At 59.8% G+C, this 56,431-nt stretch carries 57 protein-coding genes, 1 tRNA gene and 1 pseudogene (1 of these 59 cut by a window edge); 22 read left to right on the forward strand and 37 right to left on the reverse strand.

Annotation, left to right across the window (positions count from 1 at the left end; translation table 11 throughout):
* The 5 genes from ACLP2E_RS08760 to ACLP2E_RS08780 all read left to right on the forward strand — a co-directional run.
* On the forward strand, nt 1-669 hold a 669-nt coding region (locus ACLP2E_RS08760), incomplete at its 5' end, for an electron transfer flavoprotein subunit alpha/FixB family protein (protein ID WP_442465696.1).
* Nucleotides 670-738: 69 nt separating this feature from the next.
* Nucleotides 739-1,620, forward strand: coding sequence for a 3-hydroxybutyryl-CoA dehydrogenase (locus tag ACLP2E_RS08765; protein ID WP_442465697.1), 882 nt, complete (start codon nt 739-741; stop codon nt 1,618-1,620).
* A 392-nt stretch (nt 1,621-2,012) separates the two neighbouring features.
* A complete protein-coding gene (locus tag ACLP2E_RS08770) occupies nt 2,013-2,579 on the forward strand; it encodes an HNH endonuclease (RefSeq protein ID WP_442465698.1) in 567 nt (188 codons plus the stop codon).
* A 283-nt stretch (nt 2,580-2,862) separates the two neighbouring features.
* Complete coding sequence (locus ACLP2E_RS08775) at nt 2,863-3,231, forward strand: TIGR02300 family protein (protein WP_442464644.1); 369 nt, start codon at nt 2,863-2,865, stop codon at nt 3,229-3,231.
* Nucleotides 3,232-3,487: 256 nt separating this feature from the next.
* Nucleotides 3,488-3,563, forward strand: a tRNA-Ala gene (locus ACLP2E_RS08780).
* A gap of 25 nt (nt 3,564-3,588) precedes the next feature.
* On the opposite strand, the gene ACLP2E_RS08785 is transcribed toward ACLP2E_RS08780, so the two are convergent.
* From ACLP2E_RS08785 to mepA, 3 genes are all read right to left on the reverse strand, one after another.
* Nucleotides 3,589-3,888: an acylphosphatase gene (locus ACLP2E_RS08785; protein ID WP_442464643.1), complete on the reverse strand. Its 300-nt coding sequence runs from the start codon at nt 3,886-3,888 to the stop codon at nt 3,589-3,591.
* Between the two features lie 56 nt (nt 3,889-3,944).
* Nucleotides 3,945-5,345, reverse strand: coding sequence for a malonyl-CoA decarboxylase (locus ACLP2E_RS08790; RefSeq protein WP_442464642.1), 1,401 nt, complete (start codon nt 5,343-5,345; stop codon nt 3,945-3,947).
* Between the two features lie 99 nt (nt 5,346-5,444).
* On the reverse strand, nt 5,445-6,398 hold the full coding sequence (gene mepA, locus ACLP2E_RS08795; protein WP_442465699.1) for a penicillin-insensitive murein endopeptidase: 954 nt from the start codon (nt 6,396-6,398) through the stop codon (nt 5,445-5,447).
* 98 nt (nt 6,399-6,496) lie between these two features.
* Between mepA and ACLP2E_RS08800 the strand changes: the two genes are divergently transcribed.
* Nucleotides 6,497-7,069, forward strand: coding sequence for a L,D-transpeptidase (locus ACLP2E_RS08800; RefSeq protein WP_442464640.1), 573 nt, complete (start codon nt 6,497-6,499; stop codon nt 7,067-7,069).
* A gap of 17 nt (nt 7,070-7,086) precedes the next feature.
* Here the strand turns inward: ACLP2E_RS08800 and ACLP2E_RS08805 are convergent, their stop codons facing one another.
* The 9 genes from ACLP2E_RS08805 to ubiE form a co-directional block, all read right to left on the reverse strand.
* The gene (locus ACLP2E_RS08805) at nt 7,087-7,395 is read right to left on the reverse strand and encodes a SemiSWEET family sugar transporter (protein ID WP_442464639.1); all 309 of its coding nucleotides are present in this window, start codon (nt 7,393-7,395) and stop codon (nt 7,087-7,089) included.
* A 35-nt stretch (nt 7,396-7,430) separates the two neighbouring features.
* Nucleotides 7,431-8,519, reverse strand: a complete 1,089-nt coding sequence (gene hrcA / locus ACLP2E_RS08810; protein WP_442464638.1) for a heat-inducible transcriptional repressor HrcA — start codon at nt 8,517-8,519, stop codon at nt 7,431-7,433.
* A 121-nt stretch (nt 8,520-8,640) separates the two neighbouring features.
* Entirely contained in the window at nt 8,641-8,913 is a 273-nt protein-coding gene (gene rpsT / locus ACLP2E_RS08815) for a 30S ribosomal protein S20 (protein ID WP_442464637.1), read from the reverse strand.
* A 157-nt stretch (nt 8,914-9,070) separates the two neighbouring features.
* A complete protein-coding gene (locus ACLP2E_RS08820) occupies nt 9,071-9,844 on the reverse strand; it encodes an enoyl-CoA hydratase (RefSeq protein ID WP_442464636.1) in 774 nt (257 codons plus the stop codon).
* 124 nt (nt 9,845-9,968) lie between these two features.
* Nucleotides 9,969-10,952, reverse strand: a complete 984-nt coding sequence (gene cysK, locus ACLP2E_RS08825; RefSeq protein WP_442464635.1) for a cysteine synthase A — start codon at nt 10,950-10,952, stop codon at nt 9,969-9,971.
* 118 nt (nt 10,953-11,070) lie between these two features.
* On the reverse strand, nt 11,071-11,532 hold the full coding sequence (dut, locus tag ACLP2E_RS08830; protein WP_442464634.1) for a dUTP diphosphatase: 462 nt from the start codon (nt 11,530-11,532) through the stop codon (nt 11,071-11,073).
* Nucleotides 11,533-12,780: a bifunctional phosphopantothenoylcysteine decarboxylase/phosphopantothenate--cysteine ligase CoaBC gene (coaBC, locus tag ACLP2E_RS08835; protein WP_442464633.1), complete on the reverse strand. Its 1,248-nt coding sequence runs from the start codon at nt 12,778-12,780 to the stop codon at nt 11,533-11,535.
* Nucleotides 12,781-12,793: 13 nt separating this feature from the next.
* Nucleotides 12,794-14,353 (reverse strand): 2-polyprenylphenol 6-hydroxylase, encoded by a 1,560-nt coding sequence (ubiB, locus tag ACLP2E_RS08840; RefSeq protein WP_442465700.1) that lies wholly within the window; start codon nt 14,351-14,353, stop codon nt 12,794-12,796.
* 17 nt (nt 14,354-14,370) lie between these two features.
* Complete coding sequence (gene ubiE, locus ACLP2E_RS08845; RefSeq protein ID WP_442465701.1) at nt 14,371-15,174, reverse strand: bifunctional demethylmenaquinone methyltransferase/2-methoxy-6-polyprenyl-1,4-benzoquinol methylase UbiE; 804 nt, start codon at nt 15,172-15,174, stop codon at nt 14,371-14,373.
* 88 nt (nt 15,175-15,262) lie between these two features.
* Here ubiE and mutM point away from each other — a divergent pair, with 88 nt between their 5' ends.
* Nucleotides 15,263-16,147, forward strand: a complete 885-nt coding sequence (gene mutM / locus ACLP2E_RS08850) for a bifunctional DNA-formamidopyrimidine glycosylase/DNA-(apurinic or apyrimidinic site) lyase (protein WP_442464630.1) — start codon at nt 15,263-15,265, stop codon at nt 16,145-16,147.
* 46 nt (nt 16,148-16,193) lie between these two features.
* Nucleotides 16,194-16,994 carry a M48 family metallopeptidase gene (locus ACLP2E_RS08855; RefSeq protein ID WP_442464651.1) on the forward strand — a complete coding sequence of 267 codons (801 nt, stop codon included), beginning with the start codon at nt 16,194-16,196 and terminating at the stop codon, nt 16,992-16,994.
* Here the strand turns inward: ACLP2E_RS08855 and trmB are convergent.
* From trmB to hslV, 16 genes are all read right to left on the reverse strand, one after another.
* Nucleotides 16,981-17,691 carry a tRNA (guanine(46)-N(7))-methyltransferase TrmB gene (gene trmB / locus ACLP2E_RS08860; protein WP_442464629.1) on the reverse strand — a complete coding sequence of 237 codons (711 nt, stop codon included), beginning with the start codon at nt 17,689-17,691 and terminating at the stop codon, nt 16,981-16,983. The genes ACLP2E_RS08855 and trmB overlap by 14 nt on opposite strands.
* Nucleotides 17,692-17,705: 14 nt before the next feature.
* Nucleotides 17,706-18,902 (reverse strand): methionine adenosyltransferase, encoded by a 1,197-nt coding sequence (gene metK / locus ACLP2E_RS08865; RefSeq protein WP_442465702.1) that lies wholly within the window; start codon nt 18,900-18,902, stop codon nt 17,706-17,708.
* A 134-nt stretch (nt 18,903-19,036) separates the two neighbouring features.
* The gene (locus ACLP2E_RS08870; protein ID WP_442464628.1) at nt 19,037-19,396 is read right to left on the reverse strand and encodes a helix-turn-helix domain-containing protein; all 360 of its coding nucleotides are present in this window, start codon (nt 19,394-19,396) and stop codon (nt 19,037-19,039) included.
* A 107-nt stretch (nt 19,397-19,503) separates the two neighbouring features.
* Nucleotides 19,504-21,072, reverse strand: coding sequence for an apolipoprotein N-acyltransferase (gene lnt / locus ACLP2E_RS08875; RefSeq protein WP_442464627.1), 1,569 nt, complete (start codon nt 21,070-21,072; stop codon nt 19,504-19,506).
* A 79-nt stretch (nt 21,073-21,151) separates the two neighbouring features.
* Nucleotides 21,152-22,195, reverse strand: a complete 1,044-nt coding sequence (locus ACLP2E_RS08880) for a hemolysin family protein (RefSeq protein WP_442465703.1) — start codon at nt 22,193-22,195, stop codon at nt 21,152-21,154.
* Nucleotides 22,182-22,685 carry an rRNA maturation RNase YbeY gene (gene ybeY / locus ACLP2E_RS08885; protein WP_442464625.1) on the reverse strand — a complete coding sequence of 168 codons (504 nt, stop codon included), beginning with the start codon at nt 22,683-22,685 and terminating at the stop codon, nt 22,182-22,184. The genes ACLP2E_RS08880 and ybeY overlap by 14 nt, the downstream gene beginning before the upstream one ends.
* Entirely contained in the window at nt 22,682-23,767 is a 1,086-nt protein-coding gene (locus ACLP2E_RS08890; RefSeq protein WP_442464624.1) for a PhoH family protein, read from the reverse strand. Before ACLP2E_RS08890 ends, ybeY begins: the two co-directional genes overlap by 4 nt.
* A 2-nt stretch (nt 23,768-23,769) precedes the next feature.
* On the reverse strand, nt 23,770-25,155 hold the full coding sequence (gene miaB / locus ACLP2E_RS08895; RefSeq protein WP_442465716.1) for a tRNA (N6-isopentenyl adenosine(37)-C2)-methylthiotransferase MiaB: 1,386 nt from the start codon (nt 25,153-25,155) through the stop codon (nt 23,770-23,772).
* A 166-nt stretch (nt 25,156-25,321) separates the two neighbouring features.
* Nucleotides 25,322-26,137, reverse strand: a complete 816-nt coding sequence (locus tag ACLP2E_RS08900; RefSeq protein WP_442464623.1) for a lysophospholipid acyltransferase family protein — start codon at nt 26,135-26,137, stop codon at nt 25,322-25,324.
* Nucleotides 26,138-26,169: 32 nt separating this feature from the next.
* Nucleotides 26,170-26,655 (reverse strand): ribosomal protein S18-alanine N-acetyltransferase, encoded by a 486-nt coding sequence (gene rimI / locus ACLP2E_RS08905; RefSeq protein WP_442464622.1) that lies wholly within the window; start codon nt 26,653-26,655, stop codon nt 26,170-26,172.
* Nucleotides 26,652-27,341 (reverse strand): tRNA (adenosine(37)-N6)-threonylcarbamoyltransferase complex dimerization subunit type 1 TsaB, encoded by a 690-nt coding sequence (tsaB, locus tag ACLP2E_RS08910; RefSeq protein ID WP_442464621.1) that lies wholly within the window; start codon nt 27,339-27,341, stop codon nt 26,652-26,654. Before tsaB ends, rimI begins: the two co-directional genes overlap by 4 nt.
* A gap of 44 nt (nt 27,342-27,385) precedes the next feature.
* Nucleotides 27,386-27,946, reverse strand: coding sequence for a NifU family protein (locus tag ACLP2E_RS08915; RefSeq protein WP_442464620.1), 561 nt, complete (start codon nt 27,944-27,946; stop codon nt 27,386-27,388).
* Between the two features lie 101 nt (nt 27,947-28,047).
* Nucleotides 28,048-29,082 carry a tryptophan--tRNA ligase gene (gene trpS / locus ACLP2E_RS08920; protein ID WP_442464619.1) on the reverse strand — a complete coding sequence of 345 codons (1,035 nt, stop codon included), beginning with the start codon at nt 29,080-29,082 and terminating at the stop codon, nt 28,048-28,050.
* Between the two features lie 101 nt (nt 29,083-29,183).
* Nucleotides 29,184-29,858: a hypothetical protein gene (locus tag ACLP2E_RS08925; protein ID WP_442465704.1), complete on the reverse strand. Its 675-nt coding sequence runs from the start codon at nt 29,856-29,858 to the stop codon at nt 29,184-29,186.
* A gap of 175 nt (nt 29,859-30,033) precedes the next feature.
* Nucleotides 30,034-31,335 carry an ATP-dependent protease ATPase subunit HslU gene (gene hslU / locus ACLP2E_RS08930; RefSeq protein ID WP_442465705.1) on the reverse strand — a complete coding sequence of 434 codons (1,302 nt, stop codon included), beginning with the start codon at nt 31,333-31,335 and terminating at the stop codon, nt 30,034-30,036.
* 33 nt (nt 31,336-31,368) lie between these two features.
* Nucleotides 31,369-31,938, reverse strand: coding sequence for an ATP-dependent protease subunit HslV (hslV, locus tag ACLP2E_RS08935; RefSeq protein ID WP_442464616.1), 570 nt, complete (start codon nt 31,936-31,938; stop codon nt 31,369-31,371).
* 150 nt (nt 31,939-32,088) lie between these two features.
* On the opposite strand from hslV, the gene hisB reads away from it, so the two are divergent.
* From hisB to coaA, 7 genes are read left to right on the forward strand one after another with little or no spacing between them, the layout of a single operon-like run.
* A complete protein-coding gene (gene hisB / locus ACLP2E_RS08940) occupies nt 32,089-32,679 on the forward strand; it encodes an imidazoleglycerol-phosphate dehydratase HisB (RefSeq protein ID WP_442464615.1) in 591 nt (196 codons plus the stop codon).
* Between the two features lie 17 nt (nt 32,680-32,696).
* A complete protein-coding gene (locus ACLP2E_RS08945) occupies nt 32,697-33,203 on the forward strand; it encodes a DUF2628 domain-containing protein (RefSeq protein WP_442465706.1) in 507 nt (168 codons plus the stop codon).
* The gene (gene hisH, locus ACLP2E_RS08950) at nt 33,200-33,850 is read left to right on the forward strand and encodes an imidazole glycerol phosphate synthase subunit HisH (RefSeq protein WP_442464613.1); all 651 of its coding nucleotides are present in this window, start codon (nt 33,200-33,202) and stop codon (nt 33,848-33,850) included. The genes ACLP2E_RS08945 and hisH overlap by 4 nt, the downstream gene beginning before the upstream one ends.
* On the forward strand, nt 33,838-34,587 hold the full coding sequence (hisA, locus tag ACLP2E_RS08955; protein WP_442464612.1) for a 1-(5-phosphoribosyl)-5-[(5-phosphoribosylamino)methylideneamino]imidazole-4-carboxamide isomerase: 750 nt from the start codon (nt 33,838-33,840) through the stop codon (nt 34,585-34,587). Before hisH ends, hisA begins: the two co-directional genes overlap by 13 nt.
* A gap of 18 nt (nt 34,588-34,605) precedes the next feature.
* Entirely contained in the window at nt 34,606-35,379 is a 774-nt protein-coding gene (gene hisF, locus ACLP2E_RS08960; RefSeq protein WP_442464611.1) for an imidazole glycerol phosphate synthase subunit HisF, read from the forward strand.
* 14 nt (nt 35,380-35,393) lie between these two features.
* The gene (locus tag ACLP2E_RS08965; protein ID WP_442464610.1) at nt 35,394-35,714 is read left to right on the forward strand and encodes a phosphoribosyl-ATP diphosphatase; all 321 of its coding nucleotides are present in this window, start codon (nt 35,394-35,396) and stop codon (nt 35,712-35,714) included.
* 30 nt (nt 35,715-35,744) lie between these two features.
* Complete coding sequence (coaA, locus tag ACLP2E_RS08970) at nt 35,745-36,734, forward strand: type I pantothenate kinase (RefSeq protein ID WP_442464609.1); 990 nt, start codon at nt 35,745-35,747, stop codon at nt 36,732-36,734.
* Between the two features lie 13 nt (nt 36,735-36,747).
* Here coaA and ACLP2E_RS08975 read toward each other — a convergent pair whose 3' ends face one another.
* The gene (locus ACLP2E_RS08975; RefSeq protein WP_442464608.1) at nt 36,748-37,116 is read right to left on the reverse strand and encodes a DUF2794 domain-containing protein; all 369 of its coding nucleotides are present in this window, start codon (nt 37,114-37,116) and stop codon (nt 36,748-36,750) included.
* Between the two features lie 475 nt (nt 37,117-37,591).
* Here ACLP2E_RS08975 and htpG point away from each other — a divergent pair, with 475 nt between their 5' ends.
* From htpG to ACLP2E_RS08990, 3 genes and pseudogenes are all read left to right on the forward strand, one after another.
* Entirely contained in the window at nt 37,592-39,460 is a 1,869-nt protein-coding gene (gene htpG / locus ACLP2E_RS08980; RefSeq protein WP_442464607.1) for a molecular chaperone HtpG, read from the forward strand.
* A gap of 41 nt (nt 39,461-39,501) precedes the next feature.
* Nucleotides 39,502-40,344, forward strand: coding sequence for a peptide chain release factor N(5)-glutamine methyltransferase (gene prmC, locus ACLP2E_RS08985; protein ID WP_442464606.1), 843 nt, complete (start codon nt 39,502-39,504; stop codon nt 40,342-40,344).
* Between the two features lie 401 nt (nt 40,345-40,745).
* Nucleotides 40,746-40,901, forward strand: a pseudogene (locus tag ACLP2E_RS08990) (DUF4167 domain-containing protein); the annotation flags it as partial.
* A gap of 165 nt (nt 40,902-41,066) precedes the next feature.
* Here ACLP2E_RS08990 and ACLP2E_RS08995 read toward each other — a convergent pair.
* Nucleotides 41,067-41,519, reverse strand: coding sequence for a hypothetical protein (locus tag ACLP2E_RS08995; protein WP_442465717.1), 453 nt, complete (start codon nt 41,517-41,519; stop codon nt 41,067-41,069).
* 389 nt (nt 41,520-41,908) lie between these two features.
* Here ACLP2E_RS08995 and clpB point away from each other — a divergent pair, with 389 nt between their 5' ends.
* Complete coding sequence (gene clpB / locus ACLP2E_RS09000; RefSeq protein ID WP_442464604.1) at nt 41,909-44,536, forward strand: ATP-dependent chaperone ClpB; 2,628 nt, start codon at nt 41,909-41,911, stop codon at nt 44,534-44,536.
* 39 nt (nt 44,537-44,575) lie between these two features.
* Here the strand turns inward: clpB and ACLP2E_RS09005 are convergent, their stop codons facing one another.
* Nucleotides 44,576-45,451 carry an undecaprenyl-diphosphate phosphatase gene (locus ACLP2E_RS09005; RefSeq protein ID WP_442464603.1) on the reverse strand — a complete coding sequence of 292 codons (876 nt, stop codon included), beginning with the start codon at nt 45,449-45,451 and terminating at the stop codon, nt 44,576-44,578.
* An 80-nt stretch (nt 45,452-45,531) separates the two neighbouring features.
* The gene (locus ACLP2E_RS09010; RefSeq protein ID WP_442464602.1) at nt 45,532-47,514 is read right to left on the reverse strand and encodes a methylmalonyl-CoA mutase family protein; all 1,983 of its coding nucleotides are present in this window, start codon (nt 47,512-47,514) and stop codon (nt 45,532-45,534) included.
* Between the two features lie 442 nt (nt 47,515-47,956).
* Between ACLP2E_RS09010 and ccrA the strand changes: the two genes are divergently transcribed.
* Nucleotides 47,957-49,255: a crotonyl-CoA carboxylase/reductase gene (gene ccrA / locus ACLP2E_RS09015; protein ID WP_442465707.1), complete on the forward strand. Its 1,299-nt coding sequence runs from the start codon at nt 47,957-47,959 to the stop codon at nt 49,253-49,255.
* 18 nt (nt 49,256-49,273) lie between these two features.
* Here ccrA and ACLP2E_RS09020 read toward each other — a convergent pair whose 3' ends face one another.
* A complete protein-coding gene (locus ACLP2E_RS09020; protein WP_442465708.1) occupies nt 49,274-50,173 on the reverse strand; it encodes a YihY/virulence factor BrkB family protein in 900 nt (299 codons plus the stop codon).
* A 142-nt stretch (nt 50,174-50,315) separates the two neighbouring features.
* On the opposite strand from ACLP2E_RS09020, the gene ACLP2E_RS09025 reads away from it, so the two are divergent.
* On the forward strand, nt 50,316-52,352 hold the full coding sequence (locus ACLP2E_RS09025) for a M3 family metallopeptidase (RefSeq protein WP_442465709.1): 2,037 nt from the start codon (nt 50,316-50,318) through the stop codon (nt 52,350-52,352).
* Between the two features lie 90 nt (nt 52,353-52,442).
* Nucleotides 52,443-54,119, forward strand: coding sequence for an acyl-CoA dehydrogenase family protein (locus tag ACLP2E_RS09030; protein WP_442465710.1), 1,677 nt, complete (start codon nt 52,443-52,445; stop codon nt 54,117-54,119).
* 79 nt (nt 54,120-54,198) lie between these two features.
* Here the strand turns inward: ACLP2E_RS09030 and ACLP2E_RS09035 are convergent, their stop codons facing one another.
* The 4 genes from ACLP2E_RS09035 to ACLP2E_RS09050 all read right to left on the reverse strand — a co-directional run.
* Entirely contained in the window at nt 54,199-54,486 is a 288-nt protein-coding gene (locus tag ACLP2E_RS09035) for an RNA-binding S4 domain-containing protein (RefSeq protein ID WP_442464597.1), read from the reverse strand.
* Nucleotides 54,487-54,496: 10 nt separating this feature from the next.
* Complete coding sequence (locus tag ACLP2E_RS09040) at nt 54,497-54,895, reverse strand: GNAT family N-acetyltransferase (protein ID WP_442465711.1); 399 nt, start codon at nt 54,893-54,895, stop codon at nt 54,497-54,499.
* Nucleotides 54,841-55,758, reverse strand: a complete 918-nt coding sequence (locus ACLP2E_RS09045; RefSeq protein ID WP_442465712.1) for a GNAT family N-acetyltransferase — start codon at nt 55,756-55,758, stop codon at nt 54,841-54,843. Before ACLP2E_RS09045 ends, ACLP2E_RS09040 begins: the two co-directional genes overlap by 55 nt.
* Nucleotides 55,759-55,892: 134 nt before the next feature.
* On the reverse strand, nt 55,893-56,431 hold the final stretch of the coding sequence (locus ACLP2E_RS09050) for a CobW family GTP-binding protein (protein ID WP_442464595.1). The gene runs 667 nt beyond the window's last position; 539 of the gene's 1,206 nt are visible here — the last part of the coding sequence; the start codon falls outside the window, past its right edge — the gene reads right to left on this strand; its stop codon occupies nt 55,893-55,895.

The following is a 56,431-nucleotide window of genomic DNA, read 5'->3' on the forward strand; positions in this document are numbered from 1 at the left end:
TCGACCGGCAAGAACGTGCTGCCGCGCGTCGCGGCGCTGCTCGACGTGGCGCAGGTGTCGGAAATCTCCAGGGTGATCTCGCCCGACACTTTCGAGCGGCCGATCTACGCCGGCAACGCCATCCAGACGGTGCAGGCGAGCGACGCCAAGAAGGTGATCACGGTGCGCGCGTCCGCCTTCGCCGCTACGGCCGCGGGCGGCTCGGCGCCGATCGAGGCGGTGACGGCTTCGGGCGAAAGCGCGCTGTCGGCGTTCAAGAGCGAGGCTCTGGCGAAATCCGACCGTCCGGAGCTGACCTCGGCGAAGATCATCATCTCGGGCGGCCGGGCGATGCAGAACGCCGAGAACTTCAAGACCTATATCGAGCCGGTGGCCGACAAGCTCGGCGCGGCGATGGGGGCGTCGCGGGCGGCGGTGGACGCGGGCTACGCGCCCAACGATTGGCAGGTGGGCCAGACCGGCAAGGTGGTGGCGCCGGACCTTTACATCGCGGTGGGGATTTCCGGCGCGATCCAGCATCTGGCGGGGATGAAGGATTCCAAGGTCATCGTCGCCATCAACAAGGACGAGGACGCCCCGATCTTCCAGGTCGCCGACTATGGCCTCGTCGCCGATCTTTACACGGCCCTGCCGGAACTGGCCGATGAGCTGACGAAGGTCGGACGTTAGACTAGATGCGCCGGCAGCGATTGTGACCTATGATCGCCGCCGACTTTAAGAACCGCTCGGGAATTGGTCATGGCTTTTGAAATTCGCAAAATCGGCGTCATCGGCGCGGGACAGATGGGCGGCGGCATTGCGCAAGTCAGCGCGCTCGCCGGATTTGACGTCGTCCTGAACGATCTGTCGGAAGACCGGATTGCAGCCGCCCTAAGCAGGATCGACGCCAATCTCGGCCGTCTGGTCGAGCGCGAAGCAATTTCCGCCGCCGATCAAAAGGCAGCTTTGGCGCGCATCAAGGCGGCTCCTGATTTTGCGGCGTTGTCCGACGCCGATCTGGTGATGGAAGCGGCGGCCGAAAACGAAGAAGTCAAACGCAAGATTTTCAGCAGTCTTTGCGCTTATCTTAAAAAAGACGCCATTATCGCAACAAACACCTCCTCCATTTCTATCACACGGCTGGCGTCGATTACCGACCGGGCTAGTCGTTTCATCGGCATTCATTTCATGAATCCGGTGCCGCGCATGCAATTGGTCGAACTGATCCGCGGCATTGCGACGGAGGACGAAACCTTCCAGGCGGCCCGCGCCTATATCGAAAAATTGCACAAGACTGTCACCGTCTCCGAGGATTTTCCGGCCTTCATCGTCAATCGCATTCTGCTTCCGATGATCAATGAAGCGATTTACACGCTTTATGAGGGCGTCGGCTCGGTGGATGCGATCGACACGGCCATGCGGCTCGGCGCCAACCATCCTATGGGACCGCTGCAACTCGCCGATTTCATCGGCCTCGACACCTGCCTTTCGGTCATGCAGGTGTTGCATGAAGGCCTCGCCGATTCAAAATATCGTCCCTGCCCTTTACTGGTCAAGTATGTCGAGGCGGGGTGGCTTGGCCGCAAGACACAACGCGGATTCTATGATTATCGCAGCGGCGTACCCGTACCGACGCGTTAAATCGATGCATCGTCGAGAATCGCCTTCACAAAGCCGTCATCGCGCCTATACATTATAGCTATCGGAGATTCGGTCCCCGAAAGGGCTGATTTGGACGAGGCATGCAATGACTCAACATGTCAAGCCAAGATTTATGCTGGCGCTTTGCCCGGCATACCTCTTTTCGTCCCTGAAATCGGTTCAAACGACGCAAAAACCCAGGACGGGAGGCGCGGCGTGATCGCCGCGTCGTCTCTGCTTCGGCGTCAACGAGCGCCGAATGTAGAAACGACCGCCGAGGAAGCTGCGCTTAAAAAGTCGTCCACCGTCGGAGCCTCATTCCTTCATCCCGGCTCTAAGCTGCTGTTCGAACGAAGTCGGCACTCCACTGAACTTATCTGGCGGAGGACGACATGAACGCTTCCGTGGCCAATTTGCGCACTCTTGTACTGAATGCCGACATGCAGCCAGTCTCCTGGGCGCCGTTGTCGATTTGGAGCTGGCAGGACGCGCTGGTGGCCTTGCTCAAGGGCCGCGTCTACCCCGTGGCGTCTTATGACGACGTCGTGGTCCGCTCCGCCAACAAGTCTTTCGAGGTGCCGTCAGTCGTCGCGCTCAAAGCTTATCATCGGCGCAAGACCATTGCCTTCACGCGGTATCATGTTTTCCTGCGAGACGAATTCACCTGCCAATATTGTGGTCAGAAAGGCCTGGCCAAAGATCTGACCTTCGACCATGTCACGCCGCGCTCGAAAGGCGGCCAGACAGTCTGGTCTAATATCGTCGCCTGCTGCCAGCGCGACAATCTGCTGAAGGCTGATATGACGCCCAAGCAGGCGGGATTGAAATTGCGGCGCCAGCCGTTTGAGCCCTCGCCCTATCAGCTCGATACGATCGCCCGGCGCCTTCCCCAGGCCAATAGCGAACTCCATAAGACGTGGAACGATTTTCTCTATTGGGACGCGGAACTGGAACGCTAGGCGACGACTTCGCCCCGCAGCGGACATGCGCTTTTGCAAGCCGGATCGGTTTCAAAATATAGAGCGCTTCAGCTTTTTTGGACCGATTGGGCTCTCATTTTTTGCTCTTACGCTTTTTCTTAGGAGAAGCACAATCCAGTCCACTCAGCCTGAAAATGCTCTTTAGGTAACGATTCGCAATCAATGCGGATTGACAGCGGCGCGGCGCGCGAATAACCCCACCGTCCGATAGCCATTGACCACCCGGGCCTTGGCGGAGGACGACGACAGGGGATTTAGACCATTGGCCAAACCGGAGCTCGGCAGCAAGCGCCAGTGCCAGAATTGCGGCGCGAAATTTTTCGATCTGAACAGAGACCCCATCTTCTGCCCAAAATGCGGCGCGACATTCCAACCGCCGGCCCTGTCGCGCGCTGCCGCCCGCGCCGCCGCCGCGGAGGACGAGGAAGCTGAATTGCCCGAAGCCGGCGCGGAAATTGTCTCGCTTGAGGACGCTGACGCCACCGATGACAAGGTCGCAGCCGTTGTGGACGACGATGTCGATCTTGGCGACGACGCCGCGGACGACACCTTCCTCGAAGAGGAAGAAGAGGATAGCGACGACGTCTCCAATCTTATCGACGGCGACATCGAAACTGACGAAGAAGCCTGATTTTTTCTGCCAGGTCGAACATTGCCTTCTACGCCCGTTCCGTTTTTTCGGAGCGGGCGTAATTTTTTCGCGTCCGAGCCACAACTTCAAAGGGCCCCGGATTTTAGTGACCGACAACGACGGTTTTTTGCATTTCGTAAATTTTTCCCTCAGCGACGATCAAGGGGCTTGTCGCATGGTCGCCTTGCCGCTATACAGCCGCCCACTGCCTCGCCGCGCTGCGGTTGGCCTTCCCAAAGGCCGAGGTTGAAAAAGTGGGGCCATAGCTCAGTTGGGAGAGCGCTTCAATGGCATTGAAGAGGTCGTCGGTTCGATTCCGTCTGGCTCCACCAAATCGCCTTCGATCATTCAAGGCCGCTAAATAGTCTTGCGAATGACGAAAGCGCCGGTAGGCTTCTCACCGTTTCCATCGCCTTCGACGATCCGAAGACGGGCGATTTCACTTCCGCTCGGGCCAAGTCGCATTTCCGCCATAAGCGCGTCCAGAGCATCCGCAGTGCCCCGAACCCACGCCTCGACCTCGCCGTTGGTCCGGTTGCGCACCCAGCCAGAAACACCGAGCCGCTGCGCCCATCTGCACACGAACGCGCGATAGCCGACGCCCTGAACATAGCCCTCGACAAAGACGTGGCGAACCTGCACGACTTTCTCACCCATAAATAGCCGACCAGCCTCCAATCCATTCGCACAGCCCCGGGCGGGGACAAACCTTGTCACATTTCCCGTGTAATCTTTTCGACAAGCCCCTGCGGTCCGCCAGCGTTCTGACGCGAGAATAAGGAGCGCGACTCGCCGCGCGCCCATTTCCGCACGGCGCTCGAGGCGGCAATCTCGCCCTTGTTGGCGAAAGCCTCATGGTTCCGTTCGATCTCGTCGAGATCGTAAAGATAATTGACCATGATCGTCGCAGATTCGCGCAAACCTTTGTCCGAGCGGTCGCCGAGCCAGTTGATACGCTCCAGTCGGGCGCCATTGCCGAGGTGAAACCGCGCCACGGGATCGATCGGACGTCCGCCCGCAGTCTTGGCCTTCAAGAAATATTGCGCCGCCAGCGGCTCCAAAGCCCTCCGCGCCATTTCCGCCATTTCCGGCCTGTCGATCCAGTCGGGCGTTTTCACCATTTCGCGAACAATCTGGTCAAGTCCCGCGATAGCCGGGTCCCTTCCAGTCAATAGCCAATTCATGAAGCCTGGGACCGGCGACAGGGTGACGAATTGATCGAGCCTGGGCAGTTCGCGGCGCAATGCGACAACGACCTGCTTGATGAGAAAATTGCCGAAGGACACCCCCGCCAGGCCCTCCTGGCAATTGGAGATCGAATAGAAAACCGCCGTGCGGACTTTTTCGGCGTCTTCCGGTGTGCGGTCTGCCGCCAGCAGAGCCTGCACATTGTCCGCCATGGTCGTCGTCAGCGCCACTTCGACGAAGATAAGGGGTTCATCAACCAAAGCCGGGTGGAAAAAGGCGTAGCAGCGCCGATCTCGCGGACTGATTCGGCGACGCAGATCGTCCCAGTCGCGTATTTGATGAACCGCCTCGTAGCGGATGATCTTTTCGAGAATATTGGCCGGCGTTCCCCAATCGATATGACGCAGCACGAGAAAGCCGGGATTGAACCAGGACGCGAACAGGTGGATGAAATCCGCGTCCACTAGCGCCAGCTCCGGATTGCCCTGGTATAATTTGCGGAAATCTGCGCGCATGCCGACGAGGTCCTTGGTGCCGCCCGGCGCGCGGTTGAGTCGGCGAAACAATTCCTGGCGGCGCGGTTCAGTCCGATAATGCAGGTTCGACGCGGTCGCCGCGTCGGGGTTGCGGCTGTAAGCCGCCACCGCTTGGGCCAGTCGTTCGCGATCCGGTCCGAAATCGCGCGCCAGGCTCTCGAAAAACTCCATTTTTTCCGCTTCAGGCAATCGCGCATAGGCGTCCAGCGCCTCACGGGCGATCGCCGCCGCCGAAGCTTCGCCGCGCCCCGATAGCACCGCTTCGCACAAGGCCAGCACGCCCACCGCCGCCGTCGGCGTATCGCTTGCGGTCCAGTTCTTCCGGTCAAGCAGATTGCGTCCGCCTTCGGCAATGCTGGTCAGCAGGTCTGAAAAGAAGGCGTTGCTCATGTCGCGCTCGTCCTTTAGTCGGTTTTGACAGGTTCGGGCGTAAAACAAGTGAAATTAAGGCAAAGGCGCCGACCGCCCGCCCTGCCACGCTTGGCCGCGTCACTTGGCGATCAGAACCTTCCTGCATTCGGGCGGAAGGGCCGCCATGGTCAGGGGCGGTGCAGGTTTGGCGTGAGGATTGAGTCTTGGATGCAGGATGGATGGCTTGAACCACCAGTCGAGGGATGCGGCGTCGCAGCCATCGCCCGGCGGAACGGGATCCTGCTCCTTGCACAGGTCGGCGCCGTCGGGACAGGAAATACGGACGTGGAAATGATAATTATGCCCATAATAGGGGCGCACCTTGTGCAGCCAGGAGCGGTCGCCCGTCGCGTCGCGGCAGAGGGCCTTCTTGATCGCAGCATTGACAAAAATACGTTCGACGCCGGAATCGCGCGCCGCCGCCCGGATGATAGCCAGTTGTCCCGCGGTCCATACCGAGCGATCGACGTCGAGCCCGTCTTCGCGCACCATATTGACCGCTGACATTTCTTCGCGCTCTCGCCGGTTCAGCCTCCGGTCGGGCATGGGCGTGAGCCAGATGTCGGCGTCCAGGCCAATCTGATGCGAAGCGTGCCCGGTGATCATCGGGCCACCGCGCGGTTGCGACATGTCGCCGACCAGAATGCCCGGCCACCCCGCCTCCTGAGGCGCGCGGCTTGAAAGATGTTCGAGAAACTTGACGAGATTGGGATGGCCCCAGTAGCGGTCACGCGAAACGCGCATAACCTGCCAGGTTTCTCCGTCGACCGGCAGCGCTTTCGCTCCCGCAAGGCAGCCGTGCGAGTAAAAGCCGATCGAACGCGCGGCCATGTCGGCAGCAGGCTGGTTGACGCGGCCGAACAATTGTTTGGCTGGCGTCGACGGATCGTCGGGATGGGCCAACGGCGGCAATGGCTTTGGATCGACCGATCCTTTTTCCTGCGCCAGCGGGGCAAGGGAAAGAGGAAATATCATCAACGCCGTCGCGATCAGGCCGACAGCCAGAAGATCAAGCCTTATTCTTAACGGCATTTCATCAACCTTTATTTCAGTTTGAACTTTACCGCGGCGACGCGAGCTGGGAACTTAGGCTCACGTGCATCAGTTTTCGGTTCATTGGGGGGCGCGTCATGCGTAAAATTACTCGGCTCCTTTTTGTTTTTCTCGCCATTCTCGCGATCCCGCTTGCCGCTCAGGCAAGAGTGCGCATCACGGTCGATCTCTCCTCGCAGCAAATGTATGTGTCTGCATCCAGCGGCGCCTCTTTTTCCTGGCCGATCTCCTCGGCCCGTTCCGGTTATGTCACACCGCGCGGCGTCTATTCGGCGGTCAGCCTGCAAACCATGCATCGGTCGAAAAAGTACCATAATTCGCCGATGCCGCATTCGATTTTCTTCCGCGGCGGCTACGCCATTCACGGCACTTACGAAACCGCCTCGCTCGGCCGTCCCGCCTCGCATGGCTGCGTCCGCATATCGCCGGCCAATGCGGCCACGCTGTTTTCCCTGGTGCGGGCCGAGGGCGCCACGATCCAGATCGTCGGCTCGCCGCCTCCCAGCATGCCTTTCGCCAGCGCGAGCAGCCATCATCGCCACCATTACGCCAGCAACCATCGCGGCAAACCGTCTTCGGTTCTCTCCTATGCGCCGGATCATCACAACGATTTCCCGGCGCGAATATTCGGGGCGATCCTGCTGCGATAAGAATAGAGCGCGCATTTCTAATCGACTGGATCGGAAATGGGGTTCTGGTGGAAACGGTCCTTCTCATCTGCATCGCAGCGCAGCTTGAGCACGATGATCAGCAGATTAAGCGCCACCGTCACCGTATTGAACACTATGATGGAGGCGGAGCCGATCAGCACGCCATAGAGCAGCCAAAATGAGCAGCCTATGACGAATGCGACCTGCGTGATCAACGAAATCGATTGGGCGTCGTGGCTGCGGAGGATTTTGATCGCTTGTGGCGTCCAGCACAAAGTCGTCAAGGTGCCGGCGACGAAGCCGACGATTTCCGAATTGAGGTTCACCCGCGCATTCCTTCACTGGCAGACTTGCGCTCGCATTATACTCCGCCGAACAACCGCGCCATGACACGCGCTGTATAATCGACCATCGGCACCACCCGAGCGTAATTCAGCCGCGTCGGACCGATCACGCCGAGCACTCCGACGATCCGCCGTTGCGAATCATGGAAAGGCGCGGCTACCATCGAGGATCCGGAAAGCGAGAAAAGTTTGTTTTCTGAGCCGATGAAAATGCGAACGCCCTCGCCGTCTTCCGCCCGCGCCAACAGATCGATGACATCGCGTTTGGTTTCGAGGTCGTCGAAAAGTAGCCGGATGCGTTCGACATCGGCCAGGGCGGTGAGATCCTCCAGCAGATTGGCCTGGCCGCGCACGATGAGATTTTGCGCCGCGCCGGCGGGGCCCGCCCATCCCGCAAGTCCCGCCGACACCAGCCTGGCAGTCAGGACATCGAGTTCGCTCTGGGCGGCGGCGCGCGAAATCTCGATCTCGTCTCGCACCTCCGCCAAAGTCCGGCCGCGCACCCGCGCATTTAGATAATTGCTTGCCTCGATCAGCGACGAGGGCGGCAAATCGGCGGGGACCGGCAGGATGCGGTTTTCCACCGAACCGTCTTCCGAGACTAGGATGGCCAAAGCCTTTTCCGGCTCCAGCCGGACGAAATCGACCTGTTTTAGGCGGTTATTCTCCTTGCTGGTCAACACTACCCCGGCGCCGCGAGAAAGGCCGGAGAGCAACATTCCCGCTTCGGCAAGGGCCTCGTTCATAGTCTTGTCGCGCGACGCAGCGGCGATCTGCGTCTCAATACGGCTGCGCTCCTGATCGGTCAGATCGCCGATTTGCAAAAGCGAATCTACAAAAAAACGCAAGCCCAGTTCGGTCGGCAAGCGTCCCGCGCTGGTATGGGGCGAAAAAACCAGCCCCAATTCCTCCAAATCCTGCATGACATTGCGCACCGACGCTGCGGAAAGAGACATGGGCAGGATACGCGATAGGTGTCGTGAGCCAACCGGCTCGCCGTGCGCCAGATAGGATTCGACGATATTCTTGAATATCTCCCGCGATCGCTCATTGAGCCGGGACAGGGCGCCGATGCTGGATGTCGGAAATTCGGGATTGGAAGCCATGCGGCGATTTTCGCGCGTCGCGCATTCCTACGCAAGCGGCGCTTCGCCTTCGTTGCTGCATCAAAGTCAAAAACCCCGCCAGGAGACCCGGCAGGGCTGGCAATCTTAGAAAAATCGAAAATCAGGCCTTTTTGGCGAGCGCGGCGACGCTGGCAGTCAGGCGAGAAACCTTGCGCGAGGCGGTATTCCTGTGAACGATGCCCTTCTGGGCGGCGCGCATCAGGATCGGCTCGGCGACGCAGAGAGCTGTCTGCGCGGCCGTCTGATCGCCGGAGAGGATGGCCTCCTCGACCTTGCGGACGAAAGTGCGCATCTTGCTGCGGCGCTGACGGTTCACCGCGGTGCGGCGGGCGATCTGACGGACGGCCTTTTTAGCCGATTTGGTATTGGCCATGATTTTCCCCGGACGAAGCGCCGACCGAAAGTTTTTGGGCCGCGCAGTCGAAAAACGATGACGGCGCCATTTTGCAGGCGCCGCGAGTAGAGGGGCTTATAAGCGCGAAACGGGCGATCCGTCAACGCGCGATTTCGGGCGAGCGCGCGATTCCAGTTCAGCGGTCTCGGAAATGCGCGGGCCGCTTGGCGATAAACGCCGCCATGCCTTCCTTCTGGTCCTCGGTGGCGAAAGCGGCGTGGAAATTCCGCCTTTCGAATTTCACCCCCTGCGTCAGCGTCATTTCCTGCGCTGAATTGATGCAATCCTTGATCTGCATGGCGATGGGCAGCGACTTGTCCGCTATCGACGTCGCCGCCAGCATTGCCTCCTCGACTAGCTTGTCGGCGGGCACAATGCGCGCGACGAGCCCAGCCTTCTCCGCCTCCTGCGCATCCATCAGTCGGCCGGTGAGGCACATTTCCATGGCCTTGGCCTTGCCGACGGCCCTGGTCAGCCGCTGGGTTCCGCCCGCGCCGGGCATGATGCCGAGCTTGATCTCCGGCTGGCCGAACTTGGCGTTTTCCGCGGCGAGGATGTAATCGCACATCATAGCCAGTTCGCAGCCGCCGCCCAACGCGAAGCCCGCCACGGCGGCGATCGCCGGCTTGCGAAAAAAGGACAGCCTCTCCCAGCTGGCGATCGTGTCGCTGAGATAGGCGTCCATATAGGTCAGCGCCTGCAATTCCTTGATATCGGCGCCGGCGGCGAAAGCCTTTTCCGAACCGGTGAGAACCAGCGCGCCTATGGCGCGATCTTTCTCGAAGTCGTCGAGCGCAACATTGAGTTCGGAGATCAGGGCCGAATTGAGCGCGTTCAGGGCTTTGGGCCGGTTAAGGCGAATGAGCCCTACGGCGCCGTGAACTTCGACGATGATGTTTTCATAATTCATGCAACGCCCTTTCCGGCTCGGTTGCCGAATGGTTAACGGAGCCGGAAAGATTTTGGAAGAGGGCCGGAACCCGGATCCGATTTCGATCGGATCAGAGTTGTTTGTTTTAATGGGCTTTTGGAAATTAAAGCCCGTCGAAAAGAGCCGTCGACAGATAGCGTTCGGCGAAGGAGGGAATGATGATGACGATGTTCTTTCCTTCTGAACTCGGCCGCGCCGCGACCTGCAGCGCCGCCGCCACGGCGGCGCCGGAGGAAATGCCGACTGGAATGCCTTCGATCCGCGCAACATGCCGCGCCGTCTCGAGCGCCGTCGCGCTGTCGATGGTGACGACCTCGTCAATTACGCCACGATCGAGGACAGGCGGCACGAAACCGGCGCCAATACCCTGAATCTTGTGCGGGCCGGGCTGGCCGCCGGAGAGGACCGGCGATTCCACCGGTTCGACCGCGATCATTTTTACGCCAGGCTTACGCGCCTTGAGCACTTCGCCGACGCCGGTGATGGTGCCGCCGGTGCCGACGCCGGAAATCACGATATCCACGCCCCCATCGGTGTCGTTCCAGATTTCCTCCGCCGTGGTGCGGCGGTGAATATCGGGATTGGCGGGATTTTCGAACTGCGCGGGGGAAACGGCGCCCGGAGTCGCGGCGACCAGTTCGACGGCTTTGGCGATCGCGCCTTTCATGCCCTGCGCGGCAGGGGTAAGAACCAGTTCAGCGCCAAGAAGAGCCAGCATTTTACGTCGTTCGATCGACATCGATTCCGGCATGACCAATTGCAGCTTGTAGCCGCGCGCCGCCGCGACAAAGGCCAGGGCGATACCGGTATTGCCCGAGGTCGGTTCGATCAGAACGGTCTTGCCGGGCTCAATCTTTCCCTGGGCTTCAAGCGCGTCGATCATCGCGACGCCGATACGGTCCTTGACCGAGGCGATCGGGTTGAAGAATTCCAGCTTGGCGAGCAAGTTGGCCTTGACCCCGCGCTCGGCGGCGATCCGGTTTAAACGCACCAGCGGCGTATCGCCGATCGTATCGGTGATGGAATCATAAATCTTTCCGCGTCCCGGCGCTTTGGCCGTGGTGTCAGGCTTGATGGCGTAGGTCATTTCTCTGCTCCATTAGGCGCTTGGCGCCCTTTCCAGGGTCTATCCGGGCCAGACTAACAAAGCTGACAAAATCTGTCGACTAATGACTCTCGCAAAGAAATGGGTCCCTCCGATGCATTCAGACAGAGCCAGCGCCCTTCTCCGTCGAGCCGAAACCGCCTTCTCCGCGGCGAGTCGCCGAAACTTCCTCCGCGAGGGTCAATCGCGCCTGCGTCACTGGGGCAATAACGAGTTGGGCGATGCGGGCGCCGCGCGCGATCTCGAACGACTTGTCACCGTGATTGATGAGAATGACGCCAATTTCGCCGCGATAATCGCTATCGATCGTGCCGGGCGCGTTCAGCACGGTGACTCCGTGATTGAGGGCGAGCCCCGAACGCGGCCGCGCCTGCGCTTCGTAACCGGCGGCCAGTTCCATAACCAGTCCGGTCGGGATCAGGGCGCGACCTCCCGGAGGCAAGAGCAGGGGTGCGTCGGCTGGAACGGCGGCGACCAGATCAAGACCCGCCGCGCCAGCGCTTTGATAGACCGGAAGCGGCAGGCCCTCCGCGTGGGGCAGGCGCTTGAACTTGATTTCCACCTAAACGCTCCCAAACTTTGCTAGATTTTGCCCCAGATGGTGCACGAGCCGGCGCGCCGCCGCGTCCTTGTCTAGTTTAGGCCAAGCCGTCTCTCCACCGGCGCTCACCAGCACCATGGTGTTTTCGTCGCCGCCCATGACCCCTGCGGCCTCGCTAACGTCATTGGCCACGATCAGGTCGCAGCCCTTGCGCGCGAGTTTTTCACGCGCATGGTCGATCAGATTTTCGGTTTCGGCGGCGAAACCGACGACCAGCGGCGGACGGTCTTTAGAACGGCGCGCCACGCCGGCGAGAATATCAGGATTTTCGACCAGATTCAGAGGGGGAGGGGCGCCGCCGCTCTTCTTGATCTTCTGGCTGCTGCCGCCATCGACGCGCCAGTCGGCAACAGCCGCGGCGGCGATGAAAATGTCGCAAGGCAGAGCGGCCTCGACCGCCGCCGCCATTTCGCGAGCCGTCTCAACGCGCACGAGAGCGACGCGCTGCGGCGTTTCAAGCGCAACAGGACCGGAAATCAGGGTGACCTCCGCACCCGCCTCGCTCGCCGCTTTGGCAATGGCGTAGCCCTGCTTGCCGGATGAGCGATTCGCGATATAGCGGATCGGATCGATCGGCTCGTGCGTCGGCCCGGCGGTGACCACGATTTTTTTTCCCGTCAAAAGCTTGACCGTCAAAGGCTTGGCCGAACCTTCGCTCCGCTCCAGAACGCCGACAATGACCGCGAAAATTTCTTCTGGCTCGGCCATGCGGCCGGGACCATATTCCCCGCAAGCCATCACCCCGTCGTTAGGCCCGATGAACATCATCCCGTCGGCCCGCAATCGGGCGAGATTGCGCTGAGTTGCAGGGTGGGTCCACATCCGCCAGTTCATCGCAGGCGCGGCGATCGCGGGCTTGTCCGAGGCGAGCAGCAGCGTCGAGGCAAGATCGTTGGCGAGGCCCTGCGCCGCCTTGGCGAGAAAATCGGCGGTGGCCGGCGCGACGACGATCAAGTTGGCCTGCCGGCTCAGCTGGATATGGCCCATTTCGGTTTCGTCGGTCAGCGAGAACAAATCCTCGTAAACCTTGTTTTCGGAAATACTCGCCAGCGAAAGAGACGTGACGAATTCGCTGCCGGCCTTGGTCAGGACGACGCGGACCTGCACTTCCGCTTTACGTAACAGCCGTATCAGCTCGAGGCTTTTGTAGGCGGCTATGCCGCCGCCGACAATCAGCAGGATGGACGGGTTTTTCGTGGGCGTCGCCATAGCGGGCGTCTCCTCAGCGCCAGAGCAGCAGAAGGATTAGCAACAAAAAAAGAGCGAAACCATAGCGCCAGAATCGCTGGCCTGCCGACTGCGCCGCTCCTAATGCGGCCACCGTCTGCGGGGCCAGAGTCAGGCCGCGTTCCGTAATCGTCTCGAATCTCTCGACGATCCGGCCCGCGCGCGTCAGCATGTCCGGCGTTTGCGCCGCCACATGCGCCAAGGCGGCAAGGCTGTGGCCGGCGTCCGCCATTTTCCCTCGCGGACCGAGATTATCCTCCATCCAGCTTCGCACCACCGGCTCGGCCGTGGACCACATGTCGAGGCGAGGATCGAGCGAGCGCGCCACGCCTTCGACCACCACCATGGTCTTTTGCAGCATGACCAGTTCGATCCGCGTCCGCATGTCGAAAAGCGCGGTGATCTCGAACAGCAGGGTCAAAAGCCTGGCCATCGAGATTTCATCGGCGCGACGCGAATGGATCGGCTCGCCGACGGCGCGGATCGCCTGCGCGAAATCATCGACCCGGTAATGCGCCGGCACATAACCCGCCTCGAAATGCACTTCCGCTACGCGCTTATAATCCCGGGTGATGAAACCGTAGAGGATTTCCGCCAGGAAACGTCGTTCCTTCAGCCCGAGCCGCCCCATAATGCCGAAATCCACCGCCGCCAGCCGGCCTTCAGGTGTCAGGAACAGGTTGCCGGGGTGCATGTCGGCGTGAAAAAAGCCATCGCGGACCGCATGACGCAGAAAAGACTGGATCAGGGTGCGGCCGATTCGTGGCAGGTCGGCTCCGCTGCGACGCAATGCCTCGACATCGGAAAGCGGAATGCCGTCGATCCACTCCAGCGTCAGGACTTCGCGGGCGCAGCGGTCCCAATCCACCTTGGGGACGAGAAAATCGTCGTCGCCCTCGGTATTTTCGGCGAATTCCGAGGCGGCGGCGGCCTCCAACCGGAAATCCATCTCGATCTTGACCGAACGAGCGAGGGTTTCTACGACGCCGACCGGATTAAGCCGTTCCGCTTCTGGCGAGATTCTTTCCGCCATTCGTGCGGCGAAAAACATGTCGCCGAGATCGCGCCGAAACCGGCGTTCTATGCCCGGCCGCAGGACTTTTACCGCGACGGGTTTTGTCTTGGCGTCCTCAACGATCGTCGCGCGATGCACCTGCGCCACTGAGGCCGCGGCCACCGGCTCGCTAAGGTCCGTAAAAACATCTGAAAGGGGCCGCGCAAAAGCCTTTTCGATGACGCCCACCGCCACATCATGAGAAAACGGCTCCATCCGGTCCTGCAGGGCCTCAAGCTCACGCGCCACATCTACTCCGACCACGTCGGGACGCGTCGCCAGCGTTTGGCCGAGCTTGACATAAGAAGGCCCGAGCTTGGCGATGGCCGGCGCCAGCCGCTCCAAGCCGCCGTCACGACGTGCGACCAACGCTGCCATCGCCAAAGCCAGCCGCGCTTCGGTCGGCAAATCGGACGGGTCGACGCCGGAAAATACGCCTTCGCGCGCCAGAATGAAGCCGGCGCGGCCGAGCCGCAGGACATGGCCGAGAGATGCCAACACGGATTACGCCCGATCTCTTATAATTTCCAGCCGGAATGAATGGCGACGACCCCGCCGGTCAGGCGGGTGAAGCCGACCCGCTGAAACCCTGCCCTTTCGATCATCGCGGCGAATTCCTCGGCCGAGGGGAATTGGCGGATCGATTCGACAAGATAGCGATAGGGCTCCGCTTCGCCAGCGACGAGGCGGCCGATCAGCGGAATCATCGAGAAGGAGTAGGTTTCATAGATTTTAGCGAGCACGGGCGCCTCGACATGGGAAAATTCGAGGCAAAGAAAGCGACCGCCGCGCTTGAGCGTGCGATAAGCTTCAGCCAAAGCTTTTTCGATACGGGGCACGTTGCGAATGCCGAACGCGATCGTATAGGCGTCGAATTCATTCGACGGAAGAGGCAGATCCTCGGCATTGGCTTCGACAAAGGTCAATTGTTCGCCAAAACCCTTCTTTTCCGCCCTTTCGCGCCCCACCGCCAGCATGTCGCCATTGATGTCGAGGACGGTGACCCTGGTTTGCGGACCGCCGGCCCGCGCCACACGAATGGCGACGTCGCCGGTGCCGCCCGCCACATCGAGATGGTTGAACGGCGCCCGTCGTGAAGGATGCACCTTGCCGACCAGCACGTCTTTCCAGACGCGATGCAGGCCGCCGGACATCAGATCGTTCATCATGTCGTAGCGATGCGCGACCTTGTGGAACACGTCATTGACCAGTCCCTGCTTTTCGCCGAGCGGAACTTGCGAATAGCCGAAATGGGTGCTGGCCTCGCCGTTCTGGCTCGCGCCCGTATCTTGCGTCGAGCCTGGCGATTGGGCGTCTTGCATCTTGTCCACTCCCGAAACGGGCGGACCATAGCGCGGCCGCTCGCGGATGGCTATCTATCGGGCAACAGAGAGAAATGAAAGGGACGAAATGCCCGAATTGCCGGAGGTCGAAACAGTGCGGCGCGGCCTGGCGCCGGCTATGGTCGGCGCGCGCATTTTACGCGTGGAATTGCGGCGGCCCGATCTGCGCTTTCCCTTTCCGCCAGATTTCGCCGAAAATCTGCAAGGACGACGAATCATCGGGCTGAACCGCCGCGCGAAATATCTGATCGCGCCGCTCGACGACGGCGCGGCGCTGATCGCGCATCTGGGCATGAGCGGCGCTTTTCGCATCGAAACCCCTGACGACGCCTGCGCCGAACCTCCGGGCGCCTTCGCTTTGCCACGCTCGAAGAACCCGGCGCATGATCACGTCATCCTGCATGTCGAGAATGCGCGGGTGATCTACAATGATCCGCGCCGCTTCGGCTTCATGACTCTTGCTCGGGAAGCAGAGCTGGAGGCGCATCCCTTTTTCGCCGAACTCGGCGTCGAGCCGCTATCCAATGTTTTCGACGCCGGGATCTTGGCAAAGCTTTTCGCGGGAAGGAAAACGCCGCTCAAATCCGCCCTTCTCGACCAGAAATTGGTCGCCGGACTCGGAAACATCTATGTTTGCGAGGCGCTGCACCGTTCCGGCCTGTCGCCCACCCGCCCGGCTGGCGATCTGGTCAAGGCCAATGGTGCGCCCGCCAGGGCAGCAGAAAAGCTTGTCCGCGCCATTCGCAATGTGCTGGAGGAGGCCGTCGCGGCCGGCGGCTCATCGCTGCGCGACCATCGCCAGGCCGACGGCTCGCTCGGCTATTTCCAGCATCAATTTCATGTTTACGGGCGCACCGGCGAAGCTTGCGCAAAGCCCTCCTGTAGGGGGACAATCGTTCGACAGACTCAAAATGGTCGTTCGACCTTTTTTTGCCCGACATGCCAGAACTGATCTCAGGAGAGAGCCATTGGCGAAAACGGCGATTGGTTTTGAAACCATGCTGAGGTTTCTTGGCGGAGCCCCAAAAAAGGCGGTCAGCGAAATCCAGATCGCGCACCGGGGAGCGACTTTCCGCATCGCGCTCAAACGGGTGGCGACGGCGCGCCGGCTTACGCTCCGTGTACGCGCCGCGACGCGCGACATCGTTCTGACCATGCCGCTCCGCGCCGGTTTGCGCCAAGCCCAGGAATTCGCGCAAAATCACGCCGATTGGATCGCCCAGCGCCTCGAGCGGCTACCGCAGCGCCTGCCTTTCGAGCCTGGCGCAAGTATCTTTCTGCGCGACGTTGAGCATGTGCTTCGTCACGACACGAGTCGTCGAGAAGCAGGCGAAAGACGCGGCGCCGTTTGGCTGGAGCAGAAGGATGGAATTCCAGCCCTTTGCGCCGGCGGAGATCCGGCACATTTCGAGCGGAGAATCTTGGATTTTCTGCGTCGCGAGGCGCGACGCGATCTCGAGCAGGCCGTGCGACGTCACGCGGCGGCTGTGGGACGCGCCCCTATTGCGCTTTCCCTGCGCGATACATCTAGCCGCTGGGGCTCCTGCTCCGCCAAGGGCGCGCTGAATTTTTCCTGGCGGCTGATCATGGCGCCGCCCTTCGTCCTGGATTATCTCGCGGCGCATGAAACGGCGCATCTGCGCCATCACGACCATTCAGAAAAATTCTGGGCCCTTACCAAAAGCCTCTGTCCCCGAACTGAACTGGCGGAAGCCTGGCTGAAGGCGCATGGCGCAAAATTGCACCGTTACGGACGCCGTCCGCAGGCTGACGGAGATGAGGACGTCAACGGCGAATGAAGGTCAGATAAACCGGACGCCGCCCTTCGCGCAAAGCCTTGGCTTCATAGCGCGTGCCGGGCCAGTCGGGCCAAGGCGTCAGCCACTCGACGGCCCTTTGCGCCGGCCAGACGAAGTCTGGAGAACGCAGGATGCGCGCCAGCGTCCAGCCGGCGTAGTCGTCGATATCGGTGGCGAAACGTAATTCCGCGCCGGGACGCATCGCTCGCGCCAGACGAGCCAGCATCGCGTCGGAGACGAACCGGCGCCCGTGATGACGCCTTTTAGGCCAGGGATCGGGGTAAAACAGGCAAACTCCAGACAGGCTCGCGGCGGGCAGAACATCGATCAAATCGCTCGCGTCGCCTGGATGGAGACGAATATTGCTCAGGCCGCGAACATCGATTTCGGCCAAAAGTTTCGCCACGCCATTGATGAAAGGCTCGCAACCGAAATAGCCCCGCTCCGGGTGTGCCTGCGCGTCGGCCGCGAGATGTTCGCCGCCGCCAAAGCCGATTTCGAGTCGCAGATCGTCAGGCCGGCCTTCGAAAAGGCCGAAAGGGTCGGCGAGGCTCACGGCAGAAACAACGCGGAGTTTCGGCAGCAGCGTCTCCATCAGGCCAGCCTGATAGGAGCGCAGGGTCTTACCCTTGCGCCTGCCGTAAAGCCCCGCGTCGCGTCGCTCGCGACGCGGTTCTCCAGCCTTGCGCTCGCTCATGCCTTCTCAGCTTTTCAGGCGAAGTGCGCCTTTAGCTTTTCGACGAGATCGGTCTTTTCCCAGCTAAAGCCGCCGTCGGCGTCAGGTTGACGGCCAAAATGGCCGTAGGCGGAGGTGCGCGCGTAGATTGGGCGGTTGAGATGGAGATGTTCGCGGATGCCGCGCGGCGACAGGCGGACGATCTTGAACAGCACTTCTTCCAGCGCCGCCTCGTCCACCCTGGCCGTGCCGTGCGCATCGACATAGATGGACAAAGGTTCGGCGACGCCGATGGCATAGGAGAGCTGGATGGTGACGCGATCGGCCAGACCCGCGGCGACGACATTCTTGGCGAGATAGCGCGCAGCGTAGGCGGCGGAGCGGTCCACCTTGGTCGGATCCTTCCCCGAAAAAGCGCCGCCGCCGTGCGGTGCGGCGCCGCCGTAAGTGTCTACAATGATTTTGCGTCCGGTGAGGCCCGCGTCGCCATCAGGACCGCCAATGACGAATTTGCCGGTCGGATTGACGTGCCAGACCGTCTGATCGGAAACCCAGCCCTCAGGCAAGGTCTTGACGATATAAGGCTCGACGATCCGCCGCACGTCATCCGAGGTCAGGTCTTCATCGACGTGCTGGGTCGAAAGGACGATCTGTGTCACTCCAACCGGCTTGCCCCCGACATATTTAACCGTGACCTGGCTCTTGGCGTCCGGTCCGAGCTTGATCGCGTCGCCGTCGCCGGATTTGCGCGCCTTGGCGAGATTTTCGAGAATCTTATGCGCATAATGCAGCGGCGCCGGCATTAAATCGGTCGTTTCATTGGCGGCGTAACCGAACATGATTCCTTGGTCGCCGGCGCCTTCGTCCTTGTTGCCCGCGGCGTCCACGCCTTGGGCGATGTCCGCGGACTGCTCGTGCAGCAGAATCTCTATTTTCGCCGTGTCCCAGTGGAAGCCGGCCTGTTCGTAACCAATGTCCTTGATCGCCTGGCGTGCGACTTGCTCGATTTTCTCGTGGGAAATGGCGGGTCCGCGCACTTCGCCGGCGATAATCACACGATTTGTCGTCACCATGGTCTCGGCGGCGACTCGAATCTGGAAGGGGTCAATCCCCGCCTTCTCGCCTTCCCGAAAGAAAAGATCCACGATTTCGTCAGAAATCCGGTCGGCGACCTTGTCGGGATGACCTTCGGATACCGATTCGCTTGTGAACAGAAAATCGCTGCGAGCCACGAACTGCCTCCCATGAACAAGTGCCGCCGCGCCGAGAGGGCGAGCCAAAGTCTGGATGGTTTAAATGGAGGCCGTTCGTTTCGTCAAGCTTTTAGCCAAAAATCGTTCGATAAAACGAACGACACGGCGCTTCTTCAGCTCTTTCCGCCTTCGGCAAGCGTTGTAACCAGATCGACGATTTTCTTGCGCACCTTGGGATCGGTTATACGCGCGAAAGCGCGGTTGAGACTCAAGCCTTCCGCGGTCATGACGAAGTCACTGGCGTAATTGTCTTCGGTAGCGTTTTCGGCAAACCCGCCAGCAACGGCGCCATCGGAGACCGGCGCGCCTTTGAAAAAATAGGCCAGCGGAATACTAAGGGTTTCGGAAATCTGCTGGAGGCGGCTGGCACTGATCCGGTTGGTGCCCTTTTCGTATTTTTGCACTTGCTGGAAGGTCAGCCCCAACGCTTCACCGAGTTTTTCCTGGCTCATGCCAATCAGCATCCGGCGCATGCGCACCCTCGCGCCGACATGCCGGTCGATTGGGTTGGGGACTTTGGTCACGGGAGATCCAGCCTGCAGACTCATGGGCCTTATTTGCGACACAGCTTGACTTAAAGTCAAATGCTACGTGGACGAATATAGGCTCCGATGAGAGCAAAAATCCACAAGATCATCGGAATCGATCGAGGGTGTCTGGAAAATAGCGTTGGCTCCAGGGATCGAGACAAGGATCCATCAAGGACAGCCTCGACGCCGACAGGAGCCGACGCGATGATTCGTCCCAAAGGGTCGATAATCGCCGATATGCCTGTATTGGCCGCTCGCGCCATCGGCAGGCCCTGTTCGATGGTCCGCAGCCGCGCCTGCGCGAAGTGCTGATAAGGTCCAGGCGTGTTTCCGAACCATCCATCGTTGGTAACGTTCAGCATCAGCCCGGGACGCACGGCCTCGCTGTTTATGCGGTCGGCGATTTCGTCGGGAAAAATCGATTCGTAACAGACCATCGGGAATACGGGCGGCAGGCCAGGAGAGGTCAGGAGCCGCGACGAAGCCCCCGATTCAAACCCGCCTGGAATAGCGACAAATTGCGTGATTCCGGCCTGGGCGAGCCAATAGGCGAAGGGCATATATTCGCCGAAGGGCGCCAGATGCATTTTGTCATAGCTTTCCTTGATATCTCCTCCGGCGATCACTTCGACGGCGTTAAAATATTCAGCTTCGCGTCCATCGCCTTCGACCCGCGCCGCGCCCGTGAAGAGAACAGCATTTTGCAGCCGCGAACCCATCTTCGCCAAAGCTGCCGGATCGCGCGAAAGAATGAACGGAAACGCCGATTCGGGCCATATCAGGTGGGTGACGTCGGCGACCCCGGTGGTTTGCGGCGAAGTCGATCGATCGGACAGGCGCAGGTAATGCTCGAGCAATTCATCGCCGCGGTCGGCGCGGAATTCGTCGAGCGGAACATTGGGCTGAACGATGCGTAATTTGGCGCTTTTGATCTCCTCCGTTGTCGCCTGAAGACGCCACCAGCCGAAAATCGCCAGCCCCGCCATGACCATAGCCGCAGCGGCGAGAAAAGGCCGATTTGGCTTGACGTCGGCGAACAATGCGGGAGAGGCGAAAAGCAGAACCGAAAGCAAGGTCAGGCCGTAAAGGCCGAAGAACGACGCAGCTTGCGCCAAGACCAGATTGCCGCCGAGGACCATGCCGAAATCGTTCCAGGGGAAACCGGTGAGCACATGGCCGCGCAACCATTCCGCGAAAGCCAATCCTGCCGCGAGCGCAAAAATCCGCGCCGCGCCGGAAGACCATATCAACCGCGCCAGAAAAAATCCCAAAGCGGTGAAAAAAGCTAGGCCCGCCGGCAGGCCCAAAACCCCAAGCGGCAAGGCCCAGGCGAATCTTTCGGCCTCCACCAGGAACGCCGCCCCAAGCCACCACAGCCCAGCGATGAAATAGCCAAATCCCATCCACCAACCGGCGCTCGCCGCACGGCGCAAGCTCGCCCAAAGGGATTCGCCGCCGGACCCGTCGATGAGCCAGACCGCCAGAACCATGGGAACAAAAAAGGCGGGAAAAAAGCCTATGGGCGCCAATGCCAAGGCGCCGAACGCGCCCCCGCCAAAGGCGATCAGGCGGCGCGGCCATGAATCGGCGAGGATGACGCGCTGGGCGATTAACAGCATTGGGCTTTTCCGGCTCGATCGGCGTTAGGAGAGGAAGCACCGATCTTTCGAAATATTTCGTGAAATCAATTTAAGGGGATCACGCCGGGCTTTCCTGCGCTTGCCCACGGGCCGCTTTCGAATCGATCAGGCGCAATTTTAGACGTTTCAGGCGTCTCGGATCAGCATCGAGAATATCGAATTCGAAATCACCGTCGGGACTGGCAACGACCTCGCCGCGAATCGGCACGCGACCAGCGAAAGCGGCGGCGAGGCCGCCGAGCGTGTCGACCTCCTCGCGCTCGCCGTGGACATTCAGATCGAGTCCGGTGATTTCCGAGGCTTCCTCCAGCCCGACGCGGGCGTCGGCGGCATAGACGCCCGGCGCTACACATTCGATTTTCGGATTTTCGGCGAAATCATGCTCGTCCTCGATGTCGCCGACGATCACTTCAACAATGTCCTCGATCGATACGAGGCCATCCGTCCCGCCGTATTCGTCGATGACTAGCGCCATGTGCGTGCGGGTCGCCTGCATTTTAACGAGCAGATCGAGCGCCGGCATCGAAGGCGGCGCATAGAGCACCGGCCGCAAAATGCCCGCCACCTCAAGGGGGATCGACAAATCGATCGGAATGTAACGGGCGCTCGAAGCTTCTGTCGCACCGGTCAACGTTTCCAATGCGGAGGCCGCGCCGCTCGGTTTGCCTCGCCTTTGGGCGAGCATCTTTTCCGCCGAAGCGGCTACGAAATCAACGAAATCGCGGATGTGAACCATTCCGCGCGGATCGTCGAGCGTCTCACCATGAACCGGCAGGCGGGAATGTCCCGCCGTGCGAAACGTCATCAAAACCTCCGCCAGCGACAAGTCGATCGAGACCGAAATGATATCGGCGCGAGGCACCATGACGTCGCTGACCCTGATTTCATGCATGCCCAGCACATTCTTGAGCATGGCGCGTTCTTGAGGGCTGAAATCGTCGGCGATCGAGGCGTCGTCCAAGGCATCCTCGATATCATCGCGGATGGAGGCGCCGCTCATTCCAAACAATGCGCGCAAACGCTCAATGACCGAGCCGCCTTGCTTGCCCGGACTTCGCTCGCCAGATGCGGTTTCGTCCGTGTCCCGTTCAGGCGCGCTCATTGCCGACCGTCTCTTTTCTGTGGTCCTCGCGATAAGGGTCATCAACGCCCGTTCGCCGCAGGATGCGGATTTCCATAGCCTCCATCGCCTCGGCTTCCTCGTCTTCTTCGTGGTCGTAGCCAAGAAGATGCAAGAAGCCGTGAACGATCATGTGACGGCAATGCTGTTCAAGCGATTTGCCCTGCTCTTGCGCCTCGCGCGCGACGGTTTCATAGGCTATCGCGATATCGCCAAGAAAATGCGCGGTTTCGACCGGTCCGGGGCCGGGAAAGGACAAGACATTGGTTGGCTTGTCCTTTCCGCGAAATTGCCGGTTCAGCTCTCGGATCGCTAAGTCGTCGCAAAAAAGCAGGCTGACGACGGCGCCTTCGGGCAGATCGTCGCCGCTCTCCTCGAGCGCCGCCTGCAGACTGGCGGCGATCAGGAAGTCAAGGCCCTCCAGCGCGCTCCACCTTGCGCAATCGATCCTGGTTTCGATGGCCAGGCTCATGGCGACCAGTCCTTGTCGCGATTCGAGCGAGGCGCCGGCGCCTCGTTCACCCGCCGAGCCGCCGCCTCGTAGGCGCCGACGATGCGGCGAACCAGATCGTGCCGGACCACATCTTCCTCGCGAAAGGTCACATGACCCACGCCTTCAAGCCCGGCGAGCAGGGAAATTGCTTCGCTCAAACCGGATTTCTGGCCAGGCGGCAAATCGGTTTGGGTCGGATCGCCAGTGACGATCATGCGCGATCCTTCGCCCAATCGGGTCAGGAACATTTTCATCTGCATTGTCGTGGCGTTCTGCGCCTCGTCCAGCAGGACGCACGCATTGGACAAAGTGCGTCCCCGCATAAAAGCCAGCGGTGCGACCTCGATCATGCCGGTCTGCATCCCGCGTTCGACCATGCGCGGGTCCATGAAATCCTGCAAGGCATCGTAGATCGGCCGCAAATAAGGATCGACTTTTTCGCGCATATCGCCCGGCAGAAAACCCAGCCTTTCGCCGGCTTCGACCGCTGGACGCGACAGGATCAGACGTTCGACGGCGCCCTGTTCGAGCATGGCCACCGCATGGCCGACCGCGAGCCAGGTCTTGCCGGTGCCGGCCGGACCGGCGGCGAAAACCAGTTCGAAACGCCGCAATTCGCGGATGTAAAGGTCTTGCGCGGCGGTGCGGGCGCGCACCGCGCCCTTCTTGCGGGTTGAAATCTGTTCGAAGGTGGAGCGAGGCGTCGGCGGAGTTTCCTTGGGAAACAGATTGCCTTGCAAGGCGCATTCCTGAATCGCGCCATCGACATCGCCCAAAGTCGCTGGTTCACCGGACCTGGCCCGTTCGCAAAGAATTTGCAACACGCGCCGCGCATGACCCGCGGCCTCCGCCGGACCCTTGATGACGACATGATTGCCATTGGCGTTCAGGACGACATTCAGCCGCCGTTCGATTCGAGCCAGATTCTGGTCGTAGTGGCCGAAAACCATTGACGCCGTGCGATTGTCGTACAGAGCCAGCGTCAGATCCGATGAGACGGAATCCGCGTTTTGCTCGGCCTGCCCGGGCGAATGGCCCGACGTTCCGTCCGTAAGCGCCATGATCAATTCGCCTCCCGCGTGGGCTGGGCTTGCGAAAAACTTTCCGCGAGACGGCCAAAAAGCGAATTGGAGCTGCATTCGACAATTTCGACCGGCGCGATCTGCCCGATCAATGTTTCCGGGCCGTCGACCTGCACCGGCTGAAGATAGGGCGATTTGCCCGCTATCTGGCCCGGATAGCGTCCCTTCTTCTCGAACAAGACATCAATTGTTCGTCCGACCAGCGCGCTATTGAAGGAGCGTCTTTGCGTCTCGACCACTTCCTGCAACCGGCCCAGACGCTCGGACTTGATTTCTTCCGCCACCTGATCTTCGAGGTCAGCGCCGGGCGTTCCCGGCCTGGACGAATATTTGAAGAAAAACGTCGAGCCGAAAGTGATTTCCCGCGCCAATTCCAGGGTTGCGACGAAATCCGCTTCGGTCTCGCCAGGGAAACCTACGATGAAATCCGACGACAGGGCGATGTCCGGCCGCGCCCGACGGATGCGTTCGACCAGCCGAACATAATCCGCGGCGGTGTGACGGCGGTTCATCGCGTCGAGAATCCTGTCCGAACCCGACTGCACCGGCAGATGCAGGAATGGCATCAACGACGGCAGTTCGGCGTGAGCGCGGATCAAATCCTCACTCATGTCGTTGGGGTGGCTGGTCATATAGCGCTGCCGCGCGAGGCCATCGACTTTAGAGAGGCGAGTTAAAAGGTCGGCGAGGGACCAGTCTTTCCCGCCCTCGCCCTCGCCATGATAGCCGTTGACGTTCTGACCAAGGAGGGTGATTTCGCGCACGCCAGCGCGGGCAAGGCGTTCGGCCTCCGCTAAAATCTTGCCGGCCGGCCGCGACGTTTCCGCGCCCCGGGTATAAGGCACGACGCAAAAGGCGCAGAATTTGTCGCAGCCTTCCTGAACCGTCAGAAAGGCTGTCACGCCGCGTTGCCGGATCTTCTCTTCCGACGGCTGAGCCAAATGGTCGAACTTGTCCTCGACCGGAAAATCCGTATCGATCACCGGCCCCAGCGCGGCCTGCCGCAACATTTCCGGCAAGCGGTGATAGCTCTGCGGACCGACGACGAGATCGACGGCGCGTTGCTTGCGCAGGATTTCCGCGCCTTCCGCCTGCGCCACGCAGCCAGCGACGGCGATGGTCGTCGTCAAGCCGGCGGCTTCGCGCGCCTCCTTCAGCATTCTCACCTTGCCCAATTCGGAAAATACCTTGTCAGCCGCTTTTTCGCGGATGTGGCAGGTATTGAGCACGATCAGGTCGGCGTCTTCGATGACGCCCGTTTCCGCATAGCCCTCCGGCGCCAGGACATCGGCCATCCGCGCCGCGTCATAGGCGTTCATCTGGCAGCCATAGGACTTGACGAAGAGCTTTTTGACGCCGGCCTGCAGCGGCGTGGGATTCGTGGCCGCGATCGCGGTTTCGGGCCGACGGGAATTGAGATCTGGCTTCAAAATCGAGAATGTCCCTCCGGGACGACAGGGTTTTCCGATAGATAACGGATATTACCGCATCCGGTAAGCGATGTGGCGGAAAATTTGATTTTCCTCCGGCTGCTCAGAACGCAAGCTGGGCCTCGGCCAGTTCCCGCACCCGCCGTTCCGTTTCCAAGGCGATCGCCTTGCGCTCGCTTTCGGCGCAGAAAGCCAATGGAGCTCCGAAATGCACGACGCATTCAACCGGTGCGCTTTTCAGCAAAAGCCAGATGTGAGGGGCAAGCTCTGCGTCGCCGAACCAGGCCAGACGGCGCCGACCGGCGGCGTCGAGTTTCTTGCCCTTCGCGCTGGTATAAGCGATGGCGGCGGGCTGGACCGTCACCGAAGTGACGGCCGGATAAAGCCGCAAAAGATCGCGAGCGGCGGCGAAATGCGACGGTTTGAACGAGAGTACGCCCTCGCCGTCGCTCGAGGTGCCCTCCCCAAACAACAAGATGTCCTCGCCCTGCATCATCTTTTCCGCCATGGCTGCATTGACCCGAGGCACATCGGCGCGATTGTCGCGACGCACGAAAATCGTGTCCTGTACCCGGGCGAAAGTTCCTAGCAAAGGCCATTCCGCCACTTCGCTCTTGGCGACAAAACAGGGCGTCTCAAGACTGGCGTAAACAAGAATATCGCTCCAGGAGACATGATTGGAGACAATCATCCGTGGCTTGGGACCCAAATCCTCACCTTCGAAGCGGATGCGCAAGCCCAGCAATACGCAGATGGTTCGAGCGAAAAACGGCGGGATCAGCCGCGCCAGAGCCCAGCCGCGGCGCCTAGCCAGCCGCTGGACGGGCACGCCGATGACGTAGAAGCCGCAAAGGGCCAAAAGAAGAAAGAAAGTGCGGACATAAGCCATGCCGCCCGATAAGCGCGACAGATGACACATTTATGGCATTTTTCGCCCTGCCGCCGACAAGCTCAGGTCAGCTCCCGACCCATGATCAGCGCGTTGGCCCGCGACCCATCTGGTTTGACATAATAAGCCTTCCGCATCCCCTGTTCAGTGAAACCGTGACGGCGGTAAAGCGCCAAAGCGGCAACATTGGCCTCGTCGACCTCAAGAAAAAGTTTTGTTACGCCCAAGGCCGACAATCGCGACAGATGAGCGGCAATAAGCCTTTGTCCACAACCTAGCCGACGCCAGCGAGAAACGACGACAATCGTCAGGATTTCAGCCTCGTCGACCGCGCGACGCGATAGTATAAAACCGGCAAGGCGGCCTTTTGCCTCAATTGCTTCGCCCGAACATGCGGGATCGGCGAGCAAGGCCTCGAATTCAGAGGCGGACCAGGGATGAGCGAAGCTTGAGGCGTGCAAAACGGCGCAGGCGGCGCTGTCGGGCGGGCGCAGCGCACGCGGCGCGGCCAAGGCGGGCTGGCCAGGCCAGAACAGGGGTTGTTTCATGGGGACGCGTGCGGGAGGGCTTGGTTGATCTTGGGTTTGACATCCGGCGCCTTGAGATAAAGCGGACGCGCGGGCGCATTGCCAGGGTCCGCGGCGAGACCAAGCCGGGCTACTGCGAAAATATCGGGCGCCGGCGTGGCATTGACAACGGTGACATCACAACCGATTTTGGCGGCTTCTTCCTTGAGGAGCAAAGCGCCGGAACCGACGACGCGAACGCGTCCGGCGCCGAGAAGGCGGCAGGCGTCCCGCAAAGGAAGGATGCGCGGCGAGGTCAATACACGCCCACCCGGTCCATAAGCCGTAAAAAACACATGACCGTGCCGCGCGTCGATGGCCGCGGCGACGATCCCGTCGGGTTCCTCAAACAACAAAGGCGCCGCGTATGCCGCGAGCGTGGAGACGCCGACGGCTTCGATGCCCCGTGCGAGAGCGATGCCGCGCGCAGCGGCTATGCCGATGCGGATGCCGGTGAACGAACCTGGCCCCACCGTAACCGCAACCCGATCCAGCGAAGCGAAGCCGCCTTCCACCTGCGCCATCGCGCGCGCCACCATCGGCATCAGAGCTTCGGCGTGACCGCGCTCCATAGGGAGCGATTCGCTGACCAGCGGCTGCGGCGCTCCGCCGTCGAGAATGCAGATGGAAGCGGCCGGCAAAGCCGTATCGAGCGCGAGAATCCGCATCGGATGTTATTGCTCCGCGCCGTCAGGGTGACGTTTCGGCGCGTTCACGCCTGCTCCACTGCTTTGACATCGGGAAGGAAATGGCAAAGCAGATTCTGGATGCCCCGCTTAAGCGTCGCCGTCGATGACGGACAACCGGAACAGGCGCCTTTCATCTGCAAATAGACAACTCCATCCTTGAATCCGCGAAAAACGATGTCGCCGCCATCCCCCGCGACGGCGGGCCGCACCCGAGATTCTAGCAACTCCTTGATAGTCGACACCGTTTCGGCGTCTTCCGGCGCATAGAACTCGCTTGCCGCCCGATCGGCGTCAAGGGCGTTCGAGCCGAGGAGCGGCTCGCCGGACATGAAATGCTCCATGATCGCGCCAAGAATGGCAGGCTTGAGGTGCTGCCATTCACCGGAGGATTTGGTCACGGAAATAAAATCAGGGCCAAAAAACACGCCGCTGACCCCGTCGATTGCGAAAAGCGCGCTGGCAAGAGGCGAAACCCGGGCCTCTTCCGCGTTCTCTATTTCCCGCGACCCGTTTTCGAGAACCTGGCCACCGGGCAGAAATTTCAACGTGGCGGGATTGGGCGTGGCTTCGGTCTGGATGAACATGCGTGCCTCCGATATCGTCCGGTTCAAGGCCGGAGATGGATAAGAGTGAGATAGGGCGCAGCCGTCCCCGTGAAAGGGGCGGTAACGGAAAAATGCCCAATTCAGCGGATCAGACCCAGGACATCCTTCACTTGGTCCATGACCGGCCCGGCCAATTCGCGCGCGCGGAGCGAGCCGTCGCGCAAGATCGAGTCGATATAGGCGGGATCGTCCTCCAGCCGACGCATCTCCCCGCCGATCGGACTTAGCTTAGCAACCGCCAAATCGACCAAACCGTTCTTGAAAGCGGAAAACTGCGCGCCGCCGAAATCTTGGAGGACGCTTTCGCGTGGCGAATCGGAGAGAGCGGCATAAATTCCGACGAGATTTTCCGCTTCAGGTCGACCCGCCAGACCTTCGACATCGGAAGGCAAGGGTTCCGGGTCGGTCTTGGCCTTGCGGACCTTTTGCGCAATGGCTTCGGCGTCGTCGGAAAGATTGATCCGCGAAAAATCGGACGGATCGGATTTCGACATTTTCTTGAGACCGTCGCGCAGACTCATCACCCGCGCCGCCGGTCCTTGAATCAGCGGCTCCGGCAAAGGGAAGAACGGGCCATCATGACCGTTGGCGGCGATTGAACCGGCGAAATCGGTGTTGAATTTTTGCGCAATATCGCGCGCCAGTTCGATATGCTGCTTCTGGTCTTCGCCGACTGGCACATGGGTGGCGCGATAAAGCAGAATGTCCGCCGCCATCAACGCCGGATAGGCGAAAAGCCCGATCGATGCGTTCTCGCGATCCTTGCCGGCCTTTTCCTTGAACTGGGTCATGCGATTGAGCCAGCCCATGCGGGCGACACAATTGAAAATCCAGGCAAGTTCGGCGTGTTCGGCGACCTGGCTCTGGTTGAAAATGATGTTTTTGACCGGATCGAGGCCAGAGGCGATATAGGCGGCGGCGATGCGGCGGATCGCCTGCCGCAGTTCTCCCGGATCCTGCGGCACGGTGATCGCATGCAGGTCGACGACGCAAAACAGGCACTCGTGCGTCTTTTGCAGCGCCACAAATTTGACGATGGCGCCCAGGTAATTGCCGAGATGCAAATTGCCGGTGGGCTGGATTCCGGAAAAGACGCGTTCGGGAAAGATCGTCATTGCAGTCCGACGGGAAGGAGGAGACCGCAGTCTTATGGCTTTCACCTGATGCTCTGGCAAGAGGCGCGTCGTTTGCTCCTGTCTAACCTCCCGCGTCTGGTTCAGCCGGCGTAGCCGCCGACGAGCCGGATAATTTTGCCGTTCGGCGTCTCAATCAACCGATCCTTAACCACTTGCGTCGTCGCTTTTTCCGGTTTGCTTGTAGTAACAGGGGCGCCAGAGGCCGAATCGACGCGTGATTTCACACGCGCTACGCGGACTGGTTTCGCGGCAGGCGATTTTTCCAGCGCCTTGAGCTGCGCTTTTAATGCCCGGCTGATTTGAGGGGCGGCCTCGACCGGTACGAATTTCGTATCGCCATTCCGGTCGCCAACAAAAACCTGCAAACCCTCAGAGGTCATGAAAGCGTCGCCACGGCGCAACGTGCTATCGCCCTCCGACACCTTTGCGATCATATCGCGAGCGCTTTCCAGCCCGCTCGCGTTAACGCCCCATACTTCGGCATAGCTCAGTTTCATCGACGCGGGCGATGGCGTCGAATCGTCACCTCTAGCGCTAGCTTCGTGACCCGAGTGCTTCCGCCACGCAAAACGGTCAGACTTGAAAGAATGATGACCATTTCGACGTGATGGACTGGCAGAGTTCTGATGCGATTCCACCGGCGCCTTGAGGTGGCCAAAAATCATTTCAAGCAAATTTTCGGCGCGGCCGCCGCTGCTAAAACAAAACATGCCAAGAATGCTCATACCCGATAGGTAGGCGCCAGCTTTACTCATGGCTAACCCCGAGACAAGCGGCCTGTCGGCCCTCAACTGCGACCGAAAACACTGAGGAGTGGCATTGACGGCGCCAATAGACGCCACGAACAAGGCAACCAAGGCATTTCGCAATCAACGATTGCCGCGATGGTTAGCTCCGTTTCGCGACGGTGATATGTCTCGACCAGCGCCCTTACAAAATAAAGCGGCTCAAATCGACATTGCGCGCCAGATCGCCGACGCGGTTTTCGACATATTCGCCATCGATCGTGACGTCCTTACCGGAATGATCCGCAGCAGCGAAACTCACCTCGTCGAGCACTCGTTCCATCACCGTCTGCAAACGTCTGGCGCCGATGTTCTCGACACTGGCGTTAACCTGCACCGCCAGCCGCGCCAAAGCGTCGATAGCGTCGTCGGTGAATTTCAAATTCACGCCCTCCGTCGCCAACAAGGCGCAGTATTGTTTGACCAGGCTGGCTTCAGGCTGGGTGAGGATTCTCCTGAAATCCTCCTCGTCGAGCGAGGAAAGTTCGACGCGGATTGGCAGCCGGCCCTGCAACTCCGGCAAAAGATCTGACGGTTTGGCGACATGGAAGGCGCCTGAGGCGATGAACAGGATATGGTCGGTTTTTACCGCCCCATGTTTCGTCGCCACTGTCGTTCCTTCTATCAAGGGAAGCAGGTCCCGTTGCACGCCTTCCCGCGACACGTCGCCGCTGCGCCCGTCGCGCGCGCAGATCTTGTCGATTTCATCAAGGAAGACGATGCCGTTGTTCTCCACTTCGCGGATCGCCAGCCGGACGATCAAGTCCTGGTCGAGCAATTTTTCGCTTTCTTCGGCCTGCAAAGGCGCATAAGCGTCTTTAACCTGCAATTTTTGCTGTTTCGGCCGGGAGGATTTGCCAAAAATATCGCCCAGTGAAATCGCGCCGATTGAGGCGCCGGGCATGTTAGGCAAATCGAACATCGGCATGGACGGATTAGCGCTCGAAGAAATCTCGACTTCGATTTCCTTGTCTTCCAATTCCCCGGCGCGGAGCTTCTTGCGGAACGAGTCGCGGGTTGCGGGACTGGCGTTGGCCCCGACCAAGGCTGTGACGATTCGTTCTTCCGCCGCCAACTGCGCGCGCGCGGCGACGTCCTTCCGCTTGTTCTCCTTCACAAGGGAGATCCCGATTTCGACCAGGTCCCGCACGATCTGTTCGACGTCGCGGCCGACATAGCCGACTTCGGTGAATTTGGTCGCTTCGACCTTGAGAAAGGGCGCATTGGCGAGACGCGCAAGGCGGCGGGCGATCTCCGTCTTGCCGCAACCAGTGGGGCCGATCATCAGAATATTCTTCGGCAAGACCTCCTCGCGCATGATTCCCTCCAGTCGCAGCCGCCGCCAGCGATTGCGCAGTGCGATGGCGACCGCGCGTTTGGCGTCTTTCTGTCCGATGATGTAACGATCGAGTTCGGAGACGATTTCGCGGGGGGAAAGTTCGCTCATGCAATCAGGCCTTGGGGCTGACTTTGTCGAGGGTCAAAGGGATTCGACGCTTTCGACGACAAAGTTGGAATTGGTATAGACGCAGATTTCGGACGCAATCTGCAAGGCTCGACGGGCGATGGCCTCTGCGTCCATGGAAGTATCGAGCAGCGCCCGCCCCGCGGCCAAGGCGTAGTTTCCGCCCGAGCCTATGCCCATGACTGCGCCATCCGGTCCCTGTTCGGGCTCCAAAACATCGCCATTTCCAGTCAGGACCAAAGCTGCATTCTTGTCCGCGACCAGCATCATCGCTTCAAGCCGCCGCAGATAACGGTCGGTTCGCCAATCCTTGGCCAATTCCACGCAGGCGCGCAGTAGGTGACCTGGATATTGCTCCAATTTGGCTTCGAGACGCTCACACAAGGTGAAGGCGTCGGCGGTTGCGCCGGCGAAGCCGACGATCACCTGCCCCTTGCCAAGACGGCGCACCTTGCGGGCGTTGCCCTTGATGACGGTCTGTCCAAAGCTCACCTGACCGTCCCCGGCAATGACAGTTTTGCCGCCCTTGCGCACCAGAACAATGGTCGTTGCGTGCATGGAGGGCGGATTCGAGCGATCGTTCATGTGAAACTTTCCAGCGCGGCCGATTTTTCCACTCTTTGCAAGCGCATCTATTGCGGCAAAGCGACGGTTACAAGTCCGTTTGACGGGAGAGTGGCGAAACGGCGCGTCTTTTGCTACAAGCCGCGCAGCCGCAGGGCAAGGAAAGAAAGAATGACGCGCCAGGCCGAAATCACACGCAAGACTAAAGAAACCGCCGTCTCCGTGAGCCTCACGATCGAGGGCGCCGGCAATAGCAAAATTTCTACCGGAATTGGCTTTTTCGACCATATGCTTGATCAGTTGGCGCGCCATTCGCTGATGGACATAGAGATCGACGCCAAAGGCGATCTGCATATCGACCAGCACCATACGGTGGAGGATGTCGGCATCGCCCTAGGCCAGGCCTTGCGGAAGGCTCTGGGGGATTTGCACGGCATTGTGCGCTATTCCGACGTTCACTTGCCTATGGACGAAACGCTGACACGTGTCGCCGTCGACGTTTCGGGACGACCTTTCCTGGTGTTTCGAACGCAGTTTCCACAAGCTAGGATTGGCGACTTCGACGCCGAACTGGTACGCGAATTCTTCCAGGCCCTCGCCCAGAACGCCGCAATAGCCCTGCATATCGAAACGCTATATGGCGTGAACAGCCACCATATAGCGGAAAGCTGTTTCAAGGGCGTGGCGCGAGCCTTGGGCGCCGCCGTGGCCATTGACCCGCGTCAGAGCGACCGTGTGCCTTCGACCAAGGGAGTGCTCTGAAAGGGCGAATTGAGGACATGCAAATCTATGCGGTTTACCTTCCCTCCGGCCTCTCGCCGCTGCAAGTGGCGGAAGAAGCGGTGCTGGTGCGGCAGGGTTTCGATTGGAAGGCATCCCTGCTAACGCCCGGTTGGGCGCTTTGGCATGGGCTGTGGCTTGCCTTGGCGCTTTGGTTTGCCTGGACCTCTCTGGTCGCAATAATTGGCGCGCTCGCCCACCTGCAGCCCGGCGCCACCTTGTTCATCTATCTGGTTGGTGCTTTGGGCTTCGGCTTGGAAGCGGATCGATTCCACCAAGCGCGCCTGTCGCGTTCCGGCTATCTTTTGCAGGGCTTGGCGCTTGGCGAGTCGATCGGCGAAGCGGAAAGTCTTTATTTTAATCGCCGAAGGGACCGGCCTCAGGTCATCGCGCCAAGCGCGCCGGCGAAGCCCGCCATCGCCCCCGGCGACCGGTTGGGATCGCCCACACAGAATATCGGAGCCGACCTTTTGGGACTGTTTCCGCCGCAGGAGACCAAGCGTTGAGCGTCGCCATCATCGATTACGGCTCCGGCAATCTGCATTCGGCCGCCAAGGCTTTCGAGCGCGCCGCCCGTGAAGTCGGGCAGACGGCGCCGATCCTCGTCACCAGCGATCCGCAAGACGTTCGTCAGGCCGATTGGGTGGTTCTTCCTGGGGTGGGCGCTTTTGCCGATTGCCGGCGCGGTCTTCTCGCGATTGACGGCATGGTCGAGGCCATGACCGAAGCAGTCGAAACGCGCGGCGCCCCCTTTCTCGGAATCTGCGTCGGCATGCAATTATTGGCGGAACGTGGTCTGGAACATGGAGTGACGCCGGGCCTGGGCTGGATCGGCGGCGAGGTCGTCCCGATCCGGCCAGGCGATCCCGCGCTGAAAATCCCGCATATGGGATGGAATAACCTCACCCCCACAAGGCCACACGCGCTGCTGAAGGACATTCCTACGGGGGAACAAGGACTTCACGCTTATTTTGTCCATTCTTACCATCTTCGCCCGTCAAATCGCGAAAACATAATTGCGACGACCGATTACGGCGACGCATTGACCGCCATCGTGGGGCGCGACACGATCGTTGGCGTCCAGTTTCACCCCGAAAAGAGCCAGACAATGGGACTGCGGCTGATTTCCAATTTTTTGAGGTGGCGTCCGTGATCCTGTTCCCGGCAATCGATCTGAAAGGCGGCCAATGCGTTCGCCTAATCCATGGCGACATGACGCAAGCGACAGTGTTCAACGACGACCCGGCCGCGCAGGCGTTGGTTTTCGAACGGCAAGGCTTTGAATATCTGCACGTCGTCGACCTCGACGGCGCCTTTGCCGGCAAACCGATGAACGCCGCCGCCGTGGACGCCGTTCTCGCCGCTTTGACCAAAATGCCGGTGCAACTCGGCGGAGGCATTCGCGACATGCGCACCATCGACGGCTGGCTCGGCAAGGGCGTCGCACGGGTCATCATCGGCACGGCGGCAGTGCGCGATCCGGAACTTGTCCGCGAAGCCGCCCGGAAAAATCCGGGTCGGATCGCGGTCGGCATCGATGCGCGCGACGGTCTGGTCGCCGTCGATGGCTGGGCGAAATCTTCACAACTGACCGCCATCGAACTCGGCAAACGCTTTGAGGACGTCGGCGTCTCAGCCATAATCTACACCGACATCGCCCGAGACGGCGTACTGAAGGGGCTGAATATCGAAGCCACACTGGCGCTCGCCGACGCCCTCGCTATTCCCGTCATCGCCTCGGGCGGCCTCGCCTCCATCGCCGATGTCGAGCGACTGCTGCACCCTGATTGCGTCCGTTTGGCCGGCGCGATCAGCGGCCGCGCGCTTTATGATGGGCGCCTCGATCCGCAACAGGCGCTGGACTTGATCAGGGCCAGGCGCGCGGCCTGAAAGCGACGGAGAAGCTAATTGCTCAAAACGCGCGTAATACCCTGCCTCGACGTCAAGGACGGACGGGTCGTCAAGGGTGTCAATTTTGTCGATCTCCGCGACGCGGGCGATCCGGTCGAAAGCGCCATCGCCTATGACGCAGCCGGAGCCGACGAATTATGCTTCCTCGATATCACCGCCAGCCACGAGGAGCGCGGCTTGCTGCTCGATGTCGTGCGGCGCACGGCGGAAGCCTGTTTCATGCCTCTGACCGTCGGCGGTGGCGTTCGTACGCTCGACGACATCCGCAACCTGTTACTGGCGGGCGCCGACAAGGCGTCTATCATGACCGCCGCCGTGCATGACCGCGATTTCGTCCGAAGGGGCGCGGAAAAATTCGGGAGTCAGTGTATTGTCGTCGCGATTGACGCCAAAAATGTCCGCCCGGGCCGTTGGGAGATATTCACCCACGGCGGCCGCCGACCCACCGGAATTGACGCGGTCGCCTATGCCCGGGAAGTCGCCGATCTGGGCGCCGGCGAAATTCTCCTGACGTCAATGGATCGCGACGGCGCCAAGATCGGATTCGACATCGAATTGACCCAGACCATCGCCGACGCCGTCTCCATTCCTGTCATCGCCTCCGGAGGGGTCGGCACTCTCGATCATCTCGTCGAAGGCGTGCGCGATGGCCACGCCAGCGCGGTTCTTGCGGCTTCGATCTTTCATTTCGGCGAATACAGCATCGGCGAAGCCAAAGCCTTTATGGCCAAGGCAGGCCTGCCGATGCGCCTCGATCCGCCCGCCGCCTGAACGGACTCCGACCTATGACCGAACCTTTCACCCTCGACGATCTCTCCCGGCTCATAGCGAACCGGGCCGCTGCTAGCGCCGATAAATCCTACACGCGCAGCCTGCTCGATTCCGGCACGGCGCGGATCGCCAAGAAATTCGGAGAGGAAGCCTTCGAAGCAGCCATTGCCGCCGTCGAGCGCGATGGAGCGGGTTTGAAAGCCGAAGCCGCCGACGTGCTCTATCACCTATTGGTCTTGCTTCAAGACGGCGGCGTTCCGTTGCAGGATGTAATCGAAGAACTTGCCCGGCGCACTCAGCAATCGGGCCATCAGGAAAAAGCCTCGCGTCCGTAATAGGCGGCTTGGCGCGTCTTGGAGGCGGCCTTGGTTGAACTTGTGAGACAATTGCGCGACGAAGCTGCCACCGAAACGCCGGGCCCAAATTTGTCGCCCTACCGCCATTTTACGCGCGAAGAATGGGCGCAATTGCGCGCCGACACGCCGTTGACTCTGACGATCAGCGATCTGAAACGGCTGCAATCGATCAACGATCCCATTTCGCTCGAAGAAGTGATCGCCATTTACCTGCCGCTGTCGCGCCTGCTTGCTCTCTATGTCGCCGCCACCCAGGGATTGTTCAAGGCGACGCAGAGGTTTCTCGGCGCGGACGACGGCAAAGTGCCTTATATCATCGGCGTCGCAGGTTCCGTCGCCGTTGGGAAATCGACGACCGCCCGCGTTTTGCAGGCCCTGCTCTCACGTTGGGCCAATACGCCGAAGGTCGACCTCATCACCACGGACGGTTTCCTCCTCCCCAACGCTCAGTTGGAGCGAGAAGGCCTGTTGGAGCGCAAAGGTTTTCCGGAAAGCTATGACAGCGCCAAGCTGTTGCGCTTTCTGTCAGACGTCAAGGCGGGACGCAGCCATGTCGAGGCTCCGGTCTACTCCCATTTGACTTACGACGTTGTGCCGGATGAAAGCGTCGGCGTCGACCGGCCAGATATCCTCATCGTGGAAGGCGTGAACGTGCTCCTGCCCAGCAGACTGCCCCGCGATGGCAAGGAAACCCCCTTCGTTTCCGATTTTTTCGATTTTTCGGTCTACCTTGACGCTGACGAGGATCAACTGGAAAAATGGTATGTCTCGCGCTTCATGCGGCTGCGCTCGACCGCTTTTCGCGACCCCAGGTCCTATTTCAAGAAATTTTCCGAAGTCAGCGACGCCGAGGCCGAAGAAGTCGCTCGCAGCATCTGGAAGCGCACCAATTTGCGCAATCTGCATGAAAATATCCTGCCTACGCGCGCGCGCGCCAGCTTGATCTTGACCAAGGGATCGAGCCATCGCATCGAGGAAGTCGCGTTGCGCAAGCTTTGACTGATCTCAAGAACTATACAAGTCTCGGCCTTTTTTCGAACGCCGCAAGAAGCCGCGGCAGTTCCGCGCTGCGCTTCAAGATCAAGCCCGTCTGCATGACGATCGAATAAGCCCCCGGTTTGCGCACACCCTTCGGTTCCTTGACGATCCGGTAATAGGCGGCCTCGCCGTGATGACGAAAAATCGAAAAGATCGCCCGGTTCGGCAAGAAATCCATCGCATAATCGCGCCAGATTCCATCGGCGACCATTCGCCCGTAAATATTGAATATAGCCTGCAGTTCGCGCCGGTCGAAGCCGACCAGCGGGCCGGGCGGCGCGCTTGCCATGGCGCCTGGCAAGCGCAGAAGCTTGAAATTCGGTTCGGTGCGATCGTCGCTCAAGCGGAAAGACTTGGGGTTGGATGAAAATGGCCGCCGATGATCGCGCGGTTCTTTTTCTGGCGCAAGCACAGATGGAGAATGCCAGAGCGCATCTGTCTATCGGCGATTTTGCGCTTAAGCTTTGATTCAAAATTATTAAATCATATTTCTGCCGCCTTGCCGCCCTTCGCTCGCTCATTTGTGGTTGCAAAAACATCTCGGTCGGAGGGTATTGCCCCGGATTGTTTCGCGTCGACGCAGCCCCCCTAGCAGACGTGATTTTCCGGCGATAACCCAGCTATCCTCCAGACTTTGAGCCGATCGGGTTTTTCCGATCGGCTCATTCATTCCTGATACTGCCAACTGAAAGACGTCGCCCATGCGGTTTCATCTTGAAACTGGGCGGGTGCGCCGCGATATTGCGGCTCGGAGCAAAGCTCCAATGGCAGAATTTGAAAGAACCAGAGTGGGCAATATGGATTCGGAAGCTGCGACAATGACGGGCGAACGTCATGTTTTTCAGGCGGACGTGGCTCGTCTGCTGCATCTCATGGTGCATTCGATTTATTCTGAACGCGATATTTTTCTCAGAGAACTGATCTCCAACTCCGCCGACGCATGCGAAAAGCTGCGCTATGAGGCCAACTGCGACCCCGCCCTGGTCAGTGACGGCACGCCCTTCGCGATTCGCGTGGCGCTTGATCCGGACGCGTCGACGCTCAACGTCGAAGATAACGGCGTCGGGATGTCCCAGGAGGATCTTTCGGTTGCACTGGGCACGATCGCCAATTCTGGCACCCGCGCCTTTCTGGAAAAAGTGAAGGGGTCAGAAGGTGAGGCGGCTGAATTGATTGGCCAATTCGGTATCGGCTTCTATTCGGCCTTCATGGTTGCGGACCTCGTTGTCGTCGAAACCCGAAGAGCCGGGGAAGATCATGCCTGGCGCTGGAGTTCTGACGGTAAGGGCGATTATGAAATCGCGGCCATCGGTGTGGAACAGGCTCCATTGCGCGGCACGCGTGTCATTTTGCACCTCAATGAAGAATCCAAAGTCTACCTTGACCAGCAAAAGATCGAAACGATCATCAACGAACATTCCGCGGCCGTCGCTACGCCGATCGATTTGATCGAAAAGCCCGGCGCGGAGCCCCGCCGCATCGGCGAAGGCGCGGCGCTCTGGACAAAAAGTAAGAGCGAAATCACGCCAGAACAATATAAGGAATTCTATCAGGAGCTGGCGGGCCAGTTCGACGATCCCGACCTGACTGTTCACTGGCGCGCGGAAGGTCGCGCCGAATATACGGTTCTGGCCTTCGTTCCCGGGTCGCGCCCGTTCGACCTGTTCGATCCCGCGCGCAAAGGTCGCGCAAAGCTCTATTCCCGTAGAGTGCTGATTTCACGCGACGCCGACCTCTTGCCCGGGTATCTGCGATTCGTGCGGCTCGTTGTCGATTCGCCTGATCTGCCGCTCAATGTTTCCCGCGAAGTGGTTCAGCAGAGCCATCTCTTCGCCGCGATCAAGAAAGGCGTCGCCAATCGTGTTTTGCAAGAAATCGCCAAACTGGCGGAAACGGACGCCGAAAAATTTGCGGAAATCTGGAAAAATTTCGGCGCCGTGTTGAAAGAGGGCCTTTATGAAGACCCCGAGCGCCGCGATGTCCTGTTGAAAATGTCGCGATTCGCCACGACAGCCGAAAAAGAAGCGAAGCGTTCGCTGGCCGATTATGTCGCGGCCCTGCGGCCCAATCAGACCGCCATTTATTATATCGCCGGCGAAGGCGCTGATCGCATAGCCGCAAGCCCACAACTCGAAGGATTTCGAGCAAGAGGCGTCGAAGTCCTGCTGCTTTCAGACCCGGTGGACGCTTTCTGGGTCCAGACCGCGGTTGGATATGAGGGCAAACCCTTCAAATCCGTGACCCAAGGGGCGGCTGACATAAACTCAATCGACTTTATCGACGGGAACAGAGCGGCGACGGACTCTGGATCCGTCGCTGATTTCGTCGCTCTTGCGAAACAGACGCTGGAAGCCGTGGTGGAGGACGTTCGCGTTTCCGACCGTCTTTCGGAGAGCCCGGCCTGCCTCGTGGCGCCTGAATTCGGTCTCGACCTGCGCCTGCAGCAAATCCTTGCCTCACACGGCCAGGATTCTGGCGGCATGAAGCCGGTGCTTGAGGTCAATCCCTCGCATCCGCTGGTGATCGCCCTGGAATCGCAAGCTAAGGCGAGCGACAAGAACCTGTTCGAAGACGCCGTTTGGCTTCTCTTCGACGAGGCCAGGCTTATGGATGGCGAGGCGCCGCAAGACGCCGCCGCTTTCGCCGCCCGTCTGACGCGCGTGTTGGGCAAAGCGCTTGGAGCCTGAAGCTGGACGCTAATTCGCCAACCTTCGCCGCGACCGAAACTTTGGCCCAGGCGAGGAAAAAACTGGCGGCGGCCCTAGCCGCCGCCGGCAAGGAGCCGGCTACGCTCGAATCGCGCCACTTGTTGGAAGAGGCGACAGGCTTGACGCCGCTGGTCCTTTCAACGCACGCGGAACGGCGTTTGGGTCTTGGCGCCGCGACACTGTTGCAACAATTTGCAGCGCGTCGATTGGCCGGCGAACCTGTCAGCCGCATTCTGGGGCGCAGCGGCTTTTATGGGCTGGATCTGCGTGTCGATCCCGAAGTGCTGGATCCCCGCGCCGACACCGAGACGCTGGTCAACGCGGCCCTGGCCATTCTCGAAGCGAAAAACATCGTCCGACCGCGTATTCTCGATCTGGGGACGGGGTCCGGCGCAATTTTATGCGCGCTCCTTAGTTGTCGCGACGACGCCTTCGGCGTTGGCGTTGATATTTCACCCGTCGCCTGCGCCGCGACCCATCATAATCTAACGCTTTGCGGCCTTTCCCAGCGATCAGGCGTTATTTGCGGAGACTGGACGGAAGCGCTGCAAGGCCATTTCGATCTGATCGTATCGAACCCGCCGTATATAGCCCGTCGCGAAATCGCCGCGTTGGAGCCGGAAGTCGCCGCCTTCGATCCGATTCTGGCTCTCGATGGCGGCGAGGACGGTCTCGTTCCGTATCGTCGAATCGCCCCTAATCTCAAACGGCTATTGCGACAAGGCGGCGCCGCCTGTTTTGAAATCGGGTGGCGGCAAGCCTCAGATGTGACCTTTATTCTGGAGGCGGAAGGATTTTCCCAAGCGAAAATCTTCCCGGACGGCGGACGGCGGGACCGGGTTGTCGCCATTCAAGCCCTGTAGCGGTCTGGTTCGGTCTTCCGTCTGGTTCGCTAAGTTTGGACTTGGCTAGGCACAAAAAAACGTCTAGTCTGCTCCGCAGCAAATACCTAGTTGCGCATCATTTAATCGCAGCAGGGCTCGGTCATCATCCGGTTCCGGTAGACAAGGAATCGTTTGGATTCGTGAGTTCGGGCCCATCAGACGCGACTTGAGCGACGTGGTAGGATCTGCCGATTCCCTCTTGTTAGACGGAAAAAAGTTTGCGGGAATTCCGCGAACATGGCCGGTGAAGGCGAAAACGCCAAATAGCCGCGCCATGGTGACTAGCATGAGGCGATGATGCCTTTATGCGCAGGCGATGGTTATCGCTTCGCTCTATTATTACTCAGGGATTGTCAATGAGACCTGGTCAAAACAAGCGCATGCGTGGTCGCAACAATCGAAAAGGCCCGAACCCGCTGTCGCGGACTTATGAATCCAACGGCCCGGACGTAAAAATCCGTGGCACGGCGCAGCACGTCGCCGAGAAATATTTGCAACTCGCGCGCGACGCCCAATCTTCCGGCGATCCCGTCGCTGCCGAAAATTTGTTGCAGCACGCCGAGCACTATTTCCGGATGATCGCCGCCGCGCAGGCCGCCCAACAACAGGCGCAAATGGGCTATGGGCGGAACGGCGAGGAATTCGACGAAGGAGACGAGGACGACGATTTCGTCGCCTTGCCCGACCGTTTCGCTTCTCCTTTAGAGCGCACACCCCAAACTCCTCCTTTTCAACAACCGCAGCCAGATGGCGGGCAAATGGGATATGGCGGCCAGCCGCAACCCTATTTCGACCGCCCGGCGTTTAATGGCGATCAAAGTGAACGGCGGAACGACCGGCCGGAGCGCCAGGAAAGAAATCCGGAACGCGCTCCCCAATCCAGTGGCGAACGCCAAGACCGGCAAGACCGCCAGCCCCGCAACGACCGGCGGTTCGGTCAACAGGGCGAGCGCAATGGCGGCGAGCGACCGCACGGACAGGGCCGGAACCGCTTTCGCGATCAACAGCAACGGTTTGAGCCCAGCCCCGCCGGGCAGGAGCAGCCGCGCGTCGATTTCGACGCGATAAGCTCCGCTTTGCCGGCTTTCATCACTGCGCCGTCGCGCCCGCTTGCGCCGCAGATGGAAGCTCCACCCGAAGCATTCGTCGAGCAAAGCGCGGCAGCGCCGCCACCTGTGGATTTTGGGCCCACGCCAAGCGAAGACGACGGCGAGAACCGTTTTCATCTGCGCCCCCGCCGCCGGCGCAGGGTTCGCCCCGAGACGGGAGCCGAAGGCGGCGACGCCGCGCCTTTGCCCGAGACCAGTTCGGCGGACTGAATTGATTCTTTCCGAAAACATAGGCATTAAAAGATTGCGGCGCCCCTCGGGGCGCCGTTTTTTATCGATCGTCAAAAGTCTCAAAAAAGCCAAGCTTTCAAATCCGGCGCCCTTTCAACCGGCAAAGACGTTCCCATATCACTCCCGAGGCCGCCGGAAGGGGCCATCTCGTATGACGCGCAGTCTCGCCTAGCGGGGGACCGTCGTGGGCTTGGAGGATTGATATGAATATCGAGAAATTTACCGAACGCGCGCGCGGTTTTGTCCAATCCGCGCAATCCTTGGCCGTCCGCGAAGGCCACCAGCAATTTACCCCGCTTCATCTGCTCAAAGTACTGCTCGACGACGAACAGGGCCTTTCCGCCGGTCTCATAGACAAATCCGGCGGCCGTTCGCGAGAAGCGTTGCAACAAGTCGAATTGGCATTGGCCAAGCTCCCCCGTGTTGAAGGTTCGGGCGCCGGGCAGCTCTATCTTGCCCCCGCCACCGCGCGGCTTTTCGAGAGCGCCGAAAAAATCGCCCAGAAGGCCGGCGATTCTTTCGTGACCGTCGAGCGGCTATTGCTCGCTCTCGCCATGGATTCAAGCAGCGAGGCTGGCAAAATCCTCGCCAAGGCCGGCGCCAATGCGCAGGGCCTGAACAAGGCGATTGAGGATTTGCGCAAGGGCCGCACCGCCGATTCGGCTTCCGCGGAAAACGCCTATGATGCACTGAAAAAATACGCGCGCGACCTTACCGAGGCGGCGCGCGAGGGCAAACTCGACCCGGTCATTGGCCGCGACGAGGAAATCCGGCGTACGATTCAGGTTCTGTCCCGCCGCACGAAGAATAATCCAGTTCTGATCGGCGAGCCCGGCGTCGGCAAGACGGCGATCGTCGAAGGCCTGGCGCTGCGGATCGTCAATGGCGACGTGCCAGAGAGCCTGCGCGACAAGAGTCTTCTGGCCCTGGACATGGGCGCCTTGATTGCCGGCGCGAAATATCGCGGCGAATTCGAGGAGCGCCTGAAAGCCGTCTTGAATGAAGTGACGGCGGCCGAAGGCGGCGTCATTCTGTTCATCGACGAAATGCACACCCTGGTCGGCGCCGGCAAGGCGGACGGCGCGATGGACGCCTCCAACCTGCTCAAGCCAGCATTGGCGCGTGGCGAATTACATTGCGTCGGGGCGACCACGCTCGACGAATATCGCAAACATGTCGAGAAAGACGCGGCTTTGGCGCGGCGCTTTCAGCCGGTTTTCGTCAGCGAACCGACGGTCGAGGACACGATTTCCATCCTGCGTGGCCTGAAGGAAAAATACGAGCTCCATCACGGCGTGCGGATCAGCGATTCCGCCCTAGTCGCGGCCGCGACTTTATCCAATCGCTATATTGCCGATCGCTTTCTGCCCGACAAAGCCATCGATTTGATGGATGAAGCGGCCTCACGCCTACGAATGCAGGTCGATTCGAAGCCGGAAGAACTCGATGAATTCGACAGGCGCATCATGCAGCTCAAGATCGAGCAGGAGGCGCTCAAAAAAGAGACCGATCAAGCCTCCAAGGACCGGCTGCAGCGATTGGAAGGCGAGCTTGCCGAATTGAGCGAAAAATCCGCCGAACTGACGACGCGCTGGCGAGCGGAAAAAGACAAGCTCGGCGCGGCCCAGAAGATGAAGGAAAAGCTTGAAGCGGCGCGCAATGATCTACTGATCGCCCAGCGCAAGGGCGATTACGCTGAAGCCGGGCGGCTGACCTACGGAATCATACCCGAACTGGAGCGCACACTCGCCGAGAACGAAGCCAAGTCCGGCGAAGTTCTGGTCGACGAAGAGGTCACCCCGGACCAGATTGCTCAGGTCGTGTCACGCTGGACTGGCGTGCCGGTCGATAAAATGCTGGAGGGAGAGCGAGCCAAGCTCCTGAAAATGGAGGATGAACTTGCGCGAAGGGTTGTCGGCCAGCGCGAAGCGGTCGCGTCGGTGGCGACGGCCGTTCGCCGCGCCCGCGCCGGTTTGCAGGACCCCAACCGCCCGATCGGCTCCTTCATGTTCCTCGGCCCGACCGGCGTCGGCAAGACAGAACTGACCAAGGCTCTGGCGTCGTTCCTGTTCGACGACGAAACGGCGATGGTCCGCATAGACATGTCGGAATATATGGAAAAACATTCGGTTTCCCGGCTCATCGGCGCGCCGCCCGGCTATGTCGGCTATGAGGAGGGCGGCGCCTTGACCGAAGCGGTGCGGCGTCGGCCCTATCAGGTCGTACTATTCGACGAAATAGAAAAAGCCCATCCCGACGTATTCAACGTCTTGCTGCAGGTACTAGATGACGGTCGCCTGACCGATGGCCAGGGCCGCACCGTGGATTTCCGCAATGTCGTCATCATCATGACCTCCAATCTCGGCTCGGAGTTTCTGGTCATGCAGAAGGAAGGCGAAGATTCCTCCGCCGTCTATAGCGAGGTGATGCAGGTCGTCCGTTCGCATTTCCGGCCGGAATTCCTCAACCGGGTCGATGAAATCATCCTGTTCCACCGCCTGCGGCGGCAGGATATGGGCGCGATCGTCGACATTCAGTTCAAACGGCTGGACCGGTTGCTGGAGGATCGCAAGATCATACTGGAACTGACCGAAAATGGCAGGAGTTGGCTGGCCGACAAGGGCTACGATCCGGCCTATGGCGCGCGCCCCCTCAAGCGCGTGATCCAAAAATATGTGCAGGATCCGCTGGCTGAAATGCTGCTGGCCGGCGAAATCAACGACGGCGCGCAAGTCGTCATCGGCGCCAATAATGGCGAACTGACCATCGACGGCAAGCCTGTCGGCAAGCCGGCGGTAGCTCCGGAAGCAACGCCGACCTTGCTCAACTGATTGAAACAGCAATGAAAAGGCCGGCCTCGGCCGCCCTTTTCATTGGAACCAGCCCACGGCCACGCCGACCAGCAGAAAAACGCCGAGAAGGAAGCGGTAGACAACGAAGGGCCAGGAGGAGAATTTTTCGAGAATCCGCATCAAACTCCAGATCGCAACAAAAGCGGAAATGGAGGCGACGACGAGGCCAACCATCAGGATCATCCAGCCTTCGGCCGACAAATGCGCCTTGTAAAGTTCGAACAGTTCCTTGGCTCCCGCCAGAAAAATAGCCGGAAGTCCGAGAAGGAAGGAAAAACGCGCCGCTTGGTCGCGCTCGAGATCAAGGAACATGGCGGCTGTCAATGTAGACCCCGAGCGCGAAACGCCCGGGATCAATGCGCCAACCTGCGCAAGTCCGACCAGCATGGCGTCCTTGAGAGAAACATCGTCGAGCGTCCGGCGATGGGCGCAGAATTTTTCGGCTAGGGCCAGCAGAACCGCCATCGCGATGCAGGCGACGCCGACCACCGGCAAGGTACGCAAGGGCGACCCGCAGGCGTTGAGCCATTTCGACAGCAGGGTTCCGAAGATGACCAGGGGCAGCGTCGCCATCAAAATCCAGGTGGTGAAGCGGAATTGCCAATCACGAAAATCGCGCCGCCGAACGGCGTCGATGGAGCCAAAAAACAAGCCCCTGACGTCGCTCCAGAAATACGAGATAACGGCGACGAGCGCGGCCATTTGCATGGCGGCGGAAAAGGCCGAGCCGGGATCACGCCAACCGAGCAAAGCGGGGACGATACGCATATGGGCGGTCGACGATATGGGTAGAAGTTCCGAAATGCCCTGAACCACGCCGAGCAAAGCCACTTTGGCGGCGCCCAGTTCGATAAATCCGGTATCCAACCCCTGTGTGCAGGCGTCCGCCGACATAGTGCAACTCCGGTCAAATCAGAGAAAAGCCTCCGACCGTTTTGGCAAACATGTCGGAGGCTGGCAATCGCGTACTGCTTTCAGGCTTTGCCGGCGCGGTCTTCGACGACCCGAACAATATCCGCCATGATGGCGTTGAGTTCGTAATCCTTGGGCGTATAGACAGCGGCCACCCCTTCGGAAAGCAGCAGCTTCTCGTCCTCGGGAGGGATAATGCCGCCGACAATAACCGGCACGTCCGACATGCCTTGCGCTTTCATCCGCTCCAGTACGTCGCGCACCAACGGCACATGCGAGCCGGACAGGATCGACAGGCCTACGACGTGCACACCTTCTTCCAGCGCGGCATTCACGATTTCGGCAGGGGTAAGGCGGATGCCTTCATAGACAACCTCCATGCCGGCGTCGCGGGCGCGCACCGCAATCTGTTCGGCGCCATTGGAATGGCCGTCGAGACCGGGTTTTCCGACCAGGAACTTGATCCGACGGCCGAGTTTTTTCGACACCCGCTCGACTTCCGAGCGCACGGGATCGAGCGAGCCGCCGGTTTGACGGGCGCTCCGTCCGACGCCGGTGGGAGCGCGGAATTCGCCAAAAACTTCGCGCAGGGTCTGGCCCCATTCGCCCGTCGTGACCCCCGCCTTGGCGGCTGCTATCGACGGCTCCATGATGTTCCGGTCCTCTTGCGCGGCGGAGCGCAGATCGGCCAAAGCTTTTTCCACCCCCTTGGCGTCGCGCTGCGTCCGCCAGGCTTTTAACCGTTCGACCTGTTCGGCCTCGACGTGGTGAGGCACCACGAGTATGGAGCCATCGCCGGTCGTCAGCGGAGAGGGTTCGCTCTCGACAAATTTGTTGACGCCGACGACGACCTGCTCGCCCGCTTCGATCGCTTCCAGACGGCGAGTATTGGATTCCACCAGTTTCGACTTGAGATAACCGGTTTCTACAGCGGCGACGGCGCCGCCCATGGCATCGATGGTGGAGAGTTCAGCCAGCGCTTCCTTTTTGAGCTCGTCGACCTTCTTCGTCAGTTCGATGCTGCCGTCGAAAAGATCGCCGTATTCGAGAAGATCGGTCTCATAGGCTAGGATCTGCTGCAGACGAAGAGACCATTGCTGGTCAAAGGGGCGCGGCAAACCGAGCGCCTCGTTCCAGGCAGGCAATTGCACGGCGCGGGCGCGGGCCTTTTTCGACAGGACCACGGCGAGCGTTTCGATCAGGATACGGTAGACGTTGTTTTCCGCCTGCTGCTCGGTAAGGCCGAGCGAATTGACCTGGACGCCATAACGGAAACGCCGGTACTTCTCTTCCTTGACGCCATAGCGGTCGCGGGTCAGTTCGTCCCAAAGTTCGGTAAAGGCGCGCACTTTAGCCAGTTCGGTAACGAAGCGCATGCCTGCATTGAGGAAGAACGAAATGCGGCCGACGACTTCGCCGAAATCCTCTTCCGACACCTGCCCCGATTTCTTCACCATATCGAGAATGGCGACCGCCGTGGCGAGGGCATACGACAGTTCCTGCACCGGCGTCGCGCCGGCTTCCTGCAAATGATAGGAACAGACGTTCATTGGATTCCACTTGGGAACCTCGCGCGTAGTGAACAGGATCACGTCCCTGGTCAACCTTAGCGACGGTCCGGGCGGAAACACATAGGTACCGCGCGAAAGATATTCCTTGATGATGTCGTTTTGCGTCGTGCCCTGGAGGGCGTTGCGCGGCGCGCCCTGGGCGTCGGCGGCGGCGATATAGAGCGAGAGCAGCCAGGGCGCGGTGGCGTTGATCGTCATCGACGTATTCATCTGGGCGATCGGAATGCCGTCGAATAAAGCGTTCATGTCACCGAGATGCGAGATCGGCACGCCTACCTTGCCCACTTCGCCGCGCGAAAGCACATGATCGGAATCATAACCGGTCTGGGTCGGCAAATCGAAAGCGATGGAAAGCCCCGTTTGGCCCTTGGCGAGATTGCCGCGATACAGCTTGTTGGATTCCATAGCGTCCGAATGGCCCGCGTAGGTGCGGAAAATCCAGGGCTTGTCTCGTCCAGGGGCTGTCGTCGTCATCAGAACCTCACTTTCAGCTGCCGCGCGGGCGGTCAACTTTACGATCCGCGCTTTCGCTCGCCTATTGCTTTGCCTCACTTTTTCGCAGAGCACAATCGGCGCTCCTGACGGAAGGACAAGACGGACACGCACCCGATGAAAGGCAATAAGCCGCTGTTTTTTATTTGATATTTGCTTCTACCGTCCCGACGGGCGCAGGGAGAACAAAACGGGCGTCGACTTTAGCACGATGCAAAAAAATGCGCGGGTGCTCGCCAAACCGCAATAAAATGTATATTGGCGCGCTAAGAAGTGAAGTGGACCCGTCGCTCGGGAAGGGGCGGCATGTTCCCGATTCCGTGTTTCGCACCGGATGAAGCGGAAATTTTATTTCGCTTTTTTCGTATCCCGTTTAGCCTTGGGCCAGTTGCAACCATTTGGCCAGCCACGACAGGAGTCAGCGTTGAATAGTCAATCGCCAACGGCGGGCGGCGCGAAGACCGAAAGCGAACCGCTCCTGAAGGATCTTTACGATATCGGCGAAATTCCGCCCCTCGGCCATGTGCCCAAAAACATGCACGCCTGGGTGATCCGCAAGGACAGGCACGGGCCGCCGGAATCGGCGATGCAGCTGGAAGTCGTCCCTACCTGGGAACTCGACAGCCATGACGTTCTCGTCCTGGTCATGGCGGCCGGCGTCAATTACAATGGCGTATGGGCCGCTCTCGGCGAGCCTATTTCCGTTCTCGACGCTCACAAGCAACCTCTTCACATCGCGGGCTCCGACGCGGCCGGAGTGGTCTGGGCCATTGGCTCCAAGGTCAAGCGCTGGAAAGTTGGCGACGAAGTCGTCGTCCATTGCAACCAGGATGACGGCGACGACGAGGAATGCAACGGCGGCGATCCGATGTTCTCCTCATCGCAGCGCATCTGGGGCTATGAGACGCCGGATGGCTCTTTCGCCCAGTTCTGCCGGGTGCAGGACCGCCAGTTGATGGTGCGTCCGAAACATCTGACGTGGGAAGAAAGCGCCTGCTATACACTGACGCTGGCGACCGCCTATCGCATGCTGTTCGGCCATGAGCCGCACCGCCTTAAGCCGGGCGACAATGTTCTGGTATGGGGCGCTTCAGGTGGCCTGGGGGTTTTCGGCGTGCAGCTGATCGCCGCGGCTGGCGCGAATGCGATCGGCATCATCTCAGACGAATCCAAGCGCGATTACGTACTTTCGCTCGGCGCGAAGGGCGTGATCAATCGCAAGGACTTCAAATGCTGGGGCCAGCTCCCGAAGGTCAATTCACTGGAATATGCCGAGTGGACCAAGGAGGCCCGCAAGTTCGGCAAGGCGATCTGGGACGTCACCGGCAAGAAGGATGTCGATATCGTCTTCGAACATCCCGGCGAAGCCACGTTCCCGGTCTCGACGCTGGTCTGCAAGCGCGGCGGCATGGTGGTGTTCTGTGCGGGCACGTCCGGTTTCAACCTGACATTCGACGCCCGTTATGTCTGGATGCGCCAGAAGCGCATTCAGGGCTCGCATTTCGCCCATCTGAAACAGGCGGCGGCGGCCAATAATTTCGTCGTCGATCGCCGCGTCGATCCCTGCATGTCGGAAGTCTTTCCCTGGGCGAAGATTCCGCTGGCCCACACCAAAATGTGGAAGAACCAGCACGCGCCGGGCAATATGGCCGTGCTGGTCAACGCCACTCAAACGGGCCTGCGCACGATCGAAGACGTCATCGAAGCGGGCAAAGCCGGCTGATTTTGACCGCTTTGAGCTTTATAAGGCGGGGCTTTGGTTCCGCCTTTTTTCTGCCTCTGATTCAGCTTCGTTTTTCTCGTCGGTGTTGCGCTGGAGTTGGCGCGCGCGTCGTAGCGCAGCGTTGAACTCACCGCCGAAGATGAAAATGGCCGCCAAGGAATAGAGGAAGACGATGGCAATCATCACCGAGGCGAGGCCCGCATAGGTCGCCACATAATTCAGCGCGAACCGAGCCAGGTAGGAGCTGAAAGCCAAGGCAAAAACCATCCATGCCGCATAGGTCAAGACGATGCCCGGCGCGGCCTGTCGCAGCGAAAGTTTGACGTTTGGCAGAACGCGATGCGCAATGATCAAAGCCGCGAGCAAAATGGCGGTCGCGACGGCATATCGACCCAAAGTGACCATTTTGCTCAATGGGCTCAGCGCCGGCGCATAGGAGAGGATCGCCTTCCAGACAATCGGCCCCAAAATCAGTAGAAACGCCATGGACAGCAGCGCCAGAGCGCCGATGAAGACATAGGCGATCGACTGCATTCGCAGTCTCCACCACGGCCGCGTTTCGCGCGCGCCATAAGCGCGGTTCAGCCCCGTGCGCAAGGCTTCGACGCCGCTGGAAGAGAAGTAGCCCGCCAGCGCGGCGCTCACCGTCAGCAGCCCGCCATGCCGAGCGCTCATGACATTATGAATCTCGTTGAGGATCGGGTCGGCGACGCGTGGCGGCCAGATCTCGAAAAACGCGGAGGCGGCGTTGTCGGCCAAGGGCTGCGCGCCAAGGAAACCGGCCAGACTGGTGACGAAGATTAGAAAAGGAAAGATCGCCGTCAGACCGGACAGGGCGATATGGCTGGCCATGGCGTAGCCGTCGTCTCTTTCAAAGCCCCTGGCGCTATCAAGAACGAGACGGACCAATCTAGTCATTCAACGCCCACTGGTTCCAACAAGGCCGGGATGTCAGTCGAATATTTCTTACAGCGAATCGCTTCGGCGTCTTAGCCTTCGCCGGAGAAAACTGGCGCGCTCACCTATCGCGCCCTATGTTTGGAGCAATCGGAGATTGAGAATGGACACGCATAACCCGCTGCTCGAAACTTGGTCGACCCCTTTCGCACTTCCACCCTTCGAAACCATCGAGTCGACGCATTTCCTTCCGGCTTTCGAAGCGGCGATGCGGGAGCACGACGCCGAAATCTGGGTCATCGTACATAATTCGCAGGCGCCGGATTACGCCAACACCATTGACGCGCTGGAGCGCGCGGGTCAAACGCTGAACAAGGTCGGCGGGGTGTTCTGGAATCTCGCCTCTACAGACTCCAATGAGGATTTGCGAGCCATCGAGCGCGATGTTTCGCCGCTGCTGGCGCGACACTACACCGCCATCTCTCTCAATGCCGAGCTTTTTGCGCGAGTCGCGACGCTTTATCAAAACCGCGCGAGCTTGACGATGAGCGATGAACAGGCCCGCCTGCTCGAGCTGACTTATAAAAGTTTCGTTCGCACCGGCGCTTTGTTGAGAGGAGCCGATCGCGCCCGTTATGCCGAAATCGCCGAGAAGCTGGCGAGCCTTGAAGCGCAGTTCGCGCAGAATGTGCTGGCGGACGAATCCAGCTTCGTTATGGAATTGGACGAAGCGGACCTTGCCGGCTTGCCCGCCGACGTCAAGGCGGCGGCGGCGCAGACCGCCGCCGAACGCAAAACAACCAAAGCCTTCGCCCTGACCCTGTCGCGCTCCAGCGTCGAACCCTACCTCAGCCACGGCGAGCGGCGCGATTTGCGCGAAGACCTGTTCAAGGCCTGGATTGCGCGCGGCGCGCATCCGGGAACGACCGACAATCGCCCTCTCATCGTTGAAATCCTGGCGTTGCGTCAGGAGCGGTCGCAATTGCTTGGCTATGCGACTTTCGCGGATTACAAGCTTGAACCGACCATGGCCGGCGCCCCGCAAGCTGCTCTCGATCTGCTCGACAGCGTTTGGCGCCCCGCGCGCGCCAAGGCGAGCGAGGAATGCGCCGGCCTTCAGGCTGTCGCGGATTCGCAAGGCGCCAATTTCAAAATCGCGGCACATGATTGGCGTTTTTACGCTGAAAAACTGCGACGCGAGCGCTACGATCTCGACCAGGGCGCTCTTTCGGCCTATTTCCAGCTCGACCGAATGATCGACGCGGCCTTCTATTGCGCCGAAAGGCTTTTCGGACTGCGTTTCCTTGCGCGCGACGATTTGCCAACCTACCATCCCGACGTTCGCGGCTATGAAGTCGTTGATCGCAAGGGCGGGCATGTGGCTATTTTTCTTGGCGATTATTACGCCCGCAGCTCGAAGCGATCCGGCGCGTGGATGTCCAATTTTCGCGGGCAGAAAAAGCTGGACGGCGACGTTCGGCCTATTGTCGTCAATGTGATGAACTTTCCTAAACCCTCACCCGATCGCCCCACCTTGTTGACCTTGACGGAAATCACGACGCTTTTCCACGAATTCGGCCATGCGTTGCACGGCATGTTGTCCGACGTGGTCTATCCATCGATGAGCGGGACGGCGACGCCGACCGACTTTGTCGAATTTCCTTCGCAGCTTTACGAACATTGGGCGCTTCGCCCTGAAATATTGCAGCGCTTCGCCCTGCATAGCGAAACGGGCGCGCCGATTCCTTCCAAAATGATCGACCGCATCATGGAGGCCCGCCACTTCAATCAGGGTTTTGCGACCGTCGAGTTCTGCGCCTCGGCCTATGTCGATTTCCTCATTCATTCTCGCACGAAAGCGGCAGACGACATTGAGGCGACCGAGCGTGACATTTTGCAAGAAATCGCTATGCCTCAGGAAATTGTCCCCAGACATGGCGCCCCGCATTTTTCCCATATTTTTTCCAGCGAAAGCTATGCCGCCGGCTATTACAGCTATTTGTGGTCCGAGGCTTTGGACGCCGATGGCTTCGCCGCTTTCGAGGAGGCTGGCGATCTATTCGATCCCGCCGTCGCCAAACGACTGCATGACTATGTCTATGCCGCAGGCAATCGCCGCGACCCGAAGGACGCCTATGCGCTTTTCCGGGGCCGCCCGCCCCGTTTTGATGCGCTTCTGCGAAAGAAGGGTTTAGCCTGAGACCAAGACATATTGCGCTGCGGGATCAGGGCTGGCAATAAGAACTCGGACCATTGAAATTTGCCAGCCAAGACCCAGCAGGAGCCATGGATGACGCAGGCCGCCAACGCGATCGCCACCGCAGATTTTTTTGAACTGGGCATGAAGGCGACGCACTCAATAGAAAGCCTTTATGAAAAGGCCGTGGCGAGCGTTCGCGCCAAAGTCAGCGAAAATGGGAAATTGTCCAATTCGCTGATCGAAGCCGAGCAACATGCTGCCCACGGTCTGGCCTGGTTCGCCACCTACGTCGAATCTGTCCGCGAAATGCTCGCCTATGGCGAACGTATGCAGGCCGAGGGCCTTTACGGCGAGACTGAGGAGCTTTTGACCCGCATCGGCGTCGGCGAATATCTGGCGCAGATATTCGGCGGCATTGCCATGAGTCAGGGCGAATTCGTGCGCCCCTTCGACTTCGGACTGTCAAACGAGGCCATATCCGCCCACCGCATCGCGGCAATTGACAGCCTGATCGCGTCGGGAAATACGGTCGGCAATCGCGCGCGTCTGGTCGACCTCGTCGACCATGCGGAAGCCTCGGCCACGGTCGGCGCTCCGGGTCTGGACGAGACACTGGAAGCCATCCGCGAGGAAATCCGCAAATATGCGGCGGCGGAAGTGCTTCCCCATGCCCACGAATGGCATCTGAAGAACCAATATATTCCCCTCGCAATCATTCAGGGCCTTGCCGATCTGGGCGTATTCGGCCTGACCATTCCCGAAGAGTTCGGTGGCATGGGCTTGGGCAAGGTCGCGATGTGCGTCGTAACCGAGGAGTTGTCGCGCGCCTATATCGGCGTCGGTTCGCTCGGCACCCGGTCGGAAATCGCGGGCGAGCTCATCCTCTGCGGCGGCACGCAGGAGCAGAAGGAAAAATATCTGCCGAAGATCGCGTCGGGAGAAATTTTGCCGACTGCGGTTTTCACCGAGCCAAATACCGGTTCCGACCTAGCCTCGCTGCGCACGCGCGCCGTTCTGGAGGGCGATAATTATATCGTCAACGGTAACAAGACCTGGATCACACATCCGGTTCGCGCCGATTTGATGACGCTTTTGACCCGGACTAATCCCAACGAGCCCGGCTACAAGGGCTTGTCCATGCTCCTGGCGGAAAAACCGCGCGGCGACGATCAAAACCCCTTCCCTGCAAAGGGCATGTCCGGCGGTGAGATCGAAGTGCTCGGTTATCGCGGCATGAAGGAGTACGAAATCGCCTTTGACGGTTTCGAAGTGCCTGCGAAAAATCTGCTCGGTGGCGTTGAGGGGCAGGGCTTCAAGCAATTGATGCAGACTTTCGAAGGCGCTCGCATCCAGACCGCCGCCCGCGCCGTCGGCGTGGCGCAATCGGCTATGGAACTCGCCTTGCGATACGCCAAGGAACGCGTCCAGTTCGGCAAGGCTCTGATCCATTTCCCGCGAGTCGCCGATAAGATCGCGATGATGGCGGTTGAAGTGCATATCGCCCGACAGCTCACTTATTTCGCCGCTCGAGCGAAGGACGAGGGAAAGCGCTGCGATCTCGAGGCGGGCCAGGCTAAATTGCTTGGCGCGCGCGTCGCCTGGGCGGCGGCGGACAACGCCCTGCAGATTCATGGCGGCAACGGTTTCGCGTTGGAATATCCGGTTTCACGCGTGCTTTGCGACGCGCGCATCCTGAATATTTTCGAAGGCGCCGCCGAAATTCAGGCGCAGGTTATCGCCCGTCGCTTGCTCGAAGGCGGCAACTGACGCGGCCTGAAAAACGGGTTTGGCGCTGGAAAGACCGCGCCAGTATGAAGCGATCCGTTGCTTTCCGCCATTCTGCAAGTCACGAAGAAGCTTCGGATTCGTCGATCAGTCGATAAGTTTTGGACGCTTCCGAATAGGGGCCACGACGCTCCGCGCAACCGAGAATTTCGAGCACATTAACCCGCCGTTCGAATGCGATGGTCAGAATGTCGCCCGCGCCGACAAGCTTTGCTGACTGCTGGGTTCTTTTGCCATTAACCCGAACATACCCTTGGGCAATCAATTGCACAGCCAAAGGGCGCGTTTTGACGAGGCGCGAAAACCAGAGCCATTTGTCCAGACGTTGTCGCGCAACCTCTGAAACCATTTCGCGCCGTTTACCTTAACCGAAAATAATGCGCCAAAGTCGCTTTGGCCTGTTCACGAAGGCGTCGACGGAATCGTTCACGCCACAAGGCGCCTTTGAACCCATTGACGCGGTCCTCGCATAACGACATCATCACATCCGCCATCCTCAGACGTCCTCGCCAAATATGATCGATCATTGGGTGGTCGGCGACCGCGCAGGAATCTGCCACAAGTATATGGGGCTCATGAAATAGCCGGTCGGTCATTTCCAGGGTCACGAGAACGCCCGGCGAAGCAAAACCAAAACCCTCATCGTAGGCGGTTTTCCAGAAATAAGCCGTGCACCCGGCCAGCAAAACAATATTTGCCGCGATCACTCGCCCATCGACAGCGAGCCAATATATTCGGCATTTGCCTTCACGCCCCATGGCAAGCGACGCGTTGCGCACAAAACAAGGTAGACTGGGTTGTTCAAAAAAGCGCTACCTTTTCGTCCCTTCCAGCCTTTCGCCTCCAAGACCATGAAAGCTTCAATCTTGTCCCGCAAAGGAGCGCCATCCTCCGCCTGGCCAACGGTCACGCAGCCCATTTCGTTCAGGCGGCGCAATTGCCGCTTTATTTCCTTTTTTTTCTTGGGTGAAATGGAATCGTGAGCGTTGGCTCCTATGGCGTTGGCATTCAAGGCGGCTCGCTCATATTGCGTCAAGACATCGAAAGGCAATCGATTTTTTTGGGCATATTCGTACAGTAGGGCGAAAGTCGGCCCAGTTTCGAGCAATTGAACTGTAGATAGAGCGCAAATTTGCCCGGTTTGACGCTTCAACCATCGGAATATTAGTTCGAGGCCGGCGCTCCCATTTTCCTTGTCCAATAGCGGCGCGCCGGAACAGCAGAAATCATGAACCCACGCCTTCACCGTTCGACCGAAAATCGTGCGTGGAAAAACCAGGGCCCAAAGTGCAATCAGCCGTCCTCGGACCGACGACGCGCCGACTTCCCAAACGAGAAGGAAAAGGGGAGTTCCGCCGCCCGAATCAAAGCCCGCGAGTGTCAAAGCGAATTGCGGTTCAAGAAACGCATTCGGCTCAAGAGCGCGCGACGCCAGATCGTTCCATTCGGCGCTATAATTCCGCGCCAGCTCGGCGCTCGCGCATTCCACGAAATGCGAATCCAGCATGCGCTGTTCTTCGGCTAGTCCGCACGCCTTCATAGGTAAAGGGCGGAAGTTGCCTCTGGCATCAAAAAAGGTCGCTCTCAGCGAGAGTCGCGCGTTCAAAAACAGATCAACCAAGCGATCCAACTCCGGTCGCCACCAGGGCCAAAGGGTCACTGGGGTCATCTTGGCGCCAAAACTGCTCCAATCTCCTAAGAGTTCATCCAATCCCTTCAAATTTTACGATCACTCACAGACCTTAACGCCTCCGTTCAGGACAAAAGGCCTCCCACCCTCGGCTTTAGCGGATTGGCGGCCAGAGCCTGCGCGTCGGGCGCGTCCCAACGGAGCTGCCCCGAAAATGCGGCGTAAAGACCCTCGATAATATGCGGACTCAAGTCCCTGACGATGAAAACGATACGGGTACGATGATCGGAATCAGGCCACCCGTCGAGGCGCGCGGGAGGATGAAAAACATGCTGTACCCCGTGGATAACCAGCGGTCGCAGCGGGTCGTCGGCCAAGGCGATAACGCCCTTCACTCGCAAAAGGTTGGGTCCATGCGCCGCGCGCAACATCTCAAGAAAGAGATCGCACGCGGAAAGGGGGAGGGGGACATCGCTGACAAGACAAAAAGATCGGATGGACTCTTCATGCCGATTTCCACCCGCTTTGGCTGGGGCCGAAGGATGCAAATGACTATCGGCCTCATGTGCGTGATCATGCCTGCGCGATGCCGTCGCGCCATCTTCGGATTTATTTGCTTCGTCGATTAATCGCTCCGCATTCAACCATCGCGTGACATCTGACG

This window comes from Rhodoblastus sp. (assembly GCF_052145335.1).
Lineage (GTDB): Bacteria > Pseudomonadota > Alphaproteobacteria > Rhizobiales > Beijerinckiaceae > Rhodoblastus.

What these genes read in the sequence shown, in the direction of transcription:
- ACLP2E_RS09020 (WP_442465708.1), bottom strand. Translation starts at nt 50,173, where the DNA reads ATGACTAGATTGGTCCGTCTCGTTCTTGATAGCGCCAGGGGCTTTGAA.
- ACLP2E_RS08785 (WP_442464643.1), bottom strand. Translation starts at nt 3,888, where the DNA reads ATGGGTGAGAAAGTCGTGCAGGTTCGCCACGTCTTTGTCGAGGGCTAT.
- hisB (WP_442464615.1), top strand. Translation starts at nt 32,089, where the DNA reads ATGACGCGCCAGGCCGAAATCACACGCAAGACTAAAGAAACCGCCGTC.
- htpG (WP_442464607.1), top strand. Translation starts at nt 37,592, where the DNA reads ATGACGGGCGAACGTCATGTTTTTCAGGCGGACGTGGCTCGTCTGCTG.
- ACLP2E_RS08925 (WP_442465704.1), bottom strand. Translation starts at nt 29,858, where the DNA reads ATGAGTAAAGCTGGCGCCTACCTATCGGGTATGAGCATTCTTGGCATG.
- ACLP2E_RS08900 (WP_442464623.1), bottom strand. Translation starts at nt 26,137, where the DNA reads ATGTGTCATCTGTCGCGCTTATCGGGCGGCATGGCTTATGTCCGCACT.
- ybeY (WP_442464625.1), bottom strand. Translation starts at nt 22,685, where the DNA reads ATGAGCCTGGCCATCGAAACCAGGATCGATTGCGCAAGGTGGAGCGCG.
- cysK (WP_442464635.1), bottom strand. Translation starts at nt 10,952, where the DNA reads ATGACCTACGCCATCAAGCCTGACACCACGGCCAAAGCGCCGGGACGC.
- hslU (WP_442465705.1), bottom strand. Translation starts at nt 31,335, where the DNA reads ATGAGCGAACTTTCCCCCCGCGAAATCGTCTCCGAACTCGATCGTTAC.
- ubiE (WP_442465701.1), bottom strand. Translation starts at nt 15,174, where the DNA reads ATGCAAGACGCCCAATCGCCAGGCTCGACGCAAGATACGGGCGCGAGC.
- ACLP2E_RS09040 (WP_442465711.1), bottom strand. Translation starts at nt 54,895, where the DNA reads ATGGGGCGTGAAGGCAAATGCCGAATATATTGGCTCGCTGTCGATGGG.
- ACLP2E_RS08800 (WP_442464640.1), top strand. Translation starts at nt 6,497, where the DNA reads ATGCGTAAAATTACTCGGCTCCTTTTTGTTTTTCTCGCCATTCTCGCG.
- ACLP2E_RS08965 (WP_442464610.1), top strand. Translation starts at nt 35,394, where the DNA reads ATGACCGAACCTTTCACCCTCGACGATCTCTCCCGGCTCATAGCGAAC.
- coaBC (WP_442464633.1), bottom strand. Translation starts at nt 12,780, where the DNA reads ATGGCGACGCCCACGAAAAACCCGTCCATCCTGCTGATTGTCGGCGGC.
- ACLP2E_RS09030 (WP_442465710.1), top strand. Translation starts at nt 52,443, where the DNA reads ATGACGCAGGCCGCCAACGCGATCGCCACCGCAGATTTTTTTGAACTG.
- hrcA (WP_442464638.1), bottom strand. Translation starts at nt 8,519, where the DNA reads ATGGCTTCCAATCCCGAATTTCCGACATCCAGCATCGGCGCCCTGTCC.
- hslV (WP_442464616.1), bottom strand. Translation starts at nt 31,938, where the DNA reads ATGAACGATCGCTCGAATCCGCCCTCCATGCACGCAACGACCATTGTT.
- trpS (WP_442464619.1), bottom strand. Translation starts at nt 29,082, where the DNA reads ATGACGATCTTTCCCGAACGCGTCTTTTCCGGAATCCAGCCCACCGGC.
- trmB (WP_442464629.1), bottom strand. Translation starts at nt 17,691, where the DNA reads ATGAGCGAGCGCAAGGCTGGAGAACCGCGTCGCGAGCGACGCGACGCG.
- ACLP2E_RS08870 (WP_442464628.1), bottom strand. Translation starts at nt 19,396, where the DNA reads ATGCGCCGGATGCTGATTGGCATGAGCCAGGAAAAACTCGGTGAAGCG.
- rpsT (WP_442464637.1), bottom strand. Translation starts at nt 8,913, where the DNA reads ATGGCCAATACCAAATCGGCTAAAAAGGCCGTCCGTCAGATCGCCCGC.
- ACLP2E_RS09035 (WP_442464597.1), bottom strand. Translation starts at nt 54,486, where the DNA reads ATGGTTTCAGAGGTTGCGCGACAACGTCTGGACAAATGGCTCTGGTTT.
- mepA (WP_442465699.1), bottom strand. Translation starts at nt 6,398, where the DNA reads ATGCCGTTAAGAATAAGGCTTGATCTTCTGGCTGTCGGCCTGATCGCG.
- ACLP2E_RS08765 (WP_442465697.1), top strand. Translation starts at nt 739, where the DNA reads ATGGCTTTTGAAATTCGCAAAATCGGCGTCATCGGCGCGGGACAGATG.
- ACLP2E_RS09010 (WP_442464602.1), bottom strand. Translation starts at nt 47,514, where the DNA reads ATGACGACGACAGCCCCTGGACGAGACAAGCCCTGGATTTTCCGCACC.
- ACLP2E_RS08880 (WP_442465703.1), bottom strand. Translation starts at nt 22,195, where the DNA reads ATGAGCGCGCCTGAACGGGACACGGACGAAACCGCATCTGGCGAGCGA.
- ACLP2E_RS08820 (WP_442464636.1), bottom strand. Translation starts at nt 9,844, where the DNA reads ATGAATTATGAAAACATCATCGTCGAAGTTCACGGCGCCGTAGGGCTC.
- lnt (WP_442464627.1), bottom strand. Translation starts at nt 21,072, where the DNA reads ATGCTGTTAATCGCCCAGCGCGTCATCCTCGCCGATTCATGGCCGCGC.
- ACLP2E_RS08790 (WP_442464642.1), bottom strand. Translation starts at nt 5,345, where the DNA reads ATGAGCAACGCCTTCTTTTCAGACCTGCTGACCAGCATTGCCGAAGGC.
- ACLP2E_RS08915 (WP_442464620.1), bottom strand. Translation starts at nt 27,946, where the DNA reads ATGTTCATCCAGACCGAAGCCACGCCCAATCCCGCCACGTTGAAATTT.
- ACLP2E_RS08770 (WP_442465698.1), top strand. Translation starts at nt 2,013, where the DNA reads ATGAACGCTTCCGTGGCCAATTTGCGCACTCTTGTACTGAATGCCGAC.
- ACLP2E_RS08945 (WP_442465706.1), top strand. Translation starts at nt 32,697, where the DNA reads ATGCAAATCTATGCGGTTTACCTTCCCTCCGGCCTCTCGCCGCTGCAA.
- ACLP2E_RS08890 (WP_442464624.1), bottom strand. Translation starts at nt 23,767, where the DNA reads ATGGCGCTTACGGACGGAACGTCGGGCCATTCGCCCGGGCAGGCCGAG.
- clpB (WP_442464604.1), top strand. Translation starts at nt 41,909, where the DNA reads ATGAATATCGAGAAATTTACCGAACGCGCGCGCGGTTTTGTCCAATCC.
- ACLP2E_RS09025 (WP_442465709.1), top strand. Translation starts at nt 50,316, where the DNA reads ATGGACACGCATAACCCGCTGCTCGAAACTTGGTCGACCCCTTTCGCA.
- ACLP2E_RS08855 (WP_442464651.1), top strand. Translation starts at nt 16,194, where the DNA reads ATGCTGAGGTTTCTTGGCGGAGCCCCAAAAAAGGCGGTCAGCGAAATC.
- rimI (WP_442464622.1), bottom strand. Translation starts at nt 26,655, where the DNA reads ATGAAACAACCCCTGTTCTGGCCTGGCCAGCCCGCCTTGGCCGCGCCG.
- tsaB (WP_442464621.1), bottom strand. Translation starts at nt 27,341, where the DNA reads ATGCGGATTCTCGCGCTCGATACGGCTTTGCCGGCCGCTTCCATCTGC.
- mutM (WP_442464630.1), top strand. Translation starts at nt 15,263, where the DNA reads ATGCCCGAATTGCCGGAGGTCGAAACAGTGCGGCGCGGCCTGGCGCCG.
- ACLP2E_RS09005 (WP_442464603.1), bottom strand. Translation starts at nt 45,451, where the DNA reads ATGTCGGCGGACGCCTGCACACAGGGGTTGGATACCGGATTTATCGAA.